The organism is Serratia sp. Res13-Sevr-LER1-36-b, from assembly GCF_015673035.1.
Taxonomy (GTDB): Bacteria; Pseudomonadota; Gammaproteobacteria; order Enterobacterales; family Enterobacteriaceae; genus Chania; species Chania fonticola_C.
This window is the reverse complement of sequence record NZ_JADACK010000006.1, coordinates 1-57,671: the sequence shown is the minus strand read 5'-3', so window position 1 is coordinate 57,671 and position 57,671 is coordinate 1. Positions and strand designations below refer to the sequence as shown.

Below are 57,671 nucleotides of genomic sequence, written 5' to 3'. Positions count from 1 at the left end.
GGAGTTTTCCTCCGTGGCATTCAAACCTCTTGTTGTGTGGATTAATATTACCTTGCAACTGTTATTGCCGTTGAGCCTTTCCTTTGCCCCAGTAATAGCAAAAATGCTTGCCCCAGCGCCTCTAACCAAGCCTGTTACGCCGTATGAAACTGAGCCATATACCTTGTCAGTAGGTGAAACAGTCTATAGTGTTGCCAAAAAACAGCATATTACGCTGGATGAATTAAAAAAGGTTAATCAGTTTCGCTCATTCTCAAAGCCGTTTAATCAACTGGGGAGCGGCGATGAAATTGATATCCCGACTGCAGCATCATTACGCTTAAAAAGCCAGCAAACAGAAGCTTCCCCAGAGGTGCCCCCTCCTCAACATAATGAGAGGCTGGCACATGGCCTGTTAAAGGGGACCACGCTGTTAGCCGATGATAACACCCCGTTGGCAGCGGCTGGTATGGCGCGTTCGATGGTGGTGGGTGAAATCAATGATTCGGCACAGCATTGGCTGAGTTCGTATGGTACGGCGCGCGTTCAACTTAATCTTAATGATGACTTTAGCCTGGAAGGGAGCTCGGTAGATCTTCTGGTCCCGCTTTATGATGACAAGAAATCGCTTTTATTTAGCCAGTTAGGGATGAGAAATAAAGACAGCCGCAACACCGTCAATCTCGGGGCAGGCGTTCGGACTGTGCAAGACAATTGGATGTATGGGGTTAACGCCTTTTATGATCGTGACATGACGGGTAAGAACAACCGCGTCGGCTTTGGTGTTGAAGCCTGGACGGATTACCTGAAGCTGTCAGCTAACAGCTATCTGGCTCTCACCGATTGGCATCAATCCCGGGATTTTGCCGATTACAATGAGCGCCCTGCCAACGGCTATGATCTGCGGGCAGAGGCTTATTTGCCCGCTTATCCTCAGTTGGGCGGAAAGTTGATGTTTGAGCAGTACCGGGGTGACGAAGTGGCATTGTTTGGCAAGGATGACCGGCAGAAAAATCCCTATGCGATCACCGCGGGGATCACCTATACGCCTATCCCCCTGATCACTATCGGAGCAGAGCACCGTGCCGGTAAAGGTAGCCGTAACGATACCAGCATCAGTATGCAACTGAACTACCGTCTGGGGGAATCCTGACAGGCGCAAATTGATCCCTCTGCGGTGGCAGCAAGCCGTACGCTGGCCGGTAGCCGTTATGATCTGGTGGAGCGTAATAACCAGATAGTGCTGGAGTACCAGAAACAGACGTTAATCCAATTGGCATTGCCGGATCAAATGACCGGAAGTGCCTTTGAAACGATCAAAGTGGATGCGCAGGTGGCGGCGAAATATGGGCTTGAACGCATCGATTGGGATAGCGCATCGTTAGTGGCAGCCGGGGGGATGGTAGTACAAACGTCCTCACAAAGCATTTCGATAAAATTACCCCCATTTATGGCAGGCAATAATAATTATACGTTAGCTGCCGTGGCTTATGATAATCAGGGCAATGCTTCAAACCGTAGTACCACGCAGATCGTTGTCACCCAACAAAATGTCAGCATAGTCAATTCCAGCATTCAGGCTTCCCCGGCCGAAATACCTGCTGATGGCGTTGCCAAAAGCATGATTACCTTGAATTTAAAAGACCTTAACAATTTGCCGGTTCAGGGAGTGGGGGACCAACTGACTGCGGATTTGCATTTTACACCGAATACGGGGGCCGCTCAGCCTATCAGTAACCCGCTGTTGAGTGCCGTTACCGAGACCGCACCGGGGGTCTACACCTATCAGTTAACGGCAGGGTTCTCCCAGGGAGAGGCTATTATTGCTCCAACCATTAATGATATCTCTCTGGCTTCAGCTAAAGTTAATTTAATCGCAAGTAGTCAGGTACTGAGCCCGGAAAACTCCCTTTTTAGCGTCGAACCGGCAGAAATTATTGCTGATGGTTTACAGACCAGTACGTTGGACTTTACTGCCCAGGATATCAATCACCAGCCGATTAACGGGTTAACGGTGGCCTTTGAGGTTACGGGTATTCCCGAGGTTACTCTGAGCGCGGTAACGGAAAATAACGGCGTGTACAGTGCCAAACTGAGTGGAACAGTCGCAGGCACGGTAACCGTAGTTCCTACAGTCAATGGTGCTGCCGTGGAGATGAAGTCGCACGACGTGGTGCTCACCGCCGATCGCGGTACTGCGACCATTGAGCTGATGGTGATTAGCGATCATGCATACGCTAATGGCGTTGATGTTAATAAGGTTGAAGCAAGGGTAACCGATAGCCATGGCAATCCTATCGATGCTACCGCAGTGGAGTTTGAGGTAGACAATGGTGCGACGGTCCTGTCCCCAGCGGCCAGAACAGATAATGAGGGGCAGGTGACGGTGAAGCTAGCCAATGTTAATGCCGGAGTCACCACCGTTACCGCCTCTATTGGTGACTACCTGGCAAGTACAGAGATCTCTTTTGTGCCAGAAACACCGGCCAAATTGTTGATATACAGCAACGGCACCGAGCTGACTGGGCATCCTGTCGTTGGGGATAACCTCCTGGCCGTTGCAATGTGTTCAATTGCCTTGTGTAACGGAATACCAATGAATTATCAGTGGGAAGTGGAGTCATCTGCAGGTTCGGGGGTCTTTGTCGCAATTCCTGGTGCAACCTCAGAAACATTGACGGTGACAGCAAACTTACAGAAACGGGCTATTCGAGTGGTATCGCATTAAGACCGGGGTTTTATCATTATTCCAGGCTGGCCTGGAAGGTGATTCAAACATTGATTTTGAGTACAGCAGAGGAAAGAAAACAATGAACAACAAGATTGGCTCACGCAGAGGGCTGGTGTCTCTGCTATCGGGAATGTTGCTCAGTATGCTGATAGTCGGTTCTGCCTGGTCGGCGGTGACCTCCAGCCCGACATCCACCGTAAGAGGGCGGGCCCCGGTAGTGACGCAGAGTACCATCGTTTCTGACAATGCCAGCGGCAACGGCTTGATCGACATCGGCGATACCTTGAGTATCGGTACCGCAGGGGCGTTCAGCGATGCGGATGGTGATACGGCGATACCGGAGACCTACCAATGGCAGGCAGATGGTGCAGATATTGCAGGGGCGACCAGTAATACCTACACCATTGTTGCCGGAGACTTGGGCAAAGCCATAACCGTGTTAGTGACTCCGCACACCGACCCGGCCATTACCGATCCGGCTGTGGGTTTAGTGGTTCCCTCCAATACCTTGACAGTTATTGCTGGTGGGACAGTCACCGGCGTGACGGTGACCGGTGACGTTGGTGGCTATCCACAGGTTGACTCTACTTTGACTGCGACAGCAACCTGTGCGGGGGGGACCTGTAATGGCGTGACCTACCAGTGGCAGCTTGAAACTGGCCAGGGCACAAATACTTACAGCAACATAAGCGGGGCAACCAGCAGCACCTACACCCCTGTACGGACAGACCAGAGACTGAGAGTTCAGGTAGTTGTCAGCAACCCTGCGGCTCAATAATAAAGAGTCAGCCCAGGCATGCTTCAGGCGTGCCTGGGCCAGTTGGTTTAACAAATCAGTATGATGGATACGCTGGATGTTGCATCGCAATAATATCTTTAAGATTTTTGTATTCAGGATATTACTGGTTCTGATCGTCGTGATGAGCCAGATGGTGCAGGCTGTCCAGCAATCTACCCAGCCAGTCCACGGACGGCCACCGACCACCACGCTCTCGGTAGACAACGTCAAGCCGCGGGCCGGGGAGGTGATTACCGTGACATCCTCCTTCAATGATGTTGATGGCGATGCGGAGCAGGGAACGACCTACCAGTGGACGTTGGACGGTGCTGCCATTAATGGGGCAACCAGCCCCAGTTATACTCTGGAGCTCAGTAACATCCTGGCGGGCAGTGCGTTGAACGTGATCGTAACCCCTCAAACCAACCCCGATATTACCATTCCAAGTGAAGGACTGCCGGTTCAGCTACCTAGCCCTATCAATATCAAGTGGCAGCGGATGCTTTCCAGCCTGGTATGGGCCGAGTCTCCCCTGGGTGCGGTTGCCGATGGTCTGTCGGTGAACACCGTACATGTTACCGTTCAATATCTGGATGGCACGCCTGTCGTGGGTGCAACGGTACTTTTCGATGCCGATAATATGGGCGCGATCTCGGCCAGTGCGCAAACGGGAATTGAGGGCGAGGCAACGGCTTATGTGACGAATGTGATCGCCGGTAACACTCAGGTAACGGCCAGGATTGATGATGATGCTCAGTCGGTCAATACGCTGTTTGTTGCTGGCCCGGTGGAGGTTGTGCATGCGGAAGTCACCCAGGACAATGCGCGGGCCAATGGCATCGACGATAATAATGTGCTGGTCTATGTCGAAGACCGCCATGGCAACAGTATTGAGGGTGAAACGGTTAACTTCACCGCGACCAACGGCGTAACGCTGCTGGCGATCAGTGGCGTGACGGACAGCAACGGTGAGGTGAAAATAGCCCTGACCAGTGACACTGCCGTCAATAGTGATGTCACGGCCACCACCGCCAATGGTGTTTCAGCTACCGTTAACGTTGCGTTTTTTGCTGACGTGCAGATGACACATATCTTGGCCAACGGCGCCTCATTCTCGGCTGATGATGGCTTCCCTAAAACAGGCTTTACCGGTGCGGAGTTTCAGTTGGTGGTTGGCGAGGATCCTACCGGGAACAGTTCCTATAGCTGGAGTAGCGATCAGAGCTGGGCCAGCGTGGATAGCAGCGGTAATGTGAGATTTAATCAAGAACCTACATCGGCTAATAATCGGGTCACCATTACGGCCGAACATACAGGCAATGGCTCAACGTTAACCTATCAATTCACCGTCAACCGCTGGTTCAGAAATAATAGCTACTTCCTTATGGGGGTCAGTGAGGCTGCCGCTTGGTGCAGTTCCCAAGGGGGCGGCTACGCGGTGCCGAGCTATAGTGAGATGACAGACCGAACCCCGATAGCCCAGACCGGGGCCAACCGGGATGCCAATGCCAGATTATGGAATGAATGGGGCAGCATGAGTCGATACTCTAACGGTTGGTTTGCGGGTAACTATTGGGTGAGGGAGCTTACCGCTGCCGGTAACGAACGGCATTATGTTTACCTGGGGAACGGTAATTTATTCAGTTTCCCGTTAGACGGCGTAACCTATGTGACTTGCTCAACCTCTCTATAGCGAATGTGGCAAAGGCAGCCATAACCCTATAGGAAGCTTAAAAGGGTAGGACAGTCATCGATAGCTATGATAGCTTGTACTTTTGAACTAGCCTGAGAGTACATCAATGCATTTTTCTTCTATCGAAGACGTAAGAAAGGCCATAGATGGCATCGACTCCCAACTTGTTTCACTCATTGCCCAACGTGGCCGGTTGGTGAAAGCAGCCGCCGGATTCAAAAAAGATCAGGATGCTGTTCGCGCCCCTGACAGGGTTCAGAGGGTCATTGATAAGGTCAGGGCAGAAGCCGCTGCGGTTGGACTCCCCGAAGACATTATTGAAAAAGTTTACCGTACGATGATTAACGCATTTATTGAGTATGAGCTGGAACAGCACCGAAGTCTGGTACAAAAATAGTATCGGCCAAGCCCTTGCCGAATAGGGGGGAGCAACAAGGGCGTGCGGGTATTTAGGGATGCAAATCCTGAGGCCTTTTGCTACAAATCTTTTTCATCGCCCGGTTTTTATAGCAGTTGATAGTTTTTAGCCTGAGCTTGAGCTTTTTGGCGATCTCATAAGGCTGTACACCGCTGTAGATTTCGTTAATAACGATCAGCTCTCGGCCGGTCAGATACTGCCGGCTCGTGGCTTCCTCTTCCTCGGCATCAAACTCATCCTGCACCGTTTGGCGAGGGGATATCGCTAGCAAGATATCCTCTACGCAGGCATTTTTATCCAGGGTGATAAAATGGTTGTACATATCCGGGTTGGTCAGGCACAGGCTGTTTTCATACATCAAGATGATCCTGGCCTCCAGCGTGCCCTGCTCAAGGGCGGCATAGAGCGCGGAACAGGCGCCGTAATAATTAATAAAGCCGCAACTGCAATCCAAAATCAGAAAATCACAGGCGCTATTTTTCAGCTTCGGCAGCGTGTGAGCCTCGAATGTCTCTTTCTCGAAGGGTAATTCATGCAACGCTATTTTATTGTGGGGCAAGGTTTCACCGTGCCTAAGCAGCGCGTGTAAGCCGGCGGAGAAATAGCGGTCATTACTCACCGTGTAGATATGAATATCAGGCATAGTTGATCATCCTAATCAGTAATAATCCTATCTGGTACGCGCGTTGGCGGATGAGTCGCAATCTTGTCGATGGCGTGCACGGTTTTTTGCCGACTTTCTGAAAATCAGGATGAGTTTCTTGCTGCACATCCAGCAGCAGCCCGCCCCCTCAACGTAGGGAGGAACGTTCCCTGTCAGCTCGATGGAAATATCACAATGTGGGCAATAGCCGACATACTCGCAGTAAGCCATGATATTTACTCATTCCATTGATTTATATTGAAAATTTATATTACATAGGATAGCAGAGATGTTTTTAATGATCAATAAAATAGATCGATATGACAAAAACAATTGATTTTATCGATAAGTTACCAATTATTTCAATAAAATCAAAAGATAAGAACAATCCTTAACTTATTGGTCAATTACTGAGAATGACCCATATATATTCACTTGGTGTATGTGTGAGTGTTTAATTGTTTGGAATATGAATTATTGATATTTCTCGTCTGTGGTCGGTTTGGCGGCAGGTATATTGTTGGTGTGGACAAGGGGAACAGGGCAATTTTATGCAAGAGGAGGGGGGGAATTGCTACAGCTTATTGGGGGGCAAATGCTCCCGGCATGATGGCCGGGAGCACATGAGATTACTTCAGGAAATCTTCACGCTGTGGAGTGAAGGTATCCAGTAAGGTTCCGGCCTCCAGGCAGACGCAGCCATGCACCACGTCGGGCTTTTTGTACAAGGTATCTCCGGCAGCCACTTCCTTGGTGACGCCATCGATGGTGAAGCTGAAGCGGCCGGAAAGTACGTAGGTCAGTTGCTCGTGCGGGTGGCTGTGCAACGGGCCGACAGCACCTTGGCTAAAGTTGACCTCCACCGCCATCATGGTGCCGCCATGGGCGAGAATGCGGCGTGTCACGCCGTTCCCTAAATCTTCTAACGCACAATCCTGTTTGTAGATAAACATGGTTGTTCCTCAATCAAATATTGCCATCAAGCAAAGAGATCTTCCGGCAAGCGGGCTAGATACAGCGCAGGTTCACCCTCAAAATCGGAGGTGAAGAGCACTTGCCGGTTGTCCGGGGTAAAGGATGGGTGCGGATGCGTTACCTGACGGTCGCCATTCAGCACGCGCCATGAGCTGTTATGCGCGGCCAGGCGTGCCTGACGTTTTTGTTTGGCGTCGAACACGTAAAGCCACGGGTCGTTCTCAATGGTGTAGCCTTGAGAATCCTTGATATCGACCGGCGTAGCCGAACCGTCACCCACTAACAGGCTGCCGTCGTAGTTGCTCATCAGGTGCGAACAGGCTGGCATGGTCATCACGATCTCGTCCTGCCCGGTTTGTGGATCGTATCGGCAGATGTTGCGCTCTTGCTGGCCTTTCAAATAAGAGACGTACATCAGGGCCGAACCGTCCGGGACCCAGAATTCGTGGGTGCAGCTTTCGCCTGGGGCATGAGTTTTTACCTTGCGCATATTGCTGCCGTCTTCGTTAATCAGCCACATGCGGGCATCTACCAGATCGTGCGGCCCTTCGTGGCAGAAGGCGACGCAGTCGCTATGGTATGGGCGATAGATTGGGTGGCCCAGCCAGATGCGGTCTTCATAGATCACGCGTGATTCACCGCTGGCCAAATCGACACGCAGCAGGCGGCAATGCGGGTTTTTGGTGAAGAAGCTGTGGAAAATTTTCCAGTCGGTCAGAGGTTGCCAATCCTGGCGATCGATTTCGATGCCCACCAGGCTGGTGCATTCACTGTTGGCAACCCAGGTACCGTAGCCAACCCACTCTTCAGGCACTCGATACACGGTTTGTTCATTGCCGTTGCTCAGTTCTACCCGGCGCAACTCACGCTCATTCTTCACGTAATACAGGAAACGATCGTCCGGGGATAAAAAACCACCGAAGGTGTTGTCGCCCGGGCCTTCGGTCAACTGCACCGCTTGTTGCCGTTGCAGATCCAGCAGGTAGTAGTTGCGGTTACCGTCAAATTCGCCAGCAAACAACAGTTTACTGCCGTCGTTGGTGAAACATTTCTGGTAGAAGTAGTTGCGATGGCACAGCACTTCAGGCGGTGTCAGGCGGGTGAGTTGTGCGCCGGTACCGGCATCGGTTGTACGATGGAAATTGAACTGGTGGATTGAACCTTTAGCCACGATGGCCTCCCTTAACCTTATCGATAAACCGCCGCTGTTCAGGCGATCCTTTAATTAAATAAAACATCGTTTCATAAATTTAGAAAAATGATATCAAAGTGACGGATTAGGCCAACCCGAACGGGTGATTTATGAGAGCTGCATCGCATAAATCGTTGCGCTTTGCCCGATTGATGGCAGATCGCGGTTTTGCTCATAGCCAACCAGCATGACGCCGTTGCATGCTCGCCATTATAGAAAAATAACGTATGGGCAATCCCTGATGCTGGGACTGCGGCCAGATGCTGCCCGCGTTTTAAAGCGGGTTAAATGAGATCCCCTTATTTTTTATGTGACTTTCATCACAACATTATAACTCGCCTAAAAGTATAAAACGTTATTCCTGTAAAAATGAAATTGCAGTTCATTATTTTTGTTTGCGAGAAGAAACGATGACAACTAATGGTATTAACGCTCTGGGTAAGGGAAGAACGGTCAGGCTAGGGCATCAGCTGGCTTATGGGGGGGGGAACCTGCTGGGTAGCGGCGCGCTGGCGATCAGCGGTGCCTGGCTGCTCTATTTTTACACCACGTTCTGTGGGCTGACGCTGCTGGAGGCGTCATTCATCTTCTCGGTTGCGAGCGTCATCGATGCTATCAGCAACCCGGTGATGGGTTATCTGACCGATAATTTTGGCAATACCTGGCTCGGTAAGCGCTTTGGTCGGCGCCGTTTCTTCTTGCTGATTGGTGCGCCATTGATGGTCTTTTACCCGCTGCTGTGGGTTGAGGGCTTTGGTTTTTGGTACTACCTCGCCACCTACGTTATTTTCGAACTGATTTATACCTCGGTGATGGTGCCTTACGAGACGCTGGCGACCGAAATGACCGATGATTTCGCCATGCGCTCCAAGCTGACTGGCTATAAAGCGATTTTTGGCAAGATGGCCAACTTTTTGGCGGCGTTTATCCCAGGGCAGTTTATTCTGCTCTACGGTAAAGAATCGGCCCAGCCTTTTCTGTATACCGGCATCACCTACGGCGTGATCCTGTTTATTGCCATCACCGTGCTGTATCTGTTCTCCTGGGAGCGCAAGGATGAAGCGATAGCGGAGGTTAAGCATAAGAAATCGCTGCTCAAAACGTTGGCTTCATTGGCGCGGGATATGCAATCGACCTTCTACCTGCGGGTATTTCGCAAGCATCTGGGCATGTATCTGTTCGGCTTCGGCGCGGAATGGCTGTTTGCCTCGGTATTCACCTATTTCGTGATCTTCGTGCTGCAATACGATCCCGCCATTCTGGCCGGATTGAACAGCCTGAATGCCATCTTACAGTTGATATCGACCGCCATCTTTATTGGTCTGTGCGTGAAAAAAGGTTTCAGTAAACCTTATTCCTGGGCGCTCGGTATCGTGATGTTTGCGGTCTGTTGCTACTCCCTGCTGCACTTCTTTAACCTGCCAGCGCATATTGCCACTGCTGCCATCATCGGCATCACCGTGATCTTTGGCCTGGGCACCGGCGGCGTGTATTACATTCCCTGGACGGTGTATACCTTCCTGGCGGACGTGGACGAAGTCTTTACCGGCCGCCGTCGCGAAGGGATCTATGCTGGGGCGATGACCTTCTCCGGCAAGATTATGCGTTCGATTATCGTCTTCACCATGGGGGCGATCCTCAGTTACTACGGCTTCCAGTCCAAGTCTCACACTCAGCCGGAAACCGCTATTACTGCGATCTCCTGGGTGTTCTTTGCTGGCGTGATCTTGTTGGCGCTGATGGCGATTGTCTTCAGCAGCCAGATGACGCTAAACCGCCAGACCCATCAGGTGGTGCTGTACGAAGTGGCCCGCATCAAGGCTGGCGGCAAGATCGGTGATATCAAACCCGACGTTCGCCTGGTCATCGAGAAACTGGTGGGGCTGCCCTACGAACAGTGCTGGGGCAACAGCAAGATCTGCCAGAAGATGAATATCACTCCTGAAGTCTCTACCCCTGTGTATAAACCGGCCTAACGGGCCTGATCTCCCCAAAACCCAGTGACAGGATCTTCTCGCCAACATGGCGGGAGGATCCCTACCTATTAAAAACAAGGAAAGGGAAATGAAGATCGTACCTCTGTCGTTATTAATTGCTCTGGCCAGCGTGTGTCATAACGGTGTCGCCGCACCGCTACCTGCCGCTAATGAACTGGTTTGGCAGGCCATCGCTTTTGGCCAGTCAACGGATGTCAACTTTGCCACCAACGTGTTGCCGGAAAAAGTGGGTACCAATCAGGTGACGATAGCCAATGGCAAGCCGGTGCAGGCCGGGCCGCTGAAAATGCCATTCCACGTCGAAAGCCGGGGGGGCAAAATCGGCAATAGCCATGATGGCCTGACCTTCTACTACACGCGTGTTCCCGCCAATGCCAATGTGGTTCTGGAGGCGGAGGTGACGGTCGATCAGTTTGGCCCGGAAAATATGGCTCTGCCCGCCGGGCAAGAGGGGGCGGGATTGCTGATCCGCGATATCCTCGGCAAACCAAGGTTGGAGAAGGTCCAGCAGGGTTATGAGGAGTTTCCGGCGGCATCCAACATGGTGATGAATGCCATCATGACGCAGGATAAAAAAGATCATCAGCGGGTCAAAATGACGCTGATTTCCCGCAATGGTGTGCTCAATTCCTGGGGGAATGCGGGCGTCGAGATCAAACGTGAGGGTTATCAACCTGAGGTAGATCTGCAGAAAACGCCAACCTTCCGGCTGCGTCTGGCTCGCACGGATCAGGGGTTTACCGCGGCCTACGCCCCGCTGGGCAGCGACAACTGGGTCAGTAAAACCACCAACGATCCGCACCGCGTCACCAAACTGGATCCGCAAGGTTACTACGTGGGCTTCTTTGCATCACGTAACGCACGCATTACCGTCAACCAGGCCAGCTTGACGCTCAGCGAAAGCCAGCTTCCGGCGGCACAAGAGTTTGCGGTTAAAGCGATGCCGCTGCAGATCGAGATCGGTTCTGCGCCAATATCCGCCACGGATGATTATGTCTTCCAGCTACGCAGCAATGAGAGTGGCACTCTGTCGCTAAGCCAGGACGGCGTGGTCATTGCCGCAGAGCGTAAGGTACAGGCCGGAGAGATGCTGGCGGTGAAGGTTGCGCTGAAGAAGGCGGAAACCGCGCTGGATTACCGTTTCACCACGGCAAAAGGCAACGCTCAGAGTGACAAGTTGCTGGTGCGCAAAGCGCGCTATGCCGACGCCGCTAATCTGTATGCTGCGCCACAGGGCAAAGCCGAAAATGATGGCAGCCAGCAGCACCCGCTGGATTTTGCCACCGCCGTGCAGTCATTAACGCCGGGCGGCACGCTTTGGCTGGCGGCGGGGGATTATCCCTTGGCTGTCATACCTGCCGTAGCCAGTGGCACCGCCAAGCATGCCAAAAAGCTCCGGCCGCTTGGGGATGAAGTGGTGCTGCACGGGATGGAACTGGAAGCCAGCTATTGGGATATTCAGGGCATCACGGTAACGGAAAAAAGCCTGCGTATTTCGGGCAGCCATAACCACCTTGACCGGGTGGTGGCACACCATGCGGATGATACCGGAATTGTCATTTCCTCCCCGGCCAACGCCGATCGACCACTGTGGGCCAGCCACAACCTGATCACCCATTCCGAATCATACGCCAACAAGGACCCAGGCCTGATCAATGCGGATGGCTTTGCCGTCAAAATGCGTGTGGGTGAGGGGAATCGGCTCGTCGCCTGCTTCTCGCATGACAACGTGGATGATGGTTTTGATCTGTTTAACAAGATCGAGGATGGCCCGAACGGCAAGGTGATCATCGAGAACAGCGTCGCGCTGCGCAATGTCAATAATGGTTTCAAACTGGGGGGAGAAGGGTTGCCAGTGGCCCATCAGGTGACTAACAGCCTCGCCATTGAAAACGGCATGGATGGGTTTACCGACAACTTCAACCCTGGCGCACTGCAAGTCACCAACAATATGGCGATTGATAACCAGAGGTTTAACTACATTTTCCGCCCGGGCCCATATACCACGCAGGATAAGCAGGGTGTATTCAGCGGCAACGTCTCGCTGCGCAGCAAGCCGGGAGAATATGCCGATGCGGTGGTGGGAAACATCGCCGACAACAATGCCTTTATGTTGTCAGCAGTGAAATAACCCTCCTTAGGGGCGCCGCATGTGATGAACCTGCGGCGTCGTTTTTGCCCTGATGAAAACGGCACACATCACACAATCAAAAATTACTTTCATTTAAAATAAAACATTGTTTCAATTTTATTGATCGCGTCATGGATAAGCGTTAGACTTGCGCCATCATGATGACAGGGGCGAGCAATATCGCTCCCCCTGTATGGCAGCAAGCTGCGGACACTGGCGGGATTGCAACGCTATCCCCACTTTTGACAAGGGCCGCTGATGCCCTGAGTACTAAGGACAAGAGCATGATTCTCGATAATTTTTCATTACAGGGTAAAGTGGCGATTGTGACCGGTTGTGACACCGGGCTGGGGCAGGGGATGGCCATAGGGCTGGCTCAAGCGGGTTGTGATATCGTTGGCGTTAACGTGGTTGAGCCGGAAGAAACCATCGCCAAAGTTACCGCGCTGGGGCGTCGTTTCCTGAGCCTGAAAGCCGACCTGAGCAAACTGGAAGTGCTGCCTGAGCTGCTAGAGCGTGCGGTGGCCGAATTCGGCCATATTGATATTCTGGTCAATAACGCGGGCATCATTCGCCGCCAGGATGCGCTGCAGTTTAGCGAAAAAGATTGGGATGACGTGATGAACCTGAACATCAAGACGGTGTTCTTCATGTCTCAGGCGGTGGCCCGCCAGTTTATTGCCCAAGGCACCGGCGGCAAGATCATCAATATCGCCTCCATGCTGTCTTATCAAGGGGGCATCCGTGTGCCGTCTTACACCGCGTCCAAGAGCGCAGTCATGGGTGTTACCCGTCTGTTGGCCAACGAATGGGCCAGCCACGGTATCAACGTGAACGCGTTGGCTCCTGGCTATATGGCGACGAACAATACTCGCCAACTGCGCGACGATCAGGCTCGTAGTGAGGAAATCCTCGAGCGCATCCCGGCTGGCCGTTGGGGCCTGCCAGAAGATCTGATGGGGCCGGTGGTATTCCTGGCTTCACCGGCTTCGGATTACATCAATGGCTACACCGTAGCGGTAGATGGCGGCTGGTTGGCTCGCTAACCAGACAAAGAATAACCGATTGATTTTATTTGCGGAGAGCAAAAGATGAATATTGCACTGATGATGGAAAACAGCCAGGCGGGTAAAAATGCGCTGGTTCTCGAACAATTGCAGGCGGTTGCGGCTGGCAATCATGATGCGGTGTTCAACGTGGGTATGAGCGATGAGCAGGATCACCATCTGACCTATATCCATTTAGGGATTATGGCCAGCATTCTGTTGAACGCCGAAGCGGTCGACTTTGTGGTCACCGGCTGCGGTACCGGGCAGGGTGCCTTGATGTCACTGAACATCCATCCTGGCGTAGTGTGCGGCTATTGTATCGATCCTGCGGATGCTTTCCTGTTCGCTCAGATCAACAACGGTAATGCGCTGTCCCTGCCGTTTGCCAAAGGCTTTGGCTGGGGTGCAGAGTTGAACGTGCGCTATATCTTTGAGAAGGCCTTTACCGGGCGTAAAGGTGAAGGTTATCCGGTGGAACGTAAGGAACCTCAGGTTCGTAATGCCGGTATCCTCAATCAGGTTAAGCAGGCAGTGATCAAAGACAACTACCTTGATACGCTGCGCGCCATCGATCCAGAGCTGGTGAAGACCGCCGTTAGCGGCCCTCGCTTCCAGGAATGCCTGTTCTCCAACGGTAAAAAGCCGGAGATTGTGGCGTTTGTCAAAGAACTGCTGGCCCGCGCCTGATGTTCTTCAGGTGGCCGAATATCGGCCACCTGTTTTACCCACCGCTTGTTGTCTACCCCAGCTACGTTAAAATGGTTTCATATTCCGTGTTAAAGGAAAGATTATGAAGCTGATGTTCGCCTCGGACCTGCATGGTTCGCTCTCCGCCACCGACAAAATCCTCGAATTGTTTGCTCAAAGCCAGGCCGATTGGTTGATACTGTTGGGTGACTTACTGAATCACGGTCCGCGCAACGCCTTGCCAGATAACTATCAGCCCGCGCAGGTGGCCGAACGATTGAATCACGTTAGTGACAAGATCGTTGCCGTTCGCGGTAATTGCGACAGTGAAGTCGATCAGATGCTGCTCTCCTTCCCGATGATGGCCCCTTACCAACAGGTGCTATTAGCCAAAAGACGATTGTTTTTAACCCACGGGCACCTTTATCATCCCAACACATTACCGCCTTTAACGGACGGAGACGTGCTGGTGTATGGGCATACGCATTTGCCCCAGGCACAAAGGCAAGGGGATATCTACTGTTTTAATCCCGGTTCGGTCAGCATCCCGAAAGGGGGTTTTCCAGCCAGCTATGGCATACTGGCAGACGACGTCTTGAGCGTGCTCGAGTTGCACAACGGCAAGGTTGTTGCAGAGGTGGCGTTAACGCACTAATTTTATAGACCCGATAGCTCGAAAGTGGCAGCCATGGTTGTGGCTTGGCAGAGCAGGGGCACATACCAAAAATAATTGAAGCATAACCCGTGCGCGGCATGCATCGCGCCCAAAAAAGAAGGTTTTACAGGATGGCGGAACAGGATCAGGCTGCAGATACCGAGTGGGTTGATATCGTAAACGAGCAAAACGAAGTGATTGCTCAGTCCAGTCGTCAACAGATGCGTGCCCAACGGCTGCGTCATCGTGCGACCTATATTGTGGTGCATGATGGCATGGGGAAAATTCTGGTGCAGCGGCGCACTGACACCAAAGATTTTTACCCGGGTTGGATGGATGCCACCGCAGGGGGAGTGGTACAAAGCGGGGAAAACGTGTTGGACTCTGCCCGCCGTGAGGCGGAAGAAGAACTGGGTATCGCCGGGATCCCGTTTGCCGAACATGGCTTGTTCTACTTTGAAGAGGAACAGTGCCGTATTTGGGGGGCGTTGTTTAGCTGTGTGGCCAATGGTCCGTTTGCTCTGCAGGAAGAAGAAGTAGCTGAAGTGAGCTGGTTGACGCCAGAGGAGATCACCACCCGCTGCGACGAGTTCACACCCGATTCGCTGAAGGCATTATCGCTTTGGCTAACGCGTAATAACGGTCAGGACTACGGTAAGCCGCTGCCGCGCGAAAGCAGAGCCAGCTCTGGCGAAGAAGACGCCTGATTTAACGCACGGCCTTGCTGCCCATAGAGTAGCAAGGCCGTCTATTCTTCTCCCTTCCAGTTAGACCCTCCCCCTTGCCAACCTGCTGAAATCACAAATGTAACTATCAATGACGGCATTCATACTTCCCCTCTCGGCCCAAATCCGCTGATTCTATCTACCTACAATTGACTAACCGATCTCATCAACATTGCTATCCTTGGCGTTACAAATCCATCAAGAATAAATATCCTTATTTATCATAATATTATGTTTATTTCGGTGCGTGGTTTTGATAATTTTTGTTTTTAAATAAAAAAATCAAAACAACGTTTCTACTTTGGTCACACTTTTGCCATCCACTGAATGACGTTGGAAAAATTTCAGATATAATAATTTGAAATAGTGTTTCAGTTTGTTGGTTGGTAGATGACCGGATCATCTGGGAGACCGAAAAATGGAATTATCCTACTGTAGCAAGCAACCCGACGGCATAGTGACAATGCGAGCATTGGCCGCTGATGATTGGCTGAAATTGGCCAGCGAACGCCTGAAAAAATTTATCGATTTATCACGACAGGGAGGATGCTGAACCTGGGCAGACTGCCGGGCTTGTCATTTCTATTGTTTAACCTTACTTAAATTTTACTTAACTAATTTCATTTCTTTTTCTATTTAAATGGCTATGGGTAACAACCATGAATGAAAACAGAATGCTGGGGTTAGCCTATATATCACCTTATATAATAGGGTTGATCATATTTACGGCGTTCCCCTTTGTGTCATCATTCTTGCTGAGTTTTACGGAATATGACCTGATGAATCCCCCGGTGTTTAACGGGGTGGAAAACTATCGTTATATGCTGATGGAAGACCATCTTTTTTGGAAATCGATGGGCGTCACCTTTGCATATGTGTTTCTGACCATCCCGTTAAAATTGGCCTTTGCGTTAGGTATCGCTTTTGTCCTTAATTTTAAACTGCGTGGCATCGGCTTTTTCCGTACGGCCTATTACGTTCCTTCTATTCTGGGCAGCAGCGTGGCTATCGCCGTGCTGTGGCGTGCGTTGTTTGCCATCGACGGGCTGCTAAACAGCTTTATCGGTGTCTTTGGGATGGATCCGGTCAACTGGTTGGGAGAGCCTTCACTGGCATTAATGTCGGTCACGTTGCTGCGTGTATGGCAGTTCGGCTCTGCGATGGTGATCTTCCTGGCGGCGCTGCAAAACGTGCCACAGTCACAATATGAAGCGGCCATGATTGATGGTGCTTCCAAGTGGCAGATGTTTATGAAAGTCACGGTACCGCTGATCACGCCGGTGATTTTCTTCAACTTTATTATGCAGACCACGCAGGCGTTCCAGGAGTTTACGGCTCCGTATGTGATTACCGGGGGCGGGCCAACCCATTACACCTATCTGTTCTCACTGTATATCTACGATACCGCCTTTAAATATTTTGATATGGGCTACGGTGCCGCATTGGCGTGGATCCTGTTCCTGGTTGTGGCCTTGTTCGCCTCAATCGCCTTTAAATCATCGAAGTATTGGGTCTTCTACTCGGCAGATAAGGGTGGCAAAAATGGCTGATATGCAACAGAACCAATTACCCATGTCCAGTGCGCAGGAAATCGCTGAGCGTGAAGTTCAGCGCACATTGCGCCGGGAAAAAATCAGCGCCGCTATTCGTTACGTCGTGCTGCTGCTGGTGGGATTGTTGATGCTGTATCCGCTGGTGTGGATGTTCTCGGCATCGTTTAAACCCAATCAGGAGATCTTCACTACCCTGGGCCTGTGGCCAGACAATGCGACCTCGGATGGTTTCGTTAACGGTTGGAAAACCGGCACGGAATATAACTTTGGTCATTACATGCTTAACACCTTTAAATTTGTGATCCCCAAGGTGTTATTAACCATTATCTCTTCGACCATTGTGGCCTACGGTTTTGCCCGCTTTGAGATCCCGTGGAAGAAATTCTGGTTTGCCACGCTGATCACCACCATGTTGCTGCCGAGCACGGTGTTACTGATCCCGCAATACATCATGTTCCGTGAAATGGGCATGCTGGACAGCTACCTGCCGCTCTATTTGCCGCTGGCATTTGCGACCCAAGGGTTCTTCGTCTTTATGTTGATCCAGTTCCTGCGCGGTGTGCCACGGGATATGGAAGAGGCGGCCCAGATTGATGGTTGCAACTCGTTCCAGGTGCTGTGGTATGTGGTGGTGCCGATCCTGAAACCGGCGATTATCTCCGTCGCCCTGTTCCAGTTTATGTGGTCGATGAATGACTTTATTGGCCCGTTGATCTACGTCTACAGCGTCGATAAGTACCCAATTGCGCTGGCGTTGAAAATGTCTATCGACGTGACAGAAGGTGCGCCGTGGAACGAAATCCTGGCTATGGCAAGCATCTCTATTCTGCCGTCCATCATCGTGTTCTTCCTGGCCCAACGCTACTTTGTGCAGGGCGTTACCAGCAGCGGAATTAAAGGTTAATTGAGGATCTATCATGGCTGAAGTCATTTTTAACAATCTGCAGAAAGTGTACAGCAACGGCTATAAGGCGGTACATGGCATCAATCTGACCATTGCCGATGGCGAGTTTATGGTGATTGTCGGCCCTTCCGGCTGTGCCAAATCGACCACGTTGCGGATGCTGGCAGGGCTGGAAACCATCAGCGGCGGCGAAGTGCGCATTGGCGACCGCGTGGTGAATAATCTGGCCCCTAAATCCCGTGGTATTGCCATGGTGTTTCAGAACTATGCGCTGTATCCGCATATGACGGTAAAAGACAACCTGGCGTTTGGTTTGAAGCTGAGCAAGCTGCCTAAAGAGCAGATTGAAGAGCAGGTTAACGAAGCCGCCAAGATCCTGGAGCTGGAAGAGCTGTTGGATCGTTTGCCACGCCAACTCTCTGGTGGGCAGGCGCAGCGTGTGGCCGTGGGCCGCGCAATTGTGAAAAAACCAGACGTGTTCCTGTTTGATGAACCGTTGTCTAACCTGGATGCCAAGCTGCGTGCTTCGATGCGTATCCGTATTTCCGATTTGCACAAGCAGCTGAAAAAGAGCGGCAAACCGGCGACCACCGTCTATGTTACCCACGATCAGACTGAAGCCATGACCATGGGCGACCGTATCTGCGTGATGAAGCTGGGCCATATCATGCAGGTGGATACGCCAGACAACCTGTATCACTTCCCGAAAAACATGTTTGTCGCCGGCTTTATCGGGGCGCCAGAAATGAACATCAAGCCGAGCAAGCTGGTAGAGAAGGACGGCAAAATCGGCCTTACCGTCGGTAATTACACCTTGACCCTCAGCCAGTATCAGCAGGATAAGGTCGCCAGCTTTGTCGGGCAGGACGTGTTCTTTGGCGTGCGGCCCGAGTTTGTGTCAATTTCAGAGTCGCCGTTTGAGGGCAACCACTCCGAAGGGGAATTGGTCCGCGTCGAGAATATGGGCCATGAGTTCTTTGTTTACCTGAAGGTGAATGATTTTGAACTGACCTGCCGTATTCCTTCCGATGACGTCAAACCGATCCTGAAAAATGGGCTGCATCGTCCGGTTTACTTCAAATTCGATATGGATAAATGCCACATTTTTGATGCGAAAACAGAAAAGAATATTTCTCTTTAACAGGAGTGGTCAATAATGAAAAAAATAGTCTTACGTACTCTGGTAGCTTCATCCATGGCGATATTTGCCCATCAGGCCTTTGCTGCTGAACAGGTTGACTTACGTATGTCCTGGTGGGGAGGCAATGGCCGCCATCAGGTTACGTTGAAAGCGATTGAAGCGTTCGAGAAGCAGAACCCGAATATCAAGGTGAAATCGGAATACACCGGCTGGGACGGTCACCTTTCACGCCTGACCACCCAAATCGCCGGGGGCACCGAGCCGGATGTGATGCAAACCAACTGGAACTGGCTGCCGATCTTTTCAAAAACCGGCACCGGGTTCTATGACCTGAACAAGGTGAGTGAGTATCTGGATCTGACCCAATTTGATCCCAAAGAGCTGCAAACCACCACGATTGACGGCAAGCTGAACGGCATCCCGATTTCAGTGACCGCGCGCGTTTTCTATTATAACGATGTCACCTGGAAAGACGCGGGTGTGCAATATCCCAATAACTGGGATGAATTACTCGCTGCCGGTAAAACCTTCAACGAAAAACTGGGCGAGAAATACTATCCGGTGGTGTTAGAGCACCAGGATACCTTTGCCTTGTTGCGCTCGTATATGATCCAAAAATATAACGTCGATATTATCGACGAGTCTAAGAAAAAGTTTGCTTACAGCGAAGCGCAATGGGTCGATTTCTTCCAGATGTATAAAGACATGGTGGATAGCCACGTCATGCCGTCATCGAAATACTATGCCTCGTTCGGCAAAAGCAATATGTATGAGATGAAACCCTGGATTGCGGGGGAGTGGGGCGGAACCTATATGTGGAACTCCACCATCAACAAATATTCCGACAACCTGAAGGCACCGGCCAAGCTTGAACTGGGGCCATACCCGATGCTGCCAGGAGCCAAGGATGCCGGATTGTTCTTCAAACCGTCGCAAATGTTCTCGATTGGTAAAAGCAGCAAACATCCAAAAGAAGCGGCAATGTTGATTAACTTCCTGTTAAACAGCAAGGAAGGCGTTGAGGCGCTGAAGCTGGAACGTGGCGTGCCGTTAAGCAAAGTGGCCGTCAGCCAGTTGCGCGAAAGTGGAGCTATCCAGGATAGCGATCCGGCCGTTTCCGGGTTGAAACTGGCATTGTCACTGCCGCATGCCATCAGCGCTTCACCGTATTTTGACGACCCGCAGATCGTGGTGCTGTTCCAGGATGCCATTCAGAATATCGATTATGGTAAGAAAACGGTGCAGGAAGTGGCGACAGATTTCCAGCGCCAGGGCGACCGCATTCTGAAACGCGCAATGAGATAAGGCTTATTTAAATAGCTGTTAGTTATAGTGATACAGCTGGGAGTTATGCAGAACGCCGACACGCCGTGAACCCGTCCCTGGGGGCTCGTATCGTGCATCCATGCGCTCAACGGTCGGCTAACCTGCATAGCACCCATCTGTCAGAGACTTATTGTGGCGCGGTATTACGTACGGCTATTTATATTGGGTAATCTTTATTCATCAAAAAAGATAAATTTTGTTTTAAGTCATATGCTCGCTATTTCCGTTTTTGAGTAATAAGTATTTCAAATAACACTATAACCCCCTTAATTAGAGTGGGGATGTCTTTTCTATAATTAATGATAAGGGTAGTAATAATGAAATTTAAATTATTGACTCTGGTGTTAGCCTCTGTAGCAAACTTTAGTGCAATGGCCATGTCGCTTGATTTGCGCCATGAATGGCAGGATACAGCCAAAGGCGACCATAAAAATAGAATGCTGGTATCACATCGTTTCGATAACGGCCTGGGATTCTCTCTGGAAGCAAAATGGCGTCAGGACTCTTCAGACTCGACGCCTGATAAACCTTTCCACGAGCAGGTCAGTAATGGGACCGAGGCCGTCGTCAGCTATCAGCATAAATTTGATGCGATCACCCTGCAGCCAGGGTTCTCGCTAGAGTCCAACAGTAATAGCAACGGCTATCGTCCTTATCTGCGTGCGCAGTATAACTTTACCAAAGACATTTATGTGGCAGGCAGATATCGCTACGAATATAAGCGTACCACCTCAAAAGGTTCAGAGGGGGATGAGAAAACCAACCGTGGTGATTTTTGGTTAGGTTATAACTTCTACAAGGACTGGTCGGCCGAATATAACTACGTGTATAAGAGCAGCAACAAGGTTATTTTTGACGATGGCAAAACCGATTACGAACATAACGTCAAGCTGGCTTACAAATGGGATAAAAACTGGAAGCCTTATGTTGAGGTGGGGAACGTGAAGCAAGATAGCCAACACGATAACCGCCAGACGCGCTACCGTGTCGGGATAAACTACAGCTGGTAAGCGTTAGATACCGGGAATACCGACTTATCGGCGGGTTCCCGGTATCGTCATCGTTAACAGCTGCTACGACGGCACAGGGTCGAAGGGATCGAACCTTCGGGCTGCCAGGGCTGATCGTTCAAGCGTGCCAACAATGCCTTACCTGCCTGGATACCAATCTCCTTATGCGGCACGGTCATGGTCGTCAGCGGTGGCTGACAGACCTGGCTGACCTCGCTGTTGCCAAACCCCACGATAGCCAACTGCTCCGGCACCTTGATCCGCCGCCGCTGGCATTCATACAGCGCGCCACAGGCCAGTTCATCAGACGCACAGACCAAGGCATCCAACTCCGGCCAGGCCAGTAAAAACTCCGGCAATTGCTGGGCGCCGAGGCTGAAGCTGGCGGGTTGTGCGGCATTAATTACCCGATGGGGGGACATGTGGTTTTGCAGTAGCGCCTTGTGCCAGCCTTGCAGATGCTGTTGGAAAATCCACTGTTCCTGATTGGCGCACAACAGGCCAACATTCTGATACCCGCTGGCGATCACGGTTTGAGTGAGCTGATACATCGCGGCGACGTAATCGATGCCGATATTGATGTCGATTGGGTCGGTGCGGATTGCCCCAATTTCCACCACCGGAATATTGGCTGCGGTCAATGCCTGACGGGTACTTTCAGAATGCTCAATGCTTAACAGCACGGCCGCAGCCAGGTTGTAAGAGAGCAGGGTTTCCAGCAACGTTTCTTCACGCTCGATATGATGTTGGGACTCGGCCAACATGATCTGGTAACCCGCCGGTTGCAGTACCCGCTGTAACCCGGCAAACATATCCGCACAGCCGGACTCGGAAAAACTCGGCACCACCATGGCGATGGTATAAGAAGACGCCGAGGCTAACGAACTGGCCGCCAGGTTGGGGAGGTAACCCAACTCACTGACCGCCGACTCGATTTTTTCTCTCAGCTTATCTGAAACCTGTTCGGGCGTGCGTAGCGCCCGCGAGACGGTCATGGTGCCCACGCCTGCCAATTGGGCCACGTCGGCCAGGGTAACCCGGCCGGTACTGCGTCGTTTTCTACCGATCGACATTGCTGATCCTGACTGAAATGCGCGTATAACGCATAAATGAGCTCATGGGGTGAAACCCATTTCTGGGCTTCGTCGTTCCCGCTTTTGGGCCCATTCTACCCCGTTCCTTTGGCGATCGATAAAAAAACTGAGCCGCCGTGTTTCATCCTCGATAGTTTTGATAGCGCTATCACAGATCTGGATGATTGATTTTTGGTAGCGCTATCTTTGTGCGTTCAGTCACAGTTTAACCCCAGCACGTTGATTAAAGTTTTACCGTCGCCGGGCTATTGCATGACGGCCACGCGCCATCAAACGATCCATAGCCAACAGATTTCGTTCCGTTAGGGTCCGGAAACTCTGGCAGCTTAAGGGAAAACCCATAAGGAGGAGATGTGCTCAACGACTGGCTGAACGCCGACCACATTCAACTGTGCGATCAGGTTACCGACTGGCAGGAGGCGGTCACGCTGAGTGCTCAGCCGCTGCTGCAGCGCGGAGTGATCACCGCCGATTACCTGACGGCCATATTTCGCCAACATCAGGCGCTGGGGCCCTATTTCGTGTTGGCACCTGGTATCGCGATGCCCCATGCCAGGCCGGAGGAGGGCGCCAAAGCGCTCGGTCTTTCACTATTGAAGATAAAGCAGGGCGTGCATTTTCAGTCAGAAGATAACGACCCGGTCTTCATTGTGGTGATGCTTTCCGCTCCGGATAGCAGTAGCCACATTGAAATGATCTCGCAACTGGCCGAATTATTTTCTGATAGCGAAGCCATGGAGAAACTGTTCCTGGCGCAAACCAAACGGCAAATTGAGGATGTTATCGCCAATTATTAAGCTCTAACCGGTTATACCAGCAACCTTTGATAATACTCAACATCCGATAGATATCGGGTGACGCTATCCTACACATAAAATTTGGCAGGTAAGAATAATGAAAATCATGGCTATTTGTGGCTCAGGATTAGGTAGCAGCTTTATGGTGGAAATGAACATCAAGAAAGTGCTGAAGAAAATGAATATTGAGGCGGAGGTTGAACACTCTGACCTTTCCTCGGCAACGCCGGGTGCGGCAGATATCTTCGTGATGGCGAAAGATATTGCCGCTAGCGCCAGCGTGCCTGCCGACCAGTTGGTGGTGATCAGCAATATCATTGATATTAATGAGCTTGAAGCCAAGCTGCGTGCTTACTTCGCAGCCCACTCCATTATTTAATCTAACCCATTGGCGAGGTGGATATGTTTATCCAGGAAACGCTCAGGTTTGTGGTTGATATATTAAAGGTCCCGGCGGTATTGGTCGGGGTGATTGCCTTGATTGGTTTGTTGGCACAAAAGAAATCTTTTTCTGACGTGGTCAAAGGTACGGTTAAAACCATTCTGGGCTTTATTGTATTGGGCGGTGGGGCGACGGTATTAGTCGGCTCGCTGAATCCATTAGGCGGCATGTTTGAGCATGCGTTCAATATTCAGGGAATTATTCCCAATAACGAAGCCATTGTCTCTATCTCATTAGAGAAATACGGTGCCTCCACTGCGCTGATCATGGCGTTTGGCATGGTGGCCAACATCATCGTGGCCCGCTTTACCCGCTTGAAATACATCTTCCTGACCGGACACCACACCTTCTACATGGCCTGTATGATCGGCATCATCCTCACCGTGGCCGGTTTTGAGGGCGTACAGCTGGTGTTCACTGGAGCGCTGACTCTGGGCTTGGTGATGGCGTTCTTCCCGGCGATCGCCCAGCGCTATATGCGCCGCATTACCGGCAACGACGACATTGCCTTTGGCCATTTCGGCACCTTGGGCTATGTCCTTTCCGGCTGGATCGGTTCCAAGGTGGGGAAAAACTCGCGTTCCACCGAGGAGATGAACTTACCTAAAAACCTCAGCTTCCTGCGTGACAGCTCGATTTCCATTTCGATGACCATGATCGTGATCTACCTGATCCTGGCTATCTGCGCGGGCCAGGATTACGTCGAAAGCCAATTGAGTGGCGGGCAGAACTACCTGGTGTACTCGATTATTCAGGCGATCACTTTTGCCGCCGGGGTATTCATCATTCTGCAAGGGGTGCGCCTGATCCTGGCCGAGATCGTCCCGGCCTTTACCGGCTTCTCGGAAAAACTGGTCCCTAATGCCCGCCCGGCGCTGGACTGCCCGGTGGTTTATCCCTATGCCCCGAATGCGGTGTTGATTGGTTTCCTGTTCAGCTTCCTGGGGGGCTTGGCCGGTCTGTTCTTGCTCGGCCAAATGAAGATGGTGCTGATCCTGCCGGGCGTGGTGCCGCACTTCTTCACCGGGGCCACCGCCGGGGTGTTCGGCAATGCGACCGGCGGGCGGCGCGGTGCCATGCTGGGGGCATTTGCCAACGGTCTGTTGATTACCTTCCTGCCGGTGCTGTTGTTGCCGGTACTGGGCGCGCTGGGTTTTGCCAACACCACCTTCTCCGATACGGACTTCGGCGTGGTGGGGATCGTGTTGGGCAATATGGCGCGCTTCCTGACCAAAGAAATGATCATGGTCGCGATCGTCGCCATCTTTGGCTTGCTGGTCGCACATAACTTCTTGGGGAAACGCAAAGATGCCCCAGCCAAAAATAAGGAGGAAAGCTCATGAGCAACACCGTGACTGATTTGACGCAATTGGCCGGGGCAATCCGTCTGGAAACGCTGAAGGCACTCACTGGGCTGGGGTTTGGCCATTATGGTGGCTGTATGTCGGTGGTTGAAACGCTGGCGGTGCTGTACGGCGAAGTGATGCGTATCGATCCGGGTGACCCGGATTGGCCTGAGCGCGATTATTTCATGCTGTCGAAAGGCCATGCAGGCCCGGCGCTATATAGCGTACTGGCGCTTAAGGGCTATTTCCCGTTGGAACAGCTGCAAACGCTCAACCAGAATGGCACTCGGTTGCCGAGCCACCCAGATCGCTTGCTAACTCGTGGGGTGGATGCCACCACCGGATCGCTCGGGCAAGGGGTCTCTATCGCTGCCGGTATGGCGCTTTCACACCAACTAGCAAAGCGCAGCAACCGGGTATTCTGCATCCTGGGGGACGGTGAATTGAACGAAGGCCAATGCTGGGAAGCGTTCCAGTTTATCGCCCACCATAACCTGCATAATCTGACGCTGTTTATTGATTACAACAAACAGCAGTTGGACGGTGCGCTGGATGAGGTGATCAAACCTTTCGATCTGGCCGGTAAATTCCGCGCTTTTGGTTTTGAGGTGCAAACCGTTCGTGGGGATGACATTGCGGCGATCCGTGATGCCGTATTGCCGGAGCGTAGTGGAGAGCAACGGCCATTGGTGGTGATCCTCGATAGCCTCAAGGGGCAGGGGGTGGCTTATCTGGAGAACCTGAAAAACTCACATCATCTGCGCTTAACGCCAGATGTTCGCAGCGAAATCGAAAAGGCCATTGCCGAGCTGGAGACCGCCTATGTTTAACCTGGAAATGCCGTTGGAAAAAGACGCCGTAGAGATGCGCAAGGTGTACGCCAGCGTGATCCGTCAACAGGCCGAAGCCGATACGCCGGTGATCGCACTGGAAGCCGATCTGATGAGTTCGATGGCGATGGATGGCGTACATAAGGATCACCCAGAGCGGGTCATCAACTGCGGTATCATGGAGGCCAATGTGATTGGCGTGGCTGCCGGTTTGTCACTGACCGGACGAGTGCCATTTGTCCACACCTTCACCGCTTTTGCCAGCCGCCGCTGTTTCGATCAGCTGTTTATGTCGTTGGACTATCAGCGCAACAACGTCAAGGTGATCGCCTCCGATGCCGGGGTCAGCGCCTGCCATAACGGGGGCACGCATATGTCGTTTGAAGACATGGGGATCGTGCGTGGTCTGGCGCATTCGGTGGTACTGGAGGTGACCGATGCCAGCATGTTCCAGGATATTTTGCAGCAACTGGTGAAGTTGCAAGGCTTCTACTGGGTGCGAACCATCCGTAAGCAGGCGACACGTATTTATCCCGCAGGCTATCGTTTCACCATTGGCAAGGCTAATCTGCTGCGTGACGGCAGCGATATTACGCTGATCGCCAACGGCATTATGGTCGCCGAAGCGTTGCAGGCGGCGCAGGAACTGCAACAGCGTGGCATCAGCGCGGCGGTGATTGACATGTTTACGCTCAAGCCTATCGATCGTGAAATCATCAAAACCTTTGCGGCGAAAACCGGCAGGATCGTCACCTGCGAGAACCACAGCATTCATAACGGGCTTGGTTCGGCGGTGGCGGAGGTGTTGGTGGAAGAGTGCCCGGTACCGATGCGGCGGGTGGGAGTGAAAGGCCGCTATGGGCAAGTGGGTACGCAGGAGTTCTTGCAGCAGGAATATGGCCTGACGGCGGCGCATATTGTGGCGGCGGCGGATGAGCTGCTGGCGCTCCCACAGGGAGAGGGAGCTGATTGCGGGTGCTCTGCTGGAAGTAAATAGGTAATCTCAACAAATTCGACCGCCCCCTCATCCAAGGTGAGCCACCGAATTTTCAGATCCATTCGATCGGTCCCCTCTCTCTGTGGGAGAGGGTTAGAGTGAGGGGCATCAGGAGGTGCATTGCTTACTCTTTGTTGACGCCAAAAATAAAACGGCCCGGTGATGATCACCAGGCCGTTATGGGTATTACCAGAGTCTAAAGGTGCCGTAGTGGCACCTTTGTCTCATCAGGCTTTAGCTGCCTGTGCATCAGCCTGAGCCGACTGGATCGCCGTCAAGGCTACGGTATAGACAATGTCGTCAACCAGAGCACCACGGGACAGGTCGTTCACCGGCTTGCGCATGCCTTGCAGCATTGGCCCGATAGAGACCAGGTCAGCAGAACGTTGCACCGCTTTATAAGTGGTGTTACCGGTGTTCAGATCCGGGAAGATGAACACGGTCGCCTGACCGGCCACTGGCGAATTAGGCGCTTTGGATTTGGCCACGTCGGCCATGATCGCTGCGTCATACTGCAGTGGGCCATCGATGATCAGATCCGGGCGTTTTTCCTGTGCCAGACGGGTCGCTTCACGCACTTTCTCAACGTCGCTACCTGCACCGGAATTACCAGTAGAGTAAGAGATCATCGCTACGCGTGGTTCAATACCGAATGCGGCAGCGGAATCGGCGGACTGAATGGCGATTTCAGACAGCTGTTCAGCGGTTGGATCCGGGTTGATCGCGCAGTCACCGTAGACCAGAACCTGGTCAGGCAGCAGCATGAAGAACACGGAGGAAACCAGGGAGCTGCCCGGTGCGGTTTTGATCAACTGCAACGGTGGGCGGATGGTATTGGCGGTGGTGTGAACGGCACCGGAAACCAGGCCGTCAACTTCGCCTTTCTCCAGCATCAGAGTGCCGAGAACCACGTTGTCTTCCAACTGCTCACGCGCAACCACTTCGGTCATGCCCTTGCTCTTGCGCAGCTCAACCAGACGCGGCACATAGAGTTCACGCACGGCGACCGGATCGACGATCTCGATGCCTTTACCCAGCTCAACGCCCTGCGCGGCGGCAACGCGTTTGATCTCTTCCGGATTACCCAGCAGCACACATTCTGCGATACCACGTTCGGCACAGATGGCCGCCGCTTTCACGGTACGTGGCTCGTCACCTTCCGGCAGCACGATGCGTTTACCCGCTTTGCGTGCCAGCTCGGTCAGCTCATAACGGAACGCCGGTGGGGACAGACGACGTGAACGCTCAGAAGTGGCGGTCAGGGACTCGATCCATTCGGCGTTGATGTGGCTGGCCACGTAGTTCTGTACTTTCTCAATACGCTGATGGTCGTCTGAAGGCACTTCGAGGTTGAAGCTTTGCAGGCTCAGCGAGGTCTGCCAGGTGTTGGTGTCAACCATGAACACCGGCAGGCCGGTTTCAAAGGCGCGCTCACACAGCTTGTTGATGGAGGCATCGATCTCGTAGCCGCCGGTCAACAGGATGGCACCAATTTCCACGCCGTTCATCGCGGCCAGGCAGGCTGAAACCAGCACGTCCGGACGGTCGGCAGAAGTGACTAACAGGGAACCTGGGCGGAAGTGTTCCAGCATGTGCGGAATGCTGCGCGCACAGAAGGTCACAGATTTCACCCGGCGGGTCATGATGTCGCCTTCGTTGATCACTCGCGCCTTCAGGTGGCGGGCCATATCAATGGCACGGGTAGCGATCAGTTCGAAGCTCCACGGTACGCAACCCAACACCGGCAGCGGGCTGTTGGCGAACAGCTGTGCAGGATCGACATTGGCTACGCTGGCCTTGGTGGAATCGTCAAAGATTTCGGACAGGTCTGGGCGAGTACGGCCCTGATCGTCCACCGGAGCGTTCAGCTTGTTGATGATCACGCCGGTAATGTTTTTGTTCTTGCTGCCGCCGAAGCTGGAGCGAGCCAGTTCGATGCGCTCGGTCAACTGGGCTGGAGAATCGTTGCCCAGTGCCAGCACAAAGACGATCTCTGCGTTCAGCGTTTTGGCGATCTCGTAGTTCAGCGAGTTGGCGAACTGATGCTTACGGGTAGGCACCAAGCCTTCGATCAGCACCACTTCTGCGTCTTTGGTGTTTTCGTGGTAACGAGCCACGATCTCTTCCATCAGCACGTCCTGCTGGTTGGAGCTCAACAGGCCCTCAACGTAGCTCATACGCAGGGGTTCGGCCGCCGGAATGGTCGAGTTGCTGCGGATGATGGTGGTGGTCTGGTCGAGGGAATCGCCGCCGGTACGCGGTTGGGCAATAGGTTTGAACACGCTCAGGCGAACGCCTTTTTGCTCCATGGAGCGGATGACACCCAGGCTGACGCTGGTCAGACCGACGCTGGTGCCTGTGGGGATCAACATAATTGTACGTGACACAGAATAGTCCTCTTCACGGTTTTCTGCCTGCAACGGGGGCGCAGACAAAGATGACAGGCTCAAAACAACACCGCCAGCCTGGGCTGACGGTGTGGAGAGCATTAAGCGGTCAGACGGGAAGCGTCTTGCGCGATGACCAATTCTTCGTTGGTCGGGATCACCAGTGCCGGACGGCTGCCGTCTTTGGTGATGTTGCCTGATTTGCCGAAGCGGGCAGCCAGGTTGCGTTCATGATCGATTTCAAAGCCCAGCAGGCCCAGTTTGTCCAGGGTCAGCTCACGTACCATCGCGGCGTTCTCACCGATACCACCGGTGAAGATCACGGCATCCAGACGGCCTTCCATCAGGGCGCTATAGGCACCGATGTACTTGGCCAGACGGTGGCAGAAGACGTCCATGGCGCGCTTGGCATCGGCCTTGGTGTCATAGTTGTCTTCAACGTAACGGCAGTCGCTGGTGACTTCGGTCAGGCCCAGCAGGCCAGACTCTTTGGTCAGCATCTTGTTGATCTGGTCAACGCTCATGCCCATGGCGTCGTGCAGGTGGAAGATGATGGCTGGATCGATGTCACCACTGCGGGTACCCATTACCAGGCCTTCCAGCGGGGTCAGACCCATGGAGGTATCAACACACTTACCGTTGCGTACTGCGGTTACGGAACCGCCGTTGCCCAGATGGCAGGTGATGATGTTAACTTCGTCAACCGGCTTGTTCAGCGCCTTCGCGGCTTCTTGCGTCACGTAGAAGTGGCTGGTGCCGTGTGCGCCGTAGCGACGAACGCCATGGTCGCGGTACAGGCTGTACGGCAGGGCATACAGGTAGGACTCTTCCGGCATGGTCTGATGGAACGCGGTGTCAAACACGGCAACGTTTTTATCAGCCAGATTAGGGAAGGATTTCAACGCTTCAGCAATACCGATCAGGTGAGCCGGGTTATGCAGTGGTGCAAAAGGTACCGAATCTTTGATACCCTGCAGGACTTCGTCGTTGATGACGGCAGAAGCCGTGAACTTCTCGCCGCCGTGCACGATGCGGTGGCCGATAGCGGTCAACTGGGCGGAAAGCTCTGGTTTTTGTGCCAGAATAGTATTAACAATGAAGTTCAGCGCTTCGCTGTGCGCTGCGCCGGCACCCAGGGCCGCTTCTTGTTTACCGCCATCCATTTTCCATTTGATACGGGCTTCAGGAAGATGGAAGCACTCGGCTAGGCCAGAGAGGTATTCTTCACCGTTGGCTGCATCGATGATGGCGAATTTCAGGGAAGAACTGCCGCAGTTAAGGACCAGTACTAGCTTACTCGACATGGAAGTACCTACTTATAGTTCGTGTTGGTATTAAGGAAGACCCAAAAACACGTGGTGAATAAAACGTCAATCAGACAACAAGCGTAGCGCATAATGCCGTTGACATTTATGATTAACATCATGTCAGTGATACAAAGGACACAATGATGAAAAAACCGATGATTTCTCTGCGGTTTAAGCGATCCTGATTTTTACCGCTTCCTAGCCCCACATGGCCGCCAACGGCAGGATTAGGGAGATAGGGCTAAAAGTTGACAAATCTTCTGTCATCTTCTACCGGCACATGGCCGGCTTAGGATACCGATAGCCCGCCACAAACACAAAATAAATTTAAAGCTTCAACTTTTTTGTTAGTGTGTTTGCAAGAATAATTTATTTTTTATACGTGAAGTTGAGGTGCGCAATGACGAGCAGACCATCCGGTTCCGTAAGCTGGTTTCAGATATTCCAGCGCGGGCAGCATTACATGAAAACCTGGCCAGCAGACAAACGGCTGGCACCGCTTTTCCCTGAGAACCGCGTGGCGCGCGCTACCCGCTTTGCCGTTCGCTTTATGCCCCCGTTGGCGATTTTTACCCTGACCTGGCAGATTGCGCTCGGTGGTCAGCTTGGCCCGGCGATTGCCACCGCGCTGTTCGCCTGTAGCCTGCCGATGCAGGGGCTGTGGTGGTTGGGCCGACGTTCCGTGACGCCGTTGCCGCCAACCTTGTTGCAATGGTTCCATGAGGTCCGTAACAAGCTGGCGGAAGCCGGGCAGGCGATTGCCCCCGTTGAAGGGACGCCAACCTACCAGGCGCTGGCGGACGTGCTGAAACGTGCCTTCAAGCAGTTGGATAAAACCTTCCTCGACGATCTTTAAGCGCTACTGGGCCGGGGACTCACCGGCCTTGCTTGCTTTATGCCGCAAATTCGTGCCCTGATCATGTCTGGCCACGCCCCACATTTGACCAATATCCCGGTTCAAATCAAAGAAAGGTTTAGTTGTGATTCCACGCCATACTGAAGTCATGCGATGCTCTGGTTAATTTGCAGAACTGAGGACAATGAAATGGAAATGACTCACGCCCAACGGCTGATTTTGTCGAATCAATACAAGATGATGACCATGCTCGATCCGGACAATGCAGAGCGCTACCGCCGCTTGCAGACGATCATCGAGCGCGGTTTTGGTTTGCAAATGCGCGAGCTGGATCGTGATTTTGGTGAGATGAGCGAAGAAGTGTGCCGCACCATCATCAACATCATGGAAATGCACCATGCGCTCCAGGTTTCCTGGGAGAACCTCAAGGATCGCCAGGGGCTGGACGCGCGTCGCCTGGCATTCCTTGGCTTTGATGCAGCAACCGAAGCGCGTTACCTGAGCTATGTGCGTTTCCTGGTGAACACGGAAGGGCGGTATACTCATTTCGATTCTGGTAGCCACGGCTTTAACGCCCAAACCAAAATGTGGGAAAAATACCAGCGCATGCTGAGTATCTGGCTATCCTGCCCACGCCAGTATCATTTGAGCGCCGTCGAGATTGCGCAAATCATCAATGCCTGATTAAACGTAGAGGGGTTTCCCGTGGAGTGTAAGGGTTTTCTGTTCGATCTTGATGGAACGTTAGTAGATTCATTACCGGCGGTAGAGCGAGCCTGGACGCAATGGGCAGAACGCCATGGCATCAGCCCGCAACAGGTGCTGGACTTTATCCACGGAAAACAGGCGATCACCTCGCTGCGTCACTTTATGCCGAATGCCACCGAGGCTGAACTACAGCATGAGTTCACATTGCTTGAGCAGGTGGAAGCAGAGGATACCGGCGGCGTCAACGCTCTGCCTGGTGCATTGGCCTTGCTGGAGCGGATCAATGCGTTGGGGATACCTTGGGCAATCGTCACCTCGGGTTCCGTGCCAGTGGCTAACGCACGCCGCCTTGCCGGTGGGGTGCCGCTTCCTGAGGTGTTTATCACCAGTGAGCGTGTTAAACAGGGTAAACCGCATCCAGACGCCTACCTGTTAGGGGCTCAAGGTCTTGGGTTGGCACCGCAGGATTGTGTGGTGGTGGAAGATGCTCCTGCCGGGATACTTTCTGGCTTGGCTGCAGGTTGCCAGGTGATTGCGGTAAATGCACCGGTAGACACGCCGAAACTGGACCAGGTGGATCTGATCCTTTCCTCCTTGGAACAGCTCAAGATCGCCAAGTCTGAGCAGGGTGCTGTCATCGAACTTATTGCTTAATCTGCACATTCTTACCTCAATTTGATTAGACCCCGCATCGTCGGGGTTTTTTTATGCTAATTTCTTATGCCGGGATCACTGCAGAATGAGGCCGTTTTGAACAGCGAATTACTTTGGGTCTTGAGTTTACTGTTAATAGCCATAGTGCTGTTTACCACCAACAAGCTGCGCATGGATGTGGTGGCACTGTTGGTGATCATCGCGTTTGTGCTCAGTGGAACCTTGAGCTTGCAAGAGGCAACGGCTGGCTTCAGCGATCCTAACGTCATTTTGATTGCCGCTCTGTTCGTCATTGGCGAAGGGTTGGTGCGCACCGGGGTGGCCTATCAGGTTGGCGACTGGCTGGTGAGAGTGGCGGGCAGCAGTGAAACCAAGATGATGATGCTGCTGATGTTTACCGTTGCCGGACTGGGGGCCTTTATGAGCTCAACCGGGGTGGTAGCCATCTTTATTCCCGTGGTGCTCAGCGTCGCGGTACGCATGAAAATCTCCCCAGGGCGGCTGATGATGCCGTTGAGCTTCGCCGGTTTGATCAGCGGCATGATGACGCTGGTTGCCACGCCGCCGAATATGGTGGTCAACAGCGAACTGGTGCGTGAAGGCATCAATGGTTTCGGGTTCTTTGGCGTTACGCCAATTGGCCTGGTGGTGTTGCTGTTGGGCGTGGGATACATGCTGGTTGCGCGCCGCTGGCTCGGCGACAGCGGCGGCACCAAGACCAAGTCTGCCTGGGAGCGCCGGACTTTCCGCGATTTAATCCGCGACTATAAGCTCACCGGGCGGGCGCGTCGTTTGGCGGTGCGTAGCGGTTCGCCACTGATTGGCCGCTCGCTGGATGAATTACATTTGCGCGCGCGTTACAGCGCCAACGTTATCGGCATCGAGCGCTGGAAGCGTTTTCGCCGGGTGATGATCAGCGCCTTTGGCAGCACGGAACTGCGCGAAGGGGACGTACTGCTGATCGACATGACGGATTGCGATATCGATCTGCGTCAGTTCTGTAGTGAGCAACAACTTGAGCCCATGGTGCTGCGGGGGGAATATTTCTCCGAACAGTCGCGCAACGTGGGGATGGCTGAAGTTTCGCTAATCCCTGAGTCGGCCCTGCTGGGGAAAAGCGTGCGCGATGCCGCTTTCCGTAGCCGTTACGATCTCAACGTAGTCGGTATCCGCCGCAATGGCGAAACCCTGCAAGGCAAGCTGGTGGATGAACCGCTGGGCCTGGGGGACATCCTGTTGGTGATCGGCGATTGGAAAGCGATCCGCCAGTTACAAGCCAAAACCCATGATTTTATCGTCTTGAACCTGCCCGCCGAAGTGGACGAAGTGGCACCGGCTATCACCCAGGCTCCTCACGCGTTGTTCTGCCTGGCGCTGATGGTGGCAATGATGCTGACCGACGAGATCCCGAATCCGATCGCCGCGCTGATCGCTTGCCTGTTGATGGGGCGCTTTCGCTGCATCGATATGGAAAGTGCCTATAAAGCGATCCATTGGCCGAGCATCATTTTGATCGTCGGTATGATGCCCTTTGCCCAAGCGTTGCAGAAAACGGGCGGGGTAGACCTGATCGTCCGTGGGTTGATGGACGTTGCTGGTGATGCCGGGCCGCACGTCATGCTGGCCTGTCTGTTTGTTCTGTGTGCCACCATTGGGCTGTTTATCTCGAACACCGCCACGGCGGTGTTAATGGCCCCTATCGCTATCGCCGCTGCCCGCGAAATGGGCGTTTCGCCTTATCCGTTTGCCATGATTATCGCGATTGCCGCCTCCGCCGCCTTTATGACGCCGGTGTCATCGCCGGTCAATACGCTGGTGTTGGGGCCGGGGAACTACAAGTTTGGCGATTTTCTGAAAATTGGGGTGCCGTTCACCGTGCTGGTGATGATTGTCAGCGTGATCCTGGTGCCTTGGTTGTATGCGTTTTAAGCACAGGGTTTGCGTTTTATATCAGGATTAAGAAAAGGCGCTTTATCTTTTTTTGAGAATACGATGAAGTAGCTAACCACCGAAACCATAAAGCGTTTTGGCATTTTATCGGCTCATGCAGCAGCTCGTTGAGGCTTTACGGCGACCCGTGTCGCCCTAGCTTAGTTTAGCGATCCTTCTGGAGTTGCCATGAAAATGAAACATGGATTTATAACCCTTACTTTAGCTTCTCTGTTGTTGCTGTCCGGTTGTGCGAGATACATGAGTGGCTCTCTCACAAGGCCCACAGGATAAAATTTACCGTTTCCTGGTCACGCAAACCTTCCAGCATATTGATTTACGCTCGGTGGTGGAGAGGAATTGACGGTGGAAATGCCGGAAGTACGACCTGCGGCTAAGGTGTCTCAGATTGCCAGGTGCATAAGCACCTGGCTCTATTCTTACAGGGGGGAGTCGCTGCTGATTTCATCCAGCGAAAGGCTGAAGCTTGGGATGAATACCTGCATAAAATAATCCATTTCAGGGCTATGACGCAGCTGCAACGTCTTCTCCAGGCGTGCCTTAGCCAGCTTGAATTCATTATTCCCCGCCGACAGCTCCTCCAGACACTTCAGATACGCGCATAGCGCATCGGCCTGCTTCACGATCAGCTTTTCGTCCTCGCTGTGATGGTGTTCGTCCAGGATAGAGCGGAAATCGTTCTGTAACTCTTCCGGCAGCATCTCCAACAGCTTTTGTTGGGCAATCTTCTCGATTTTTTTGTATTCGTGGGCAATCTGCGGATTGTAATACTTGATGGGAGTAGGCATATCGCCGGTCAGCACTTCGCTGGCATCGTGATACATCGCCAACAACGCCACACGTTCGGCATTCAGGTTGCCGTTAAACTTGCGGTTTTTGATCGCGGCCAGCGCATGGGCGACAAAGGCGACCTGCAAGCTGTGTTCGGAAACGTTTTCGGTACGCACATTGCGCATCAGCGGCCAGCGGCTAATCAGTTTCAAACGGGACAGGTGGGCAAAGAAGTGGCTCTGGCTCATGGTGCTCTCTCTACAACGGCATGTGAGAGCATTATACGCCATGGAGCTAAGGACATCCCTCGGAATTGTAGGGGCGCAGCGAACCGCGCCCGGCAAAATTACTGGTGATAGGTTTCCAGGAAGCGGCCCAGTTTGCCCACCGCCATTTCCAATTCATCCACGCGGGGCAGCGTAACGATACGGACGTGGTCTGGGTAAGGCCAGTTGAACGCGCTGCCCTGTACCAGTAACACCTTCTCTTGCAACAGCAGATCCAGCACCAGCTTCTGGTCGTCGCGGATGTTAAAGCGCTTGGCGTCGATGCGTGGGAACATATAGAGCGCACCTTGAGGTTTCACGCAGGAAACGCCAGGGATCTCATTTAGCAGCTCCCAGGTACGGTCGCGTTGTTCATACAGGCGGCCACCAGGCTGAATAAATTCGCTGATGCTCTGGTAACCGCCCAGTGCCGTCTGGATCGCATGCTGCATTGGCACGTTGGCGCAAAGACGCATGGAAGCCAGCATCTCCAACCCTTCAATATAGCCTTTGGCATGCTTCTTCGGCCCGTTGAGCACCATCCAGCCCTGACGGAAACCGGCAACGCGATAGGTTTTGGACAGGCCGTTAAAGGTGACGGTCAGCAGATCTGGCGCCAACGCGGCGATCGAGTGATGCTCTGCCTCGTCGTAGAGGATCTTGTCGTAGATTTCGTCGGCAAAGATGATCAGGTCATGCTGGCGGGCGATCTCGACGATCTGTTCCAGCAGTTCTTTGCTGTAGACCGCGCCGGTGGGGTTATTAGGGTTGATGATCACGATGCCACGGGTGCGTGGGGTGATTTTGCTGCGAATATCGTCCAGATCCGGGAACCAGCCAGATTCTTCGTCGCACATATAGTGCACGGCCTTACCGCTGGAAAGCGACACGGCGGCGGTCCACAACGGGTAGTCTGGCGCAGGCACCAGCATTTCATCACCGATGTTCAGCAGCGCTTGCATGGATTGCACGATCAGCTCGGAAACGCCATTGCCAATGTAGATATCCTCAACGGTCACGTCACGCATGTTACGTGCCTGATAGTGCTGCATGATCGCCTTGCGCGCCGAGTAAAGCCCTTTGGAGTCGCAGTAGCCTTGTGCCGTTGGCAGATTGCGGATCACGTCGACCAGAATTTCATCGGGGGCATCAAAGCCGAACGGGGCAGGGTTGCCAATGTTCAGCTTGAGGACTTTATTGCCTTCTTCTTCAAGACGTTTAGCTTCTTTGAGTACCGGACCACGAATGTCATAACAGACGTTGTCCAGTTTGCTGGATTTCTCAATGGGGGACATAGAAAGTTGAGCCTTTTGCTAAGATAGGGTCGTTCCTACCGTGGAACACCGCAATCCGTCCAATGTACTCCTGGAGGCCGGGCTTTTGAAGGGTTATGCATTGCTTTGGTGAAAACGATCGGCAAAAATCGCTTTTTAAGATAATAACCGTCTGTATTGATCGCTTTTTTAGTGTTTAAATCTGAATGTGTCGCAGATTTAAGGTTTATATTCCAATGGAAGTGCATGTCACGTAAAGGGTTTTTATCAGTTAACCGTAGAAATGTGCATGCCAGGCGCCAGAAAAACGCCAAAGCCGCTTAAAAATAGTAATATGGGATTAATCTGGTTTCTTGTCTGTACTGACAATACCACACTGAGTTGAAGTAGAATTACATTAGGCCCACTTCAGTAATTAACTTAAATTTTATTTAAGTAATGGTCAGTGTCTTTTAATAATCAAAAGACTTACTGCTTGAATTTATTAAATTCCCTAATCGATGAGTCGTTGGATATACGAGGGGGGTGTTAATATTTTGTACAGAAAACAACAATGCTGTCATGGTCTCTGGCGGCCAGAGATCGAGGTAACCGGGAGGAAAGGGGGGATTTTGCCCGCATAGGATTATCAATGCTTATAAGGGTAAGCACTTTTCGTCGTAACTTTCACCACTATCAATAAGCCGTTGCGATAGATCATGGATAAAAAGCGATGCAGATAACGAAATATAAGTAATTTTTTTGCCCTCTTCTAATGAGTGGGGTACTGTCATAAGTGGCGCATGCCCTTTTCAGCTGCGTCTTAGAAATACACCAGGGTAGTTTGTAAATTAGAATTTAAAAAGTGAAGAAAACACTATGACAAGTGCAAATCGTCCGATACTTAATCTCGACCTCGATCTGCTAAGAACCTTTGTTGCTGTTGCTGATTTGAATACGTTTGCGGCGGCTGCCGTTGCCGTTTGTCGTACTCAGTCCGCAGTTAGTCAACAAATGCAGCGGTTAGAGCAATTGGTTGGCAAAGAGTTGTTCGCCCGTCATGGGCGCAATAAGTTGTTAACCGAACACGGTATCCAGCTTCTCGGCTACGCCAGGAAAATCCTGCGCTTCAACGATGAAGCCTGTGCCTCCTTGATGTACAACAATATCAAGGGCGTTCTGACTATCGGTGCTTCTGATGATACTGCCGATACCATTTTGCCTTTCTTGCTAAACCGCGTGACGTCGGTCTATCCCAAGCTGGCGATTGATGTGCGGGTGAAGCGTAGTCCGTTCATGATCGACATGCTGAAGAATGGCGAAGTGGATCTGGCCATCACCACCGTGGATACCGAAGGGCATCCGCACATCATTCTGCGTACGTCTCCAACGTTGTGGTACTGCTCGGCAGATTACCATTATCAGGCGGGGGAACCGATCCCTCTGGTGGTGATGGATGAGCCAAGCCCGTTCCGAGCGATGGCGATAAAGCACCTTGAAGCTGCCGGCATTCCTTGGCGTATTGCCTACGTGGCCTCAACGCTTTCTGCGGTGCGCGCGGCGTGTCGGGCAGGTTTGGGGATCACCGTGCGGCCAATCGAAATGATGAGCCCAGATCTGCGAGTTCTAGGCGCGGCAGAAGGTTTACCGCATCTTCCTGATACGCAGTATGCGCTGTGCAAAGACATGAAGTGCGAAAATGAACTGGCCATGGCGATCTTCAGTGCCGTGCAAAACGGCAGTGAGATTTACCACTTCGGCGGAGGCGAATCTTCGGTGATCGATGAAGGTTCCAGCGTGGCGGATAGCGAAGAGTAGCGTTTTACCCTAAGCTAGCCATATTGAAAGTTACAAACCTCTGCCACGGCGGAGGTTTTTTTTAGCTCAAAAAGAGGGAAATCAAGAATTTTGGCCTGTTGAGGGTAAATTCGATGCTAAGTGGGTATTTCTACATGGTTTCTAGCAGGTGATCCCCTCACAACTTCGGGTTGCTCGTTTTTTATCCAGTGATAACAACAAGTAAATACCTGGAGTTGATAGGGTTATTTTGCTATTTTACGCTGACGTTTTTTTACCTGAAATTGACAAAAATTGTTAAACTGCCACACTTTTTTTGAGGATTTCTGCCTGAAACGTGTCCTGGATCAAAAAAATACCCCTAGGTAGTGAGTGGAACAACAGGGAATTCCTGAGAGAATGGTATAGTAAAAGTGAAATGTGCCTGCGGGGTTATATCTATCTGTTTCCGTTGAGCAATCAACTGACACGATTTAGCCTAAGCCAAGCGCATCATATGTTAATTAAATGCTTCGTATGTAAATTAGTGTGTAGATACTTTTGTCAAAGTTGACAGAAGGTTATAGAAAGGAGTAAAAAGCCCACAGTAAAACACTGCCTAACTCTCTGTAAAAGCAGCTTGTTTGTGTGGTTATTTATCCTTCCCTTAAATCGATGTGGTGCACTAACTGCCAGTTACAAGAGCAGAACGATCGACGCCACTTTTGATGAGTAAGCATAGAGTATGTCAACAACCATTGAAGTCATCGCTCATCACTGGGCGTTCGCCGTATTTCTTATCATGGCTATCGGGCTCTGCGGCTTCATGCTGCTGGGTGCGTTCTTCTTGGGTGGGAGAGCCCAGGCTCGCTCCAAAAACACCCCCTATGAATCAGGGATCGACTCGGTCGGTACGGCGCGCCTGCGTCTGTCTGCCAAGTTCTACCTGGTGGCCATGTTCTTCGTTATTTTCGATGTTGAAGCCTTATACCTGTATGCCTGGTCGGTCTCGATTCGTGAGAGCGGTTGGGTAGGCTTTATCGAAGCCGCCATTTTCATTTTGGTGTTATTGGCTGGTCTGGTTTATCTGGTGCGTATCGGCGCATTGGATTGGACTCCAACGCGTTCCAAGCGTTTGAGCAAGCCAGGTACCATCAAGAACGCTAGCAACAGTCATCCGCAGTAACAGCGAGGCATTAAGATGGACTATACGCTCACCCGCATAGACCCGAACGGTGAGAACGACCGTTATCCCCTGCAAAAACAGGAGATCGTTGGCGATCCCCTTGAGCAGCAGGTTCACCGTACGGTTTACATGGGTAAACTCGAACATGCTTTGCATGACATGGTGAACTGGGGGCGTAAAAACTCTCTTTGGCCGTATAACTTCGGCCTTTCGTGCTGTTATGTGGAAATGGTGACCTCGTTTACCGCCGTTCACGACGTGGCGCGTTTTGGTGCGGAAGTATTGCGTGCCTCACCACGCCAGGCAGACTTTATGGTCGTTGCCGGCACCTGTTTTACCAAGATGGCCCCGGTTATTCAGCGCTTGTACGAGCAAATGCTGGAGCCGAAATGGGTGATCTCGATGGGCGCCTGCGCCAACTCCGGCGGCATGTACGATATCTACTCGGTCGTCCAGGGCGTGGATAAATTCCTGCCGGTCGACGTGTATATCCCAGGCTGCCCACCGCGCCCGGAAGCTTACATGCAGGCACTGCTGCTGCTGCAAGAATCCATTGGCAAAGAACGTCGCCCGCTGTCGTGGGTCGTTGGCGATCAGGGCGTGTACCGCGCCAATATGCCATCAGAAAAAGAACGTAAGCACGCCGAGCGTATTGCGGTAACCAACCTTCGGTCGCCTGACGAGATTTAAGACGTTCATTTAACGTCCATCTTAGTGCGCTATTGGTTAACACAGCGAAAAGTTGAACTTGCGGCGAAATAACCCTTTAGTGTGGTGAAAAAAATTATGACAGATTTAACGACGCACGAAGCTCTGCCTGCTTGGCATACCCGCGATCATCTCGATGATCCGGTGATCGGCGAACTGCGCAACCGTTTTGGGCCGGAAGCCTTTACTGTTCAGCCCACCCGTACCGGAATGCCCGTGGTATGGGTTAAAGTTGAGCAGTTGCTGGAAGTGATGACCTTTTTGAGAAAACAACCGAAGCCGTACGTCATGCTGTTCGATCTGCATGGCATGGACGAGCGTCTTCGTACCCACCGTGAAGGCTTGCCTGCCGCGGACTTCTCTGTTTTCTACCATCTGATTTCTGTCGAACGTAACCGTGACATCATGCTGAAAGTGGCGCTGTCTGAAAAAGACCTGCACGTGCCCACAGCAACCAAGATTTTCCCGAATGCCAACTGGTATGAGCGCGAAACCTGGGAAATGTTCGGTATTACCTTCGACGGCCACCCGCACCTGACGCGCATCATGATGCCGCAGACCTGGGAAGGCCATCCACTGCGTAAAGACTACCCGGCGCGTGCTACCGAATTCGATCCCTTTGTGTTGACCAAACAGAAAGAAGATCTGGAGATGGAATCGCTGAAGTTCAAGCCGGAAGAGTGGGGCATGAAGCGCGGCACCGAAAACGAGGACTTCATGTTCCTCAACCTCGGCCCGAACCACCCGTCTTCACACGGTGCATTCCGTATTATTCTGCAGCTGGACGGTGAAGACATCGTTGACTGTGTGCCGGACGTGGGCTACCACCACCGTGGCGCAGAGAAGATGGGCGAACGCCAGTCCTGGCACAGCTTTATCCCGTATACCGACCGTATCGAATACCTCGGCGGCTGCGTAAACGAAATGCCTTACGTACTGGCGGTGGAAAAACTGGCCGGGATCGTGGTGCCGGATCGTGTCAACACCATCCGCGTGATGCTGTCTGAACTGTTCCGCATCAACAGCCACCTGCTGTATATCAGTACCTTTATCCAGGACGTGGGCGCCATGACCCCGGTGTTCTTCGCCTTTACCGATCGGCAGAAAGTGTACGATCTGGTGGAAGCGATTACCGGTTTCCGTATGCACCCGGCCTGGTTCCGTATTGGTGGCGTGGCACACGACCTGCCGCGTGGCTGGGATCGCCTGCTGCGTGACTTCCTAGACTGGATGCCGAAACGCCTCGACTCCTATGTGAAAGCCGCACTGCACAACACCATTCTGAAAGGGCGTTCTGTCGGCGTCGCTTCTTACAACGCGAAAGAAGCGTTGGAATGGGGTGTGACCGGTGCTGGCCTGCGTGCTACCGGCGTTGAGTTTGACGTGCGTAAATGGCGTCCATACTCCGGCTATGAAAACTTCGATTTCGAAGTTCCGGTCGGCGACGGCAACAGCGACTGCTACACCCGTGTGATGCTGAAAGTGGAAGAGCTGCGCCAGAGCCTGCGCATTCTTGAGCAGTGCCTGAACAACATGCCGGAAGGCCCGTTCAAGGCCGATCATCCGCTGACCACGCCGCCGCCGAAAGAGCGCACGCTGCAGCATATTGAAACGCTGATCACCCACTTCCTGCAGGTTTCCTGGGGCCCGGTGATGCCAGCTAACGAATCATTCCAGATGGTTGAAGCCACGAAAGGGATCAACAGCTACTACCTGACCAGCGACGGCAGCACCATGAGCTATCGCACCAGGATCCGTACGCCAAGCTATGCTCACCTGCAGCAAATCCCTGCGGTGATCCGTGGCAGCCTGGTCTCTGACCTGATCGTCTATCTGGGTAGTATCGATTTTGTAATGTCAGATGTGGACCGCTAACTATGCATGATCTTAAAGACACTCACGTGAGTCACGATGCGCTTGAGGCCACCAATGCAGCCGCTCCCCAGAGCGGCGCTGATGCATTTGTGCTGAGCGCGGAAGAACGTGATGCGATCGAGCACGAAAAGCACCATTACGAGGATCCACGCGCCGCCTCCATTGAAGCACTGAAGATCGTGCAGAAGCAGCGTGGCTGGGTTCCGGATGGGGCGATTTATGCCATCGCTGAAGTGCTGGGCATCCCAGCCAGCGACGTAGAAGGCGTGGCCACGTTCTACAGCCAGATTTTCCGCCAGCCAGTAGGACGCCACGTGATCCGTTACTGTGACAGCGTGGTTTGTCACATCAACGGCTACCAGGGTATTCAGGCCGCGCTGGAAAAGAAACTCAACATCAAGCCGGGCCAGACTACCTTCGACGGTCGTTTCACCCTGCTGCCGACCTGCTGTCTGGGCAACTGCGACAAAGGCCCGAACATGATGATCGATGAAGATACTCATGCTCACCTGACGCCAGAAAACGCGGTCGAACTGTTGGAGCGGTATAAATGATGATTGATATCAAACGTACTGCCGAAATGCATCCGCTGACCTGGCGCCTGCGCGATGACCAACAGCCGGTATGGCTGGATGAATATCGCAGCAAGAACGGTTACCAGGGCGCGGAAAAAGCGCTGAAAGGCATGGCCGCCGACGACATCGTCACACTGGTGAAAGATGCCGGGCTGAAAGGCCGTGGCGGTGCAGGTTTCTCCACCGGTTTGAAGTGGAGCCTGATGCCGAAAGACGAATCCATGAACATCCGTTACCTGCTGTGTAACGCCGATGAAATGGAACCGGGCACCTATAAAGACCGTCTGCTGATGGAGCAACTGCCGCACCTGTTGGTGGAAGGCATGCTGATTTCGGCATTCGCGCTGAAAGCCTACCGGGGTTACATCTTCCTGCGTGGCGAATACGTCGAGGCCGCAGTGCATCTGCGCCGTGCGATTGCGGAAGCTACCGAAGCAGGCCTGCTGGGCAAAAATATCATGGGCAGCGGCTTTGACTTCGAGCTGTTCGTCCACACCGGCGCTGGCCGCTACATCTGCGGTGAAGAAACGGCGCTGATCAACTCGCTGGAAGGCCGCCGCGCCAACCCGCGCTCCAAGCCGCCATTCCCCGCTTCCGTGGGCGTATGGGGCAAACCGACCTGCGTGAACAACGTGGAGACCCTGTGTAACGTGCCTGCCATCCTCGAGCATGGTGTGGACTGGTACAAAGGGATCTCCGCCGGTAAGAGTAACGACGCTGGTACCAAACTGATGGGCTTCTCAGGCCGGGTGAAAAACCCAGGCGTCTGGGAGCTGCCGTTTGGCACTACCGCGCGTGAAATTCTGGAAGATTACGCCGGTGGCATGCGCGATGGCCTGAAATTTAAAGCCTGGCAGCCGGGCGGGGCGGGTACCGATTTCCTGACCGCCGACCATCTGGATCTGCCAATGGACTTCGAAAGCATCGGTAAAGCGGGCAGCCGTTTAGGTACGGCGCTAGCGATGGCGGTGGATCACGAAATCGGCATGGTTCCCCTGGTGCGTAACCTGGAAGAGTTCTTTGCCCGTGAGTCCTGTGGCTGGTGTACACCGTGCCGTGACGGCTTGCCGTGGAGCGTGAAGATCCTGCGTGCTTTGGAAAGAGGCGAAGGCCAACCGGGGGATATCGAAACCCTCGAGCAGCTGTGCCGTTCCCTTGGCCCAGGTAAAACCTTCTGCGCCCATGCGCCAGGTGCCGTAGAGCCACTGCAAAGCGCGATTAAATATTTCCGTGAAGAGTTTGAAGCCGGGATTTCCCCACAGTACTTGGGCAATCTCCAGGCGGTTGGCGGCATTCAGCCAAACAACTTGTTGAAGCAACGCTGGTAATCCCGCTTTGCCAGGGTGCGGTGAGCGCGCCCCGAAACACGGCCAGAATTTTTGATTAACGCCTGCCTTATGGGCAGGCCACTTGGAAGCATGCTGACTATGGCTACGATTCATGTAGACGGCAAAGAATACGACGTAGATGGAGCCGACAACCTGTTGCAGGCGTGTCTCTCCCTCGGCCTCGATATTCCTTACTTTTGCTGGCATCCGGCGCTTGGAAGCGTCGGCGCTTGCCGCCAATGTGCGGTAAAGCAATACCAAAACGCGGACGATACGCGTGGCCGTTTGGTGATGTCCTGTATGACACCGGCATCCGATGGAACCTTTATTTCCATCGATGACGCAGAAGCCAAACAGTTCCGTGAAAGCGTGGTCGAGTGGTTGATGACCAACCACCCGCACGACTGTCCGGTATGTGAAGAGGGCGGTAACTGTCACCTGCAAGATATGACAGTAATGACCGGCCACAGCTTCCGTAAATATCGCTTCAGTAAGCGTACCCATAACAACCAGGAACTGGGGCCATTTATCTCGCATGAGATGAACCGCTGCATCGCCTGCTACCGTTGTGTGCGTTACTACAAAGACTACGCAGATGGCACCGATTTCGGTGTGTACGGCGCGCACGACAACGTCTATTTCGGTCGTCCGGAAAGCGGCACGCTGGAAAGCGAGTTCTCCGGTAACCTGGTAGAAGTGTGCCCAACCGGCGTATTCACCGACAAAACCCACTCCGAGCGTTACAACCGTAAGTGGGACATGCAGTTTGCCCCGAGCATCTGCCAGCAGTGCAGCATCGGCTGTAACACCAGCCCGGGTGAGCGCTATGGCGAACTGCGTCGTATCGAAAACCGTTACAACGGCAGCGTAAACCACTATTTCCTGTGTGACCGCGGCCGCTTTGGTTATGGCTATGTGAACCAGAAAGATCGCCCTCGTCAGCCGCAGCAACTGCGTGGCAACGACTGGATCACCCTGAACGCCGAGCAGGCGATGCAGGGCGCGGCAGATATTCTGCGTCAGGCCAACAAAACCATCGGTATCGGTTCACCGCGTGCCAGCCTGGAAAGCAACTTTGCGTTGCGTGAACTGGTCGGCGCCGAGAACTTCTATACCGGCATCAATCAGGCTGAACAACAGCGCCTGAACCTGATGCTCAACGTGTTGAAAAACAGCGGCGTCTATACGCCTAACCTGCGTGAAATCGAAAGCTACGACGCGGTGTTGGTACTGGGTGAAGATTTGACCCAAACCGGCGCTCGTATCGCGCTGTCGGTGCGTCAGGCAGTGAAAGGTAAAGCCCGCGCGATGGCTGCGGCACACCGCGTTGCCGATTGGCAGATCGCGGCGGTGCAAACCATCGGGCAGCACGCCAAACACCCGCTGTTCGTCACTAACGTCGATAACACCCGCTTGGACGACATCGCCGCCTGGAACTATCGTGCACCGGTGGATGATCAAGCCCGTTTAGGCTTCGCCATTGCCCACGCGCTGGATGATTCCGCTCCCGCGGTGACCGATCTGGCCGAAGACCTGAACAAGAAAATTGATGTGATCGTACAGGCCCTGGCCGGTGCGCAGAAGCCATTGATCATTACCGGCAGCAATGCGGGTAGTGAAGCGATCATTGAAGCTGCGGCCAACATTGCCAAGGCGTTGAAAGGTCGCGGTGCCAATGTTGGTATCACCTTCGTCGCAGCCGCCGCCAACAGCATGGGCTTGGCGATGATTGGTGGTGGCTCGCTGGACGAGGCACTGGTGCAACTGGAAAGTGGTGCCGCTGATACCGCCATCGTGATGGAAAACGATCTCTATCGTCACGCCCCGGCGGCCAAAGTGGATGCCGCATTGGCCAAGATCAGTAACCTGATCGTTGCCGATCACCAGCGCACCGCCATCATGGATAAAGCCAACCTGATCCTGTCTGCGGCCAGTTTTGCAGAGAGCGATGGGACCTTGGTCAGCCAGGAAGGCCGTGCTCAGCGCTTCTTCCAGGTCTACGACCCGGCTTATTACGATGATGCCAAGAAAAATATCTACAGCGTGATGTTGGAAAGCTGGCGTTGGATGCACTCGCTGCACTCCACCTACACCAGCCGCCATGTTGACTGGACTCAGCTAGATGACGTGATTGCCGCCTGCGTGAGCGCATTGCCGCAGTTACAAGGTATTGTCGAAGCTGCACCAGATGCGACCTTCCGCATCCGTGGTCAGAAACTGGCCCGTTCACCGCACCGCTACAGTGGCCGCACCGCGATGCGTGCCGATATCAGCGTGCATGAACCGCGTCAGCCGCAGGATAAAGACACCATGTTCGCCTTCTCGATGGAAGGGAACAACAGCCCACTGGCTGACCGTCAGCAGATCCCATTTGCCTGGGCTCCAGGTTGGAACTCACCGCAGGCATGGAACAAGTTCCAGGCCGAAGTGGGTGGCAAACTGCGTCATGGCGATCCGGGTATCCGCCTGATCGAAGCAGGGGAGGGCAACCTCGGTTACTTCACCGCTATCCCTACGGCGTTTAAAGCCGAAGGCTGGCGTGTTGCGCCGTATTACCACCTGTTTGGCAGTGACGAAATGTCACAGCGTTCCGAAGTGATCCAGCAGCGTATGCCTCAGGCCTACGTGATGATCAACGTTGCCGATGCCGCGCAGCTTGGTGTCAATGCCGGTGCCTGGGTCGAGTTCAGCTGTGCCGGTCAAACTCTGCGTTTGCCGGTACGCCTGAGTGAAACCCTGAGCCAAGGCCAGGTTGGTTTGCCACTCGGCTTGCCAGGGATCCCGCCGGTACTGGTGGGTGCGAAGGTTGAAAATCTGCGGGAGGCGGCACTATGAGCTGGTTGACACCTGAGGTGATCGACATCCTGATCGCCGTGTTGAAAGCGGTGGTGATCCTGTTGGTCGTGGTCACCTGCGGGGCGTTTATGAGCTTCGGCGAACGCCGTCTGCTGGGGCTGTTCCAGAACCGTTACGGACCAAACCGTGTCGGCTGGGGCGGTTCGCTGCAGCTGGTCGCCGACATGATCAAAATGTTCTTCAAAGAAGACTGGGTTCCGACCTTCGCCGACCGCATGATCTTTACGCTGGCCCCGGTGATTGCCTTTACCTCGCTGCTGTTGGCCTTTGCCATCGTGCCGGTCAGCCCGACCTGGTCGGTGGCCGATCTCAACATCGGTATTCTGTTCTTCCTGATGATGGCTGGCCTGGCGGTGTATGCCGTGCTGTTCGCTGGCTGGTCCAGTAACAACAAATACTCGCTGTTAGGGGCGATGCGTGCTTCGGCACAAACCCTGAGCTACGAAGTGTTCCTCGGCCTGTCTGTGCTGGGCGTGGTGGCGCAAGCCGACTCGTTCAACATGCAGGCGATTGTTGAGTCACAGGCGCACATCTGGAACGTCATTCCGCAATTCTTTGGTTTCATTACCTTTGCGATTGCCGGTGTGGCGGTATGTCACCGCCACCCATTTGACCAGCCGGAAGCCGAGCAGGAACTGGCCGACGGTTACCACATTGAATATTCCGGTATGAAATTCGGTCTGTTCTTCGTGGGGGAATACATCGGTATCGTGACCGTGTCCGCCCTGATTGTGACGTTGTTCTTCGGCGGTTGGCAGGGTCCATTCCTGCCGCCATTCATCTGGTTCGCACTGAAAACGGCCTTCTTCATGGTGATGTTCATTCTGATCCGTGCTTCGTTGCCGCGTCCGCGTTATGACCAGGTGATGTCATTCGGCTGGAAGATTTGCCTGCCGTTGACGCTGCTGAACCTGCTGGCAACCGCCGCGGTCATTTTGTACAACGCTCAATAAGGGGTGAATAAACCATGACATTGAAAGAGTTAGTGGTTGGTTTCGGCACCCAGGTGCGCAGCCTTTGGATGATTGGCCTGCACGCCTTCGCCAAACGCGAAACCCAGATGTATCCGGAAGAACCGGTTTACCTGCCGCCGCGCTATCGTGGCCGCATCGTGCTGACGCGCGATCCGGACGGTGAAGAGCGCTGCGTGGCCTGTAACCTGTGTGCGGTTGCCTGCCCGGTTGGCTGTATCTCCCTGCAAAAAGCAGAGCAGAAAGATGGCCGTTGGTATCCGGAGTTTTTCCGCATCAACTTCTCACGCTGCATTTTCTGCGGTCTGTGCGAAGAAGCTTGCCCAACCACCGCGATCCAGCTGACGCCGGATTTCGAAATGGGTGAGTTCAAGCGCCAGGATCTGGTGTACGAAAAAGAAGATCTGTTGATCTCGGGGCCGGGTAAATATCCGGAATATAACTTCTACCGGATGGCCGGTATGGCGATTGACGGCAAAGCCAAAGGCGAAGCCGAAAACGAAGCCAAACCGATCGACGTCAAAGGTCTGTTGCCTTAAGGAGCCAGCAAGCATGGAAATTGCCTTTTATCTGGCAGGGTTCATTGCGATTATCGCGACCATTCGCGTCATCTCGCATACCAATCCTGTGCATGCGCTGCTGTATCTGATCGTTTCTTTACTGGCGATCTCGGCAGTCTTTTTCTCACTGGGTGCCTACTTTGCAGGTGCTCTGGAAATCATCGTCTACGCCGGTGCCATTATGGTGCTGTTCGTGTTCGTGGTCATGATGCTCAACCTCGGTAACGCGGTGCAGCAGCAAGAGCGCGACTGGCTGAAACCTGCCGTCTGGATTGGTCCTGGTCTGCTGTCACTGATCTTGCTGGTGGTGCTGATTGTGGCGATCCGCAGCGTGTCCGATCAGGGCATCACCGGTGAGATGGTGGACGCCAAAGCGGTCGGGATCAGCCTGTTTGGTCCTTACGTGCTGGCGGTTGAGCTGGCTTCAATGCTGCTGTTGGCGGGCCTGGTCGTTGCCTTCCACATTGGTCGTGAGCACAAACCGGGTGAAGTGTTCAGCAATACCCCGGCAAGCAGCGAAATGGCGAAAAGAAAATCGGAGGACCAAGCATGATCCCTCTTCAACATGGGCTGATCCTGGCGGCGATCCTGTTCGTCCTGGGGCTGACCGGCTTGATGTTACGCCGTAACCTGCTGTTTATGCTGATCAGTCTGGAAGTGATGATCAACGCTGCGGCGTTGGCGTTTATCGTGGCGGGTAGCTATTGGGGCCAGACAGACGGGCAGGTGATGTACATCCTGGCCATCAGTCTGGCGGCAGCCGAGGCCAGTATCGGCCTGGCGTTGCTGCTACAGCTCTACCGTCGTCGGCATACCCTGGATATTGACACTGTCAGTGAGATGCGCGGATGAACCTATTATATTTAACTATTCTGCTACCGCTGATCGGGTTCCTGCTGTTGGCATTTTCCCGTGGTCGCTGGTCTGAAAACACCGCGGCTACCGTTGGCGTAGGGTCGATTGGCCTGGCGGCACTGGTCACGGTGTATGTGGCGATTGATTTCCTGGGCCAACGGGCCGCTGGCGTGCAGCTGTATGAGCAAAGCCTGTGGAACTGGATGAGCGTTGGCGACTTCAACGTCGGCGTTACCCTGGTGCTGGACGGCCTGTCACTGACCATGCTGTCGGTAGTCACCGGCGTTGGCTTCCTGATCCACATGTATGCTTCCTGGTACATGCGTGGTGAAGAGGGCTACTCCCGCTTCTTCGCTTACACCAACCTGTTTATCGCCAGCATGGTGATATTGGTACTGGCAGACAACCTGCTGCTGATGTACCTGGGTTGGGAAGGCGTGGGCCTGTGCAGCTACCTGTTGATCGGCTTCTACTACAAAGATCCGGCCAACGGCGCGGCGGCCATGAAAGCCTTCATCGTTACCCGCGTGGGCGACGTGTTCCTGGCCATTGCGCTGTTCATCCTGTACCACGAGCTGGGTACGCTGAACATCCGTGAACTGATGGTGCTGGCACCGCAGAAACTGGCGGTTGGCGATACGGCATTGACCTGGGCAACCCTGATGTTACTGGGTGGCGCAGTGGGTAAATCGGCTCAGCTGCCGTTGCAAACCTGGCTGGCAGATGCGATGGCGGGTCCAACCCCGGTGTCTGCATTGATCCACGCGGCAACCATGGTTACCGCAGGTGTCTACCTGATTGCTCGTATGCACGGCCTGTTCCTGATGACGCCGGAAGTGCTGAATCTGGTCGGCATCATTGGTGGCGTTACGCTGCTGCTGGCGGGCTTTGCCGCGCTGGTGCAGACCGACATCAAACGCGTGCTTGCCTATTCCACCATGAGCCAGATTGGCTACATGTTCCTGGCGCTGGGTGTGCAGGCATGGGATGCGGCCATCTTCCACCTGATGACTCACGCGTTCTTCAAGGCGCTGCTGTTCCTGTCCTCCGGTTCGGTGATCCTGGCCTGTCATCATGAGCAGAACATCTTCAAGATGGGTGGCCTGCGCAAGAGCATTCCGCTGGTCTATGTATGCTTCCTGGTGGGGGGCGCGGCGCTGTCTGCTCTGCCTATCGTCACCGCTGGCTTCTTCAGTAAGGATGAAATCCTGGCGGGCGCCATGGCGAACGGCCACTTCAACCTGATGATTGCCGGTCTGATTGGTGCATTCATGACCTCACTGTATACCTTCCGCATGATCTTCATCGTGTTCCACGGCGAAGAGAAAATCAAAGCGCATGCGGGCAAAGGTATTACTCACCACCTGCCACTGTTGGTTCTGATGGTGCTGTCCACCTTCGTCGGCGCGATGATTGTGCCGCCGTTGCAAGGTGTACTACCGGAAACCACTGAACTGGCACACGGCAGCGTTCTGACGTTGGAGATCGCCTCTGGCGTGGTCGCTATCGTCGGGATCCTGCTGGCAGCTGCGCTGTGGCTGGGCCAACGTCGCCTGGTAAACAGCATCGCGAACAGCGCTCCGGGTCGTTTCTTCTCGACCTGGTGGTTCCATGCCTGGGGCTTCGACTGGCTGTATGACAAAGTGTTCGTCAAGCCATACCTGGGCATCGCCAAGCTGCTGCAAAGCGATCCGCTGAACTCGCTGATGAATCTGCCTGCGCTGTTCTCCCGCTGGGGGAACCGTGGCCTGACGGTGAGTGAGAACGGTCAGATCCGCTGGTATATCGCGTCTATGGGTGTGGGTGCAGTGCTGGTACTGGCTCTGTTGATTTTGGTTTAACTGAATAATTTAAACAGACGCATTTTGGGTTCGGCCCTTGTCGAACAAGGGCCCGATACAAGTTTTTTAGATTATTCATATAAGGGACACAAAACGCCATGCTATTACCTTGGCTAATTCTTATCCCCTTTATCGGCGGTCTGCTGTGCTGGCAGTGCGAGCGTTTCGGTACTAAGGCGCCGCGCTGGATAGCGTTGATCGCAATGGGGCTGACGTTGGCGCTTTCTCTGCAACTGTGGTTGCAGGGGGGCTATTCGTTGATAAAACCGCAGGGCGTGCCGCAGTGGCAGTCTGAGTTTATGTTGCCGTGGATCCCGCGCTTTGGCATCAGCATTCACCTGGCGCTGGACGGCCTGTCACTGCTGATGGTGGTGCTGACCGGTTTCCTGGGCGTGCTGGCGATCCTCTGTTCCTGGCGTGAAATCCAGAAGTATCAGGGCTTCTTCCACCTGAACCTGTTGTGGATCCTGGGCGGCGTGATCGGCGTGTTCCTGGCCATCGACCTGTTCCTGTTCTTCTTCTTCTGGGAAATGATGCTGGTGCCGATGTACTTCCTGATCGCCTTGTGGGGTCATAAAGCATCGGATGGTAAAACCCGTATCACCGCAGCAACCAAGTTCTTCATCTATACCCAGGCCAGCGGTCTGGTGATGTTGATTGCGATCATGGGCCTGGTATTTGTGCACTACAATGCGACCGGCGTGTGGACCTTCAACTATGAAGATCTGCTGAAAACCCCGATGTCGCACAACGTTGAATACCTGTTGATGCTGGGCTTCTTCATCGCGTTTGCGGTGAAAATGCCGGTGGTGCCATTGCACGGCTGGTTGCCAGATGCGCATAGCCAGGCACCAACGGCGGGTTCTGTCGACCTGGCGGGGATCTTGCTGAAGACGGCGGCCTACGGCCTGCTGCGTTTCAGCCTGCCGCTGTTCCCGAACGCGTCCGCCGAGTTTGCCCCTATCGCCATGTGGCTGGGTGTGATTGGTATCTTCTACGGTGCCTGGATGGCGTTCGCGCAGACCGACATCAAACGTCTGATTGCCTACACCTCCGTTTCCCATATGGGCTTCGTACTGATCGCCATCTACACCGGTAGCCAGCTGGCTTACCAGGGCGCAGTGATCCAGATGATCGCCCACGGCTTGTCTGCCGCCGGTATGTTCATCATCTGTGGCCAGTTGTACGAACGTCTGCATACTCGCGATATGCGTCAGATGGGCGGCCTGTGGGGACGTATCAAGTATCTTCCTGCGCTGTCGCTGTTCTTCGCGGTGGCAACCCTGGGGATGCCGGGTACCGGTAACTTCGTCGGTGAATTCATGATCCTGTTCGGCAGCTTCCAGGTTGTACCAGTGATCACCGTGATTTCTACCTTCGGTCTGGTGTTTGCTTCGGTTTACTCGTTGATCATGATGCAGCGTGCCTACTACGGCACCCCGAAATCTGATCAACCGTTGCCGGGCATGACCGCACGTGAACTGTTTATCATTCTGCTGTTGGTGGTACTGCTGGTGCTGCTGGGTGTTTATCCTCAGCCAATCCTCGATACCTCAAGTGCGGCGATGAGCAACGTGCAACACTGGTTTGGTCCGTCAGTTTCAGCAATTTCAACAACAAGGCCGTAATTCGCCATGACAATAACTCCTCAACAACTGATCGCACTGTTACCGCTGTTGATCGTCGGATTGACGGTGGTGGTTGTGATGCTGTGCATTGCGTGGCGACGCGACCACTTTATCAACGCCACCCTGACAGTGATCGGTCTTAACCTGGCGCTGCTTTCACTCTACTTTGTTGGCCAGGTAGGCCCAATGGACGTCACCCCGCTGGTGCGGGTTGACGGTTACTCGATGTTCTATACCGGGTTGGTGGTGCTGGCTAGTCTGGCAACCTGTACCTTCGCCTATCCATGGCTGGTGGGTTACCCGGATAACCGCGAAGAGTTCTACCTGCTGGTGCTGATTGCTACCATGGGTGGCATTCTGCTGGCGAGCGCCAACCACCTGGCTTCACTGTTCCTGGGTATTGAGCTGATCTCGCTGCCGCTGTTTGGTCTGATAGGTTACGCCTATCGCCAGAAGCGTTCGCTGGAAGCGGCCATCAAGTACATGGTGCTGTCTGCGGCGGCCTCTAGCTTCCTGCTGTTCGGCATGGCGCTGCTGTATGCCGAATCCGGTGATCTGTCACTGGCAGGCCTGGGCAAGAGCATGCAGGAGAACATGATGCATCAGCCGCTGATCCTGGCAGGCATGGGCATGATGATCGTCGGTCTGGGCTTCAAACTCTCCCTGGTACCTTTCCAGCTGTGGACGCCGGATGTGTATCAAGGGGCGCCAGCGCCGGTCTCAACCTTCCTGGCTACCGCCAGCAAGATTGCGATCTTCGCCGTTGTGATGCGTCTGTTCCTGTACGCACCGGCTGCAGACAACGAAGCGCTGCGGATGGTGTTGTCTATCATCGCCGTCTGCTCGATCCTGTTCGGTAACCTGATGGCGATCAGCCAGACCAACATCAAGCGACTGCTGGGTTACTCCTCGATCGCTCACTTGGGTTATCTGTTGGTGGCGCTGGTTGCGGTGCAAACCCACCAGCTGTCGCTGGAAACCGCCGGGGTTTATCTGGCCGGTTACCTGTTCAGCAGCCTGGGTGCCTTCGGTGTGGTTAGCCTGATGTCCAGCCCGTACCGTGGCCCGGACGCCGACTCGCTGTTCTCCTATCGCGGCCTGTTCTGGCACAAGCCAATCCTGTCAGCGGTGATGACGGTGATGATGTTGTCCCTGGCCGGTATCCCGATGACGCTGGGCTTTATCGGTAAGTTCTTCGTGATTGCGATGGGCGTCAGTGCTCACCTGTGGTGGTTGACCGGTGCCGTAGTGCTGGGTAGTGCTATCGGCTTGTACTACTACCTGCGTGTGACCGTCAGCCTGTTCCTCAGTGCGCCGGAAACGCTGGTTCGTGATACGCCAAACAACTGGGCGTTGACCGCCGGTGGTGTGGTGGTGCTGATCTCTGCCGCGTTGGTGCTGTTGCTGGGTATCTACCCGCAGCCGCTGATCACGCTGGTGCAGATGGCACAGCCGATGTTCTGATTGATCTCGAGCTAGACAACAAGGGTCGCCAAATGGCGGCCCTTGTTTTTTGTGGGTTAGACGCTGTTAAACGAGTCTTCCAGTTCTTGAACTACCGCGCGTATTCTTGCCGCGTGTTGCAAATCCGGATGTAACACCAGCCAGATATCTACCCAGTCCTGATTCTCCGGGAGGATACGCACCAGATCGGGATCGCTATCGGCCAGGAAGCAAGAGAGCAGGCCGATGCCTAACCCGTTGCGCGTTGCCGAACGCAGTAACAGCTGTGAGTTGCATTGCAGCACCACATTTGGCTCATTTAGCGCTTCGCCGCCGAAGTTTTCCCAATGGCGCGGCACCAGGTCGCGTGGGAACATCAGCAAATCGTGGCCGCGCAGGTAGTCGCCTTTACTTGGCGTTCCGTGTTGAGCCAGATAGCCCTGCGTGGCATATAACCCCATCTCGATAGTTGCCAGACGTTTGATGACCAGTTCATCAGATTCAGGGCGAGCACCACGGATAGCCAGATCTGCCCCGCGATAGGAGATGTCGGAGATATTGAGTGCCGTCAGTAGCGTGATGGTGATCTGTGGGTATTTCTCGCGCAGCCGTTTCAGCGCCGGGATCACAAAGGCCTCGGCCAAGGTATCGGTGGTGGCGATGCGCACTTCACCCGCCAGGCTTTGATCGCCGCTGCTGGCTTTACGGGCGATAGCCTGAACCGCATTTTCCATCGCCAGCACTTCTGCCAGCATGGCTTCACCCAGCGGGCTGAGGGAGAAGGATTTTGGCGTGCGAATAAACAGCTTTGAACCCAACGCCTGTTCGAAAGCGGTGATCCGCCGCCCAACGGTAGCTTGATCGACGTGAAGCTCATGGGCAGCCTTGCGTAATGTACCGCAGCGTGCCACCGCCAGGAAGAAGCGTGCATCATCCCAATTCATTGTGCAGTGTCCTTGGTGGCATCCGATTTATTTTGACCGCCAGCGGCGGCAGAGACAGTTATTATCTGGGAAGCGATAAGTAAATGCATCTGCGTGAGGTTGTGGAGCAAGCTTATTTGTAGCAGGCAATCCATTTTGCGCAAAAATGCTGGTATTCTTGGTCAGTGCCGCTAGCAAATTGCCAACGGTGAAAACCGCCGCGTAAGAGATTATCTGCAGCCCGGCAGGGCTGCATTCTGGGGAAATCATGGTTGCTTTATGGATGGTCGCTGCCAGCGTGTTCTTCGCGCTGATGGGGGCCTGCATCAAACTGGCTTCGGCCAAGGTCGGTTTCTTCGATATTATTTTTTACCGTTCATTGATCAACGTGGCCATCGTGGCGGCGCTGATAAAAATCAAAAATATCGGTTTTCGTACCCGCCATCTTGGCTTGCACATGAAGCGCGCCGCGATTGGCAATGCGGCCATGTATTGCGGCTTCTATGCGCTGATCCATCTGCCTATCGCCACCGCAACCACGCTGGGCTATACCAATCCGATTTTCCAATCGGTGATCACCTTCGTCACGGCCAGAGGCCAACTGACCGGCAGGTTGCTGTTCTCGGTGCTGCTGGGCTTTGTGGGCATCCTGATCCTGTTGCGTCCAGATGTACCGAACGGGGAATATACCGCCACCTTGATTGGCCTGCTGTCTGGATTGCTGACGGCGCTGGCCTATTTCAACGTCGGCAAACTGGTGCGTACCGGGGAGCCTGAACTGCGTGTGGTGTTTTACTTCTCGCTGGTCGGTACCTTGTTCGGCGTGGTGATGAGTTCGATTGTCGGATTCGCGGCGTTGGATGCGACCAGCCTGCTGTACGTCTGCGCTATCGGTGTATTCGGCAGCCTGGGGCAGATCACCATGACCCGCGCCTATGGCGGTGGCAATGCGGTCACCGTCGGCATTCTTTCCTACAGTACGATCATTTTCTCCACGCTGCTCGGCTACCTGATTTTTGCCCAGACCCTGTCGTTTATCGCCGCGGCGGGCATGGTGCTGATCATCCTTTCCGGAGCGTTAGCCATTTTGCGCCGTACACCTGCGAAAAAGGTAGCCACGGCTTCGGTGTGATTTTGCCGCTCTGGCCACCTGCAACAATGCATCATAGTGCTGCATTGTTGGTGGTTTTGGCGGTTTGCTCTGAACGCTATGATGAGCGCCTGATATTTTGCGGGTGAGGTGATTTGCCTGCGTATTTAGGGAGAAAATCATGTCCGACGGTGTAGCCGTTGATAAAACCGCGCGAGCCAATACGACCTCCTCGCCTGGTGCCATTGTGCTATTTCTGGCTCTGGCATTGATGTCGGCACTGCTCAACAGCAGTGCGCCAACGCCGCTTTATCCCTTGTACCAACAGCAACTGGCACTGACCTCGGTCAACCTGACCCTGATCTACGGGGCTTATGCCGCTGGGGTACTGATTTCCCTGTTCGCTGTGGGCAACCTGGCTGGCAAGGTGAAAGATTTACGCAGCATGATCGTCCCGGCACTGCTGGTGGTATTGCTGGGAGCATTGCTTTTTGCCCTGGCCGATTCATTTTCCCTGATGTTGATGGCTCGCTTGCTGGCCGGGGTAGGCACGGGGGCGTTGACCGGTGCGGCAAATATTGCGTTGGTCCGTTTTGGCCCTGCGGACGGTGGCAAGCAGGCGGCGCTAATTGCTACCCTGTCCTTTACTGCCGGGTTGGCATTGGGGCCTGTTTTTAGCGGTATAGCGTTGCAGACCGGTTTTCATACCACCTCGATGCCATTTGTGATCATCATGGCGGTGGCGACGATGGCCGCTTTGGGGATTATGTTGAGCTGGCCTGCGCGTGTGGTGGTCAAAGCTAGCGTCAGT

The 57,671-nt window shown here is 53.5% G+C and carries 50 protein-coding genes; 41 read left to right on the top strand and 9 right to left on the bottom strand.

The features are described 5' to 3' along the window. Positions 1-13: 13 nt before the first annotated feature. From IMQ33_RS26090 to IMQ33_RS05955, 5 genes are all read left to right on the top strand, one after another. Positions 14-1,132 (top strand): inverse autotransporter beta domain-containing protein, encoded by a 1,119-nt coding sequence (locus tag IMQ33_RS26090; RefSeq protein ID WP_370572906.1) that lies wholly within the window; start codon positions 14-16, stop codon positions 1,130-1,132. Positions 1,133-1,156: 24 nt separating this feature from the next. Then, complete coding sequence (locus IMQ33_RS26085; RefSeq protein WP_370572904.1) at positions 1,157-2,707, top strand: ZirU family protein; 1,551 nt, start codon at positions 1,157-1,159, stop codon at positions 2,705-2,707. Between the two features lie 82 nt (positions 2,708-2,789). After that, positions 2,790-3,488, top strand: a complete 699-nt coding sequence (locus IMQ33_RS05965) for a ZirU family protein (RefSeq protein WP_226906485.1) — start codon at positions 2,790-2,792, stop codon at positions 3,486-3,488. Between the two features lie 76 nt (positions 3,489-3,564). Then, positions 3,565-5,181 (top strand): Ig-like domain-containing protein, encoded by a 1,617-nt coding sequence (locus tag IMQ33_RS05960; RefSeq protein ID WP_196062689.1) that lies wholly within the window; start codon positions 3,565-3,567, stop codon positions 5,179-5,181. 106 nt (positions 5,182-5,287) lie between these two features. Next, the gene (locus IMQ33_RS05955) at positions 5,288-5,578 is read left to right on the top strand and encodes a chorismate mutase (protein ID WP_161712414.1); all 291 of its coding nucleotides are present in this window, start codon (positions 5,288-5,290) and stop codon (positions 5,576-5,578) included. Positions 5,579-5,630: 52 nt separating this feature from the next. On the opposite strand, the gene IMQ33_RS05950 is transcribed toward IMQ33_RS05955, so the two are convergent. The 3 genes from IMQ33_RS05950 to IMQ33_RS05940 all read right to left on the bottom strand — a co-directional run bounded on the left by IMQ33_RS05950 (position 5,631) and on the right by IMQ33_RS05940 (position 8,388). Beyond that, positions 5,631-6,242 carry a LuxR C-terminal-related transcriptional regulator gene (locus IMQ33_RS05950; protein ID WP_065683082.1) on the bottom strand — a complete coding sequence of 204 codons (612 nt, stop codon included), beginning with the start codon at positions 6,240-6,242 and terminating at the stop codon, positions 5,631-5,633. 629 nt (positions 6,243-6,871) lie between these two features. Then, positions 6,872-7,195, bottom strand: coding sequence for a cupin domain-containing protein (locus tag IMQ33_RS05945; protein WP_021806015.1), 324 nt, complete (start codon positions 7,193-7,195; stop codon positions 6,872-6,874). Positions 7,196-7,221: 26 nt separating this feature from the next. Next, positions 7,222-8,388, bottom strand: coding sequence for an oligogalacturonate lyase family protein (locus tag IMQ33_RS05940; RefSeq protein WP_161712413.1), 1,167 nt, complete (start codon positions 8,386-8,388; stop codon positions 7,222-7,224). A 431-nt stretch (positions 8,389-8,819) separates the two neighbouring features. Between IMQ33_RS05940 and IMQ33_RS05935 the strand changes: the two genes are divergently transcribed. The 11 genes from IMQ33_RS05935 (at position 8,820) to IMQ33_RS05885 (ending at position 21,587) form a co-directional block, all read left to right on the top strand. Then, on the top strand, positions 8,820-10,385 hold the full coding sequence (locus IMQ33_RS05935; protein WP_065683084.1) for an MFS transporter: 1,566 nt from the start codon (positions 8,820-8,822) through the stop codon (positions 10,383-10,385). Between the two features lie 88 nt (positions 10,386-10,473). Further along, positions 10,474-12,537: a right-handed parallel beta-helix repeat-containing protein gene (locus IMQ33_RS05930; RefSeq protein ID WP_196062688.1), complete on the top strand. Its 2,064-nt coding sequence runs from the start codon at positions 10,474-10,476 to the stop codon at positions 12,535-12,537. A 284-nt stretch (positions 12,538-12,821) separates the two neighbouring features. Then, on the top strand, positions 12,822-13,583 hold the full coding sequence (gene kduD / locus IMQ33_RS05925; protein WP_065683085.1) for a 2-dehydro-3-deoxy-D-gluconate 5-dehydrogenase KduD: 762 nt from the start codon (positions 12,822-12,824) through the stop codon (positions 13,581-13,583). 45 nt (positions 13,584-13,628) lie between these two features. Beyond that, on the top strand, positions 13,629-14,273 hold the full coding sequence (locus IMQ33_RS05920; RefSeq protein WP_021178550.1) for an RpiB/LacA/LacB family sugar-phosphate isomerase: 645 nt from the start codon (positions 13,629-13,631) through the stop codon (positions 14,271-14,273). Between the two features lie 103 nt (positions 14,274-14,376). Beyond that, positions 14,377-14,928: a phosphodiesterase gene (yfcE, locus tag IMQ33_RS05915; RefSeq protein ID WP_065683086.1), complete on the top strand. Its 552-nt coding sequence runs from the start codon at positions 14,377-14,379 to the stop codon at positions 14,926-14,928. Positions 14,929-15,059: 131 nt separating this feature from the next. Beyond that, a complete protein-coding gene (gene yfcD / locus IMQ33_RS05910; RefSeq protein WP_098930380.1) occupies positions 15,060-15,635 on the top strand; it encodes an NUDIX hydrolase YfcD in 576 nt (191 codons plus the stop codon). 677 nt (positions 15,636-16,312) lie between these two features. Next, the gene (locus IMQ33_RS05905; RefSeq protein WP_024530676.1) at positions 16,313-17,203 is read left to right on the top strand and encodes a carbohydrate ABC transporter permease; all 891 of its coding nucleotides are present in this window, start codon (positions 16,313-16,315) and stop codon (positions 17,201-17,203) included. Beyond that, a complete protein-coding gene (locus tag IMQ33_RS05900; protein WP_024485192.1) occupies positions 17,196-18,110 on the top strand; it encodes a carbohydrate ABC transporter permease in 915 nt (304 codons plus the stop codon). Before IMQ33_RS05905 ends, IMQ33_RS05900 begins: the two co-directional genes overlap by 8 nt. Positions 18,111-18,123: 13 nt before the next feature. Then, positions 18,124-19,251 (top strand): ABC transporter ATP-binding protein, encoded by a 1,128-nt coding sequence (locus IMQ33_RS05895; protein ID WP_024530677.1) that lies wholly within the window; start codon positions 18,124-18,126, stop codon positions 19,249-19,251. A 15-nt stretch (positions 19,252-19,266) separates the two neighbouring features. After that, positions 19,267-20,556, top strand: coding sequence for an ABC transporter substrate-binding protein (locus IMQ33_RS05890; RefSeq protein ID WP_065683088.1), 1,290 nt, complete (start codon positions 19,267-19,269; stop codon positions 20,554-20,556). A gap of 338 nt (positions 20,557-20,894) precedes the next feature. Further along, positions 20,895-21,587: an oligogalacturonate-specific porin KdgM family protein gene (locus IMQ33_RS05885; protein WP_098930382.1), complete on the top strand. Its 693-nt coding sequence runs from the start codon at positions 20,895-20,897 to the stop codon at positions 21,585-21,587. 53 nt (positions 21,588-21,640) lie between these two features. Here IMQ33_RS05885 and IMQ33_RS05880 read toward each other — a convergent pair whose 3' ends face one another. Further along, a complete protein-coding gene (locus IMQ33_RS05880; protein WP_065683090.1) occupies positions 21,641-22,660 on the bottom strand; it encodes a LacI family DNA-binding transcriptional regulator in 1,020 nt (339 codons plus the stop codon). Positions 22,661-23,034: 374 nt separating this feature from the next. Between IMQ33_RS05880 and IMQ33_RS05875 the strand changes: the two genes are divergently transcribed. The 5 genes from IMQ33_RS05875 to IMQ33_RS05855 all read left to right on the top strand — a co-directional run bounded on the left by IMQ33_RS05875 (position 23,035) and on the right by IMQ33_RS05855 (position 27,093). After that, positions 23,035-23,478, top strand: coding sequence for a PTS sugar transporter subunit IIA (locus tag IMQ33_RS05875; protein WP_065683091.1), 444 nt, complete (start codon positions 23,035-23,037; stop codon positions 23,476-23,478). A 97-nt stretch (positions 23,479-23,575) separates the two neighbouring features. After that, positions 23,576-23,857 (top strand): PTS sugar transporter subunit IIB, encoded by a 282-nt coding sequence (locus IMQ33_RS05870; RefSeq protein WP_024530682.1) that lies wholly within the window; start codon positions 23,576-23,578, stop codon positions 23,855-23,857. 23 nt (positions 23,858-23,880) lie between these two features. Next, positions 23,881-25,263: a PTS ascorbate transporter subunit IIC gene (locus IMQ33_RS05865; protein WP_024530683.1), complete on the top strand. Its 1,383-nt coding sequence runs from the start codon at positions 23,881-23,883 to the stop codon at positions 25,261-25,263. Beyond that, a complete protein-coding gene (locus tag IMQ33_RS05860; RefSeq protein WP_196062687.1) occupies positions 25,260-26,096 on the top strand; it encodes a transketolase in 837 nt (278 codons plus the stop codon). The genes IMQ33_RS05865 and IMQ33_RS05860 overlap by 4 nt, the downstream gene beginning before the upstream one ends. Next, the gene (locus tag IMQ33_RS05855) at positions 26,089-27,093 is read left to right on the top strand and encodes a transketolase family protein (protein WP_186530691.1); all 1,005 of its coding nucleotides are present in this window, start codon (positions 26,089-26,091) and stop codon (positions 27,091-27,093) included. Before IMQ33_RS05860 ends, IMQ33_RS05855 begins: the two co-directional genes overlap by 8 nt. Before the next feature lie 227 nt (positions 27,094-27,320). Here IMQ33_RS05855 and pta read toward each other — a convergent pair whose 3' ends face one another. Together pta and ackA are read right to left on the bottom strand one after the other, a co-directional pair. Then, entirely contained in the window at positions 27,321-29,480 is a 2,160-nt protein-coding gene (pta, locus tag IMQ33_RS05850; RefSeq protein WP_024529584.1) for a phosphate acetyltransferase, read from the bottom strand. Positions 29,481-29,581: 101 nt separating this feature from the next. Continuing rightward, positions 29,582-30,784 carry an acetate kinase gene (ackA, locus tag IMQ33_RS05845; protein WP_065683095.1) on the bottom strand — a complete coding sequence of 401 codons (1,203 nt, stop codon included), beginning with the start codon at positions 30,782-30,784 and terminating at the stop codon, positions 29,582-29,584. A gap of 403 nt (positions 30,785-31,187) precedes the next feature. Here ackA and yfbV point away from each other — a divergent pair, with 403 nt between their 5' ends. From yfbV to IMQ33_RS05825, 4 genes are all read left to right on the top strand, one after another. After that, complete coding sequence (yfbV, locus tag IMQ33_RS05840) at positions 31,188-31,643, top strand: terminus macrodomain insulation protein YfbV (protein ID WP_024485138.1); 456 nt, start codon at positions 31,188-31,190, stop codon at positions 31,641-31,643. 189 nt (positions 31,644-31,832) lie between these two features. Beyond that, entirely contained in the window at positions 31,833-32,327 is a 495-nt protein-coding gene (locus IMQ33_RS05835) for a YfbU family protein (RefSeq protein ID WP_021178532.1), read from the top strand. 21 nt (positions 32,328-32,348) lie between these two features. Then, the gene (locus tag IMQ33_RS05830) at positions 32,349-33,005 is read left to right on the top strand and encodes a sugar phosphatase (RefSeq protein WP_098930389.1); all 657 of its coding nucleotides are present in this window, start codon (positions 32,349-32,351) and stop codon (positions 33,003-33,005) included. Between the two features lie 96 nt (positions 33,006-33,101). Beyond that, positions 33,102-34,934, top strand: a complete 1,833-nt coding sequence (locus tag IMQ33_RS05825; protein ID WP_065683370.1) for an SLC13 family permease — start codon at positions 33,102-33,104, stop codon at positions 34,932-34,934. A gap of 440 nt (positions 34,935-35,374) precedes the next feature. Here IMQ33_RS05825 and yfbR read toward each other — a convergent pair whose 3' ends face one another. Both yfbR and IMQ33_RS05815 read right to left on the bottom strand, forming a co-directional pair. Beyond that, on the bottom strand, positions 35,375-35,974 hold the full coding sequence (gene yfbR / locus IMQ33_RS05820) for a 5'-deoxynucleotidase (RefSeq protein ID WP_025122801.1): 600 nt from the start codon (positions 35,972-35,974) through the stop codon (positions 35,375-35,377). A 98-nt stretch (positions 35,975-36,072) separates the two neighbouring features. Then, a complete protein-coding gene (locus IMQ33_RS05815; RefSeq protein WP_021805995.1) occupies positions 36,073-37,287 on the bottom strand; it encodes a pyridoxal phosphate-dependent aminotransferase in 1,215 nt (404 codons plus the stop codon). A gap of 837 nt (positions 37,288-38,124) precedes the next feature. On the opposite strand from IMQ33_RS05815, the gene lrhA reads away from it, so the two are divergent. From lrhA to nuoN, 14 genes are all read left to right on the top strand, one after another. Continuing rightward, positions 38,125-39,063 (top strand): transcriptional regulator LrhA, encoded by a 939-nt coding sequence (gene lrhA / locus IMQ33_RS05810; RefSeq protein ID WP_065683097.1) that lies wholly within the window; start codon positions 38,125-38,127, stop codon positions 39,061-39,063. Positions 39,064-39,766: 703 nt separating this feature from the next. Further along, entirely contained in the window at positions 39,767-40,207 is a 441-nt protein-coding gene (locus IMQ33_RS05805) for an NADH-quinone oxidoreductase subunit A (RefSeq protein WP_065683098.1), read from the top strand. Positions 40,208-40,222: 15 nt separating this feature from the next. Beyond that, positions 40,223-40,897: an NADH-quinone oxidoreductase subunit B family protein gene (locus tag IMQ33_RS05800; protein ID WP_024529592.1), complete on the top strand. Its 675-nt coding sequence runs from the start codon at positions 40,223-40,225 to the stop codon at positions 40,895-40,897. Positions 40,898-40,993: 96 nt separating this feature from the next. Further along, entirely contained in the window at positions 40,994-42,790 is a 1,797-nt protein-coding gene (nuoC, locus tag IMQ33_RS05795; RefSeq protein ID WP_024529593.1) for an NADH-quinone oxidoreductase subunit C/D, read from the top strand. A gap of 2 nt (positions 42,791-42,792) precedes the next feature. Further along, the gene (nuoE, locus tag IMQ33_RS05790) at positions 42,793-43,344 is read left to right on the top strand and encodes an NADH-quinone oxidoreductase subunit NuoE (RefSeq protein ID WP_021178523.1); all 552 of its coding nucleotides are present in this window, start codon (positions 42,793-42,795) and stop codon (positions 43,342-43,344) included. Continuing rightward, positions 43,341-44,693: an NADH-quinone oxidoreductase subunit NuoF gene (nuoF, locus tag IMQ33_RS05785; protein ID WP_021805992.1), complete on the top strand. Its 1,353-nt coding sequence runs from the start codon at positions 43,341-43,343 to the stop codon at positions 44,691-44,693. The genes nuoE and nuoF overlap by 4 nt, the downstream gene beginning before the upstream one ends. Before the next feature lie 99 nt (positions 44,694-44,792). Beyond that, entirely contained in the window at positions 44,793-47,528 is a 2,736-nt protein-coding gene (nuoG, locus tag IMQ33_RS05780) for an NADH-quinone oxidoreductase subunit NuoG (RefSeq protein WP_098931879.1), read from the top strand. Continuing rightward, entirely contained in the window at positions 47,525-48,502 is a 978-nt protein-coding gene (gene nuoH, locus IMQ33_RS05775; protein WP_021805990.1) for an NADH-quinone oxidoreductase subunit NuoH, read from the top strand. The genes nuoG and nuoH overlap by 4 nt, the downstream gene beginning before the upstream one ends. 14 nt (positions 48,503-48,516) lie before the next feature. Next, positions 48,517-49,059 carry an NADH-quinone oxidoreductase subunit NuoI gene (nuoI, locus tag IMQ33_RS05770; RefSeq protein ID WP_021178518.1) on the top strand — a complete coding sequence of 181 codons (543 nt, stop codon included), beginning with the start codon at positions 48,517-48,519 and terminating at the stop codon, positions 49,057-49,059. Between the two features lie 13 nt (positions 49,060-49,072). Beyond that, on the top strand, positions 49,073-49,633 hold the full coding sequence (gene nuoJ, locus IMQ33_RS05765) for an NADH-quinone oxidoreductase subunit J (protein ID WP_021805989.1): 561 nt from the start codon (positions 49,073-49,075) through the stop codon (positions 49,631-49,633). Continuing rightward, entirely contained in the window at positions 49,630-49,932 is a 303-nt protein-coding gene (gene nuoK / locus IMQ33_RS05760; RefSeq protein WP_021178516.1) for an NADH-quinone oxidoreductase subunit NuoK, read from the top strand. Before nuoJ ends, nuoK begins: the two co-directional genes overlap by 4 nt. Next, positions 49,929-51,776 carry an NADH-quinone oxidoreductase subunit L gene (gene nuoL, locus IMQ33_RS05755; RefSeq protein ID WP_098930391.1) on the top strand — a complete coding sequence of 616 codons (1,848 nt, stop codon included), beginning with the start codon at positions 49,929-49,931 and terminating at the stop codon, positions 51,774-51,776. The genes nuoK and nuoL overlap by 4 nt, the downstream gene beginning before the upstream one ends. A gap of 98 nt (positions 51,777-51,874) precedes the next feature. Further along, on the top strand, positions 51,875-53,404 hold the full coding sequence (nuoM, locus tag IMQ33_RS05750; protein ID WP_024485132.1) for an NADH-quinone oxidoreductase subunit M: 1,530 nt from the start codon (positions 51,875-51,877) through the stop codon (positions 53,402-53,404). A 6-nt stretch (positions 53,405-53,410) separates the two neighbouring features. Continuing rightward, a complete protein-coding gene (nuoN, locus tag IMQ33_RS05745) occupies positions 53,411-54,868 on the top strand; it encodes an NADH-quinone oxidoreductase subunit NuoN (RefSeq protein WP_021805986.1) in 1,458 nt (485 codons plus the stop codon). 56 nt (positions 54,869-54,924) lie between these two features. On the opposite strand, the gene IMQ33_RS05740 is transcribed toward nuoN, so the two are convergent. Continuing rightward, positions 54,925-55,791, bottom strand: a complete 867-nt coding sequence (locus tag IMQ33_RS05740) for a LysR family transcriptional regulator (RefSeq protein ID WP_196062686.1) — start codon at positions 55,789-55,791, stop codon at positions 54,925-54,927. Positions 55,792-56,038: 247 nt separating this feature from the next. On the opposite strand from IMQ33_RS05740, the gene IMQ33_RS05735 reads away from it, so the two are divergent. Then, on the top strand, positions 56,039-56,902 hold the full coding sequence (locus IMQ33_RS05735) for a DMT family transporter (RefSeq protein WP_065683103.1): 864 nt from the start codon (positions 56,039-56,041) through the stop codon (positions 56,900-56,902). Positions 56,903-57,041: 139 nt separating this feature from the next. After that, positions 57,042-57,671 (top strand): MFS transporter (locus IMQ33_RS05730; protein WP_196067751.1); only part of this gene is annotated, 630 nt, incomplete at its 3' end.

Bases quoted from the DNA above. Each gene is read 5' to 3' on its own strand.
- IMQ33_RS05965 (WP_226906485.1), top strand. From the start codon at position 2,790: ATGAACAACAAGATTGGCTCACGCAGAGGGCTGGTGTCTCTGCTATCG.
- IMQ33_RS05960 (WP_196062689.1), top strand. From the start codon at position 3,565: ATGTTGCATCGCAATAATATCTTTAAGATTTTTGTATTCAGGATATTA.
- IMQ33_RS05955 (WP_161712414.1), top strand. From the start codon at position 5,288: ATGCATTTTTCTTCTATCGAAGACGTAAGAAAGGCCATAGATGGCATC.
- IMQ33_RS05950 (WP_065683082.1), bottom strand. From the start codon at position 6,242: ATGCCTGATATTCATATCTACACGGTGAGTAATGACCGCTATTTCTCC.
- IMQ33_RS05945 (WP_021806015.1), bottom strand. From the start codon at position 7,195: ATGTTTATCTACAAACAGGATTGTGCGTTAGAAGATTTAGGGAACGGC.
- IMQ33_RS05935 (WP_065683084.1), top strand. From the start codon at position 8,820: ATGACAACTAATGGTATTAACGCTCTGGGTAAGGGAAGAACGGTCAGG.
- IMQ33_RS05930 (WP_196062688.1), top strand. From the start codon at position 10,474: ATGAAGATCGTACCTCTGTCGTTATTAATTGCTCTGGCCAGCGTGTGT.
- kduD (WP_065683085.1), top strand. From the start codon at position 12,822: ATGATTCTCGATAATTTTTCATTACAGGGTAAAGTGGCGATTGTGACC.
- IMQ33_RS05920 (WP_021178550.1), top strand. From the start codon at position 13,629: ATGAATATTGCACTGATGATGGAAAACAGCCAGGCGGGTAAAAATGCG.
- yfcE (WP_065683086.1), top strand. From the start codon at position 14,377: ATGAAGCTGATGTTCGCCTCGGACCTGCATGGTTCGCTCTCCGCCACC.
- yfcD (WP_098930380.1), top strand. From the start codon at position 15,060: ATGGCGGAACAGGATCAGGCTGCAGATACCGAGTGGGTTGATATCGTA.
- IMQ33_RS05905 (WP_024530676.1), top strand. From the start codon at position 16,313: ATGAATGAAAACAGAATGCTGGGGTTAGCCTATATATCACCTTATATA.
- IMQ33_RS05900 (WP_024485192.1), top strand. From the start codon at position 17,196: ATGGCTGATATGCAACAGAACCAATTACCCATGTCCAGTGCGCAGGAA.
- IMQ33_RS05895 (WP_024530677.1), top strand. From the start codon at position 18,124: ATGGCTGAAGTCATTTTTAACAATCTGCAGAAAGTGTACAGCAACGGC.
- IMQ33_RS05890 (WP_065683088.1), top strand. From the start codon at position 19,267: ATGAAAAAAATAGTCTTACGTACTCTGGTAGCTTCATCCATGGCGATA.
- IMQ33_RS05885 (WP_098930382.1), top strand. From the start codon at position 20,895: ATGAAATTTAAATTATTGACTCTGGTGTTAGCCTCTGTAGCAAACTTT.
- IMQ33_RS05880 (WP_065683090.1), bottom strand. From the start codon at position 22,660: ATGTCGATCGGTAGAAAACGACGCAGTACCGGCCGGGTTACCCTGGCC.
- IMQ33_RS05870 (WP_024530682.1), top strand. From the start codon at position 23,576: ATGAAAATCATGGCTATTTGTGGCTCAGGATTAGGTAGCAGCTTTATG.
- IMQ33_RS05865 (WP_024530683.1), top strand. From the start codon at position 23,881: ATGTTTATCCAGGAAACGCTCAGGTTTGTGGTTGATATATTAAAGGTC.
- IMQ33_RS05860 (WP_196062687.1), top strand. From the start codon at position 25,260: ATGAGCAACACCGTGACTGATTTGACGCAATTGGCCGGGGCAATCCGT.
- IMQ33_RS05855 (WP_186530691.1), top strand. From the start codon at position 26,089: ATGTTTAACCTGGAAATGCCGTTGGAAAAAGACGCCGTAGAGATGCGC.
- ackA (WP_065683095.1), bottom strand. From the start codon at position 30,784: ATGTCGAGTAAGCTAGTACTGGTCCTTAACTGCGGCAGTTCTTCCCTG.
- yfbV (WP_024485138.1), top strand. From the start codon at position 31,188: ATGACGAGCAGACCATCCGGTTCCGTAAGCTGGTTTCAGATATTCCAG.
- IMQ33_RS05835 (WP_021178532.1), top strand. From the start codon at position 31,833: ATGGAAATGACTCACGCCCAACGGCTGATTTTGTCGAATCAATACAAG.
- yfbR (WP_025122801.1), bottom strand. From the start codon at position 35,974: ATGAGCCAGAGCCACTTCTTTGCCCACCTGTCCCGTTTGAAACTGATT.
- IMQ33_RS05815 (WP_021805995.1), bottom strand. From the start codon at position 37,287: ATGTCCCCCATTGAGAAATCCAGCAAACTGGACAACGTCTGTTATGAC.
- lrhA (WP_065683097.1), top strand. From the start codon at position 38,125: ATGACAAGTGCAAATCGTCCGATACTTAATCTCGACCTCGATCTGCTA.
- IMQ33_RS05805 (WP_065683098.1), top strand. From the start codon at position 39,767: ATGTCAACAACCATTGAAGTCATCGCTCATCACTGGGCGTTCGCCGTA.
- IMQ33_RS05800 (WP_024529592.1), top strand. From the start codon at position 40,223: ATGGACTATACGCTCACCCGCATAGACCCGAACGGTGAGAACGACCGT.
- nuoC (WP_024529593.1), top strand. From the start codon at position 40,994: ATGACAGATTTAACGACGCACGAAGCTCTGCCTGCTTGGCATACCCGC.
- nuoE (WP_021178523.1), top strand. From the start codon at position 42,793: ATGCATGATCTTAAAGACACTCACGTGAGTCACGATGCGCTTGAGGCC.
- nuoF (WP_021805992.1), top strand. From the start codon at position 43,341: ATGATGATTGATATCAAACGTACTGCCGAAATGCATCCGCTGACCTGG.
- nuoG (WP_098931879.1), top strand. From the start codon at position 44,793: ATGGCTACGATTCATGTAGACGGCAAAGAATACGACGTAGATGGAGCC.
- nuoH (WP_021805990.1), top strand. From the start codon at position 47,525: ATGAGCTGGTTGACACCTGAGGTGATCGACATCCTGATCGCCGTGTTG.
- nuoI (WP_021178518.1), top strand. From the start codon at position 48,517: ATGACATTGAAAGAGTTAGTGGTTGGTTTCGGCACCCAGGTGCGCAGC.
- nuoJ (WP_021805989.1), top strand. From the start codon at position 49,073: ATGGAAATTGCCTTTTATCTGGCAGGGTTCATTGCGATTATCGCGACC.
- nuoK (WP_021178516.1), top strand. From the start codon at position 49,630: ATGATCCCTCTTCAACATGGGCTGATCCTGGCGGCGATCCTGTTCGTC.
- nuoL (WP_098930391.1), top strand. From the start codon at position 49,929: ATGAACCTATTATATTTAACTATTCTGCTACCGCTGATCGGGTTCCTG.
- nuoM (WP_024485132.1), top strand. From the start codon at position 51,875: ATGCTATTACCTTGGCTAATTCTTATCCCCTTTATCGGCGGTCTGCTG.
- nuoN (WP_021805986.1), top strand. From the start codon at position 53,411: ATGACAATAACTCCTCAACAACTGATCGCACTGTTACCGCTGTTGATC.
- IMQ33_RS05740 (WP_196062686.1), bottom strand. From the start codon at position 55,791: ATGAATTGGGATGATGCACGCTTCTTCCTGGCGGTGGCACGCTGCGGT.
- IMQ33_RS05735 (WP_065683103.1), top strand. From the start codon at position 56,039: ATGGTTGCTTTATGGATGGTCGCTGCCAGCGTGTTCTTCGCGCTGATG.